The organism is Flavobacteriales bacterium (assembly GCA_016779995.1).
GTDB lineage: Bacteria > Bacteroidota > Bacteroidia > Flavobacteriales > UBA7312 > UBA8444.
In genome coordinates, this window is sequence record JADHMO010000002.1 from 173,015 (window position 1) to 230,685 (window position 57,671).

General features: G+C 36.5%; 53 protein-coding genes and 1 tRNA gene (2 of these 54 running past the window's edge). 28 read left to right on the forward strand and 26 right to left on the reverse strand.

Going from position 1 to position 57,671, the window contains the following annotated elements:
* The 3 genes from ISP71_02670 to ISP71_02680 form a co-directional block, all read left to right on the forward strand.
* A protein-coding gene (locus ISP71_02670) for a TatD family hydrolase (GenBank protein MBL6662985.1) crosses the window boundary here: on the forward strand, positions 1-309 show its end. 459 nt of this gene lie to the left of the window's left edge; 309 of the gene's 768 nt are visible here — the last part of the coding sequence; its start codon lies beyond the left edge, outside the window; its stop codon occupies positions 307-309.
* The gene (locus tag ISP71_02675) at positions 306-1,310 is read left to right on the forward strand and encodes an asparaginase (GenBank protein ID MBL6662986.1); all 1,005 of its coding nucleotides are present in this window, start codon (positions 306-308) and stop codon (positions 1,308-1,310) included. Before ISP71_02670 ends, ISP71_02675 begins: the two co-directional genes overlap by 4 nt.
* Positions 1,311-1,339: 29 nt before the next feature.
* A tRNA-Ser gene (locus tag ISP71_02680) sits at positions 1,340-1,424 on the forward strand.
* Positions 1,425-1,824: 400 nt separating this feature from the next.
* Here ISP71_02680 and ISP71_02685 read toward each other — a convergent pair.
* Positions 1,825-2,628, reverse strand: a complete 804-nt coding sequence (locus ISP71_02685) for a hypothetical protein (protein MBL6662987.1) — start codon at positions 2,626-2,628, stop codon at positions 1,825-1,827.
* Between the two features lie 208 nt (positions 2,629-2,836).
* Between ISP71_02685 and ISP71_02690 the strand changes: the two genes are divergently transcribed.
* Genes ISP71_02690 through ISP71_02705 form a run of 4 tightly spaced genes read left to right on the forward strand, consistent with a single transcriptional unit; the run spans position 2,837 to position 5,009 of the window.
* Complete coding sequence (locus tag ISP71_02690) at positions 2,837-3,649, forward strand: MotA/TolQ/ExbB proton channel family protein (GenBank protein ID MBL6662988.1); 813 nt, start codon at positions 2,837-2,839, stop codon at positions 3,647-3,649.
* Positions 3,650-3,651: 2 nt separating this feature from the next.
* Positions 3,652-3,990, forward strand: coding sequence for a hypothetical protein (locus ISP71_02695; GenBank protein MBL6662989.1), 339 nt, complete (start codon positions 3,652-3,654; stop codon positions 3,988-3,990).
* A 3-nt stretch (positions 3,991-3,993) separates the two neighbouring features.
* Positions 3,994-4,539, forward strand: a complete 546-nt coding sequence (locus ISP71_02700; protein ID MBL6662990.1) for a biopolymer transporter ExbD — start codon at positions 3,994-3,996, stop codon at positions 4,537-4,539.
* 2 nt (positions 4,540-4,541) lie between these two features.
* The gene (locus ISP71_02705) at positions 4,542-5,009 is read left to right on the forward strand and encodes a biopolymer transporter ExbD (GenBank protein ID MBL6662991.1); all 468 of its coding nucleotides are present in this window, start codon (positions 4,542-4,544) and stop codon (positions 5,007-5,009) included.
* Between the two features lie 51 nt (positions 5,010-5,060).
* Here ISP71_02705 and ISP71_02710 read toward each other — a convergent pair whose 3' ends face one another.
* The gene (locus tag ISP71_02710) at positions 5,061-5,951 is read right to left on the reverse strand and encodes a CPBP family intramembrane metalloprotease (GenBank protein ID MBL6662992.1); all 891 of its coding nucleotides are present in this window, start codon (positions 5,949-5,951) and stop codon (positions 5,061-5,063) included.
* A gap of 31 nt (positions 5,952-5,982) precedes the next feature.
* On the opposite strand from ISP71_02710, the gene dusB reads away from it, so the two are divergent.
* Positions 5,983-6,978: a tRNA dihydrouridine synthase DusB gene (gene dusB / locus ISP71_02715; GenBank protein ID MBL6662993.1), complete on the forward strand. Its 996-nt coding sequence runs from the start codon at positions 5,983-5,985 to the stop codon at positions 6,976-6,978.
* Positions 6,979-7,698, forward strand: coding sequence for a 23S rRNA pseudouridine(2604) synthase RluF (rluF, locus tag ISP71_02720; GenBank protein MBL6662994.1), 720 nt, complete (start codon positions 6,979-6,981; stop codon positions 7,696-7,698).
* On the opposite strand, the gene ISP71_02725 is transcribed toward rluF, so the two are convergent.
* The gene (locus ISP71_02725) at positions 7,695-8,897 is read right to left on the reverse strand and encodes an ABC transporter permease (GenBank protein ID MBL6662995.1); all 1,203 of its coding nucleotides are present in this window, start codon (positions 8,895-8,897) and stop codon (positions 7,695-7,697) included. The two genes, rluF and ISP71_02725, sit on opposite strands and share 4 nt — an antisense overlap.
* A 2-nt stretch (positions 8,898-8,899) precedes the next feature.
* Complete coding sequence (rbfA, locus tag ISP71_02730) at positions 8,900-9,235, reverse strand: 30S ribosome-binding factor RbfA (GenBank protein MBL6662996.1); 336 nt, start codon at positions 9,233-9,235, stop codon at positions 8,900-8,902.
* 56 nt (positions 9,236-9,291) lie between these two features.
* Here rbfA and ISP71_02735 point away from each other — a divergent pair, with 56 nt between their 5' ends.
* From ISP71_02735 to ISP71_02765, 7 genes are all read left to right on the forward strand, one after another.
* A complete protein-coding gene (locus tag ISP71_02735) occupies positions 9,292-11,109 on the forward strand; it encodes an ABC transporter ATP-binding protein (protein ID MBL6662997.1) in 1,818 nt (605 codons plus the stop codon).
* Positions 11,110-11,162: 53 nt separating this feature from the next.
* On the forward strand, positions 11,163-13,391 hold the full coding sequence (locus ISP71_02740; protein ID MBL6662998.1) for a T9SS type A sorting domain-containing protein: 2,229 nt from the start codon (positions 11,163-11,165) through the stop codon (positions 13,389-13,391).
* A 35-nt stretch (positions 13,392-13,426) separates the two neighbouring features.
* A complete protein-coding gene (gene ispG / locus ISP71_02745; protein MBL6662999.1) occupies positions 13,427-15,364 on the forward strand; it encodes a (E)-4-hydroxy-3-methylbut-2-enyl-diphosphate synthase in 1,938 nt (645 codons plus the stop codon).
* A gap of 184 nt (positions 15,365-15,548) precedes the next feature.
* Positions 15,549-16,388, forward strand: coding sequence for an HNH endonuclease (locus tag ISP71_02750; protein MBL6663000.1), 840 nt, complete (start codon positions 15,549-15,551; stop codon positions 16,386-16,388).
* A 93-nt stretch (positions 16,389-16,481) separates the two neighbouring features.
* Positions 16,482-17,987 carry a hypothetical protein gene (locus tag ISP71_02755; protein ID MBL6663001.1) on the forward strand — a complete coding sequence of 502 codons (1,506 nt, stop codon included), beginning with the start codon at positions 16,482-16,484 and terminating at the stop codon, positions 17,985-17,987.
* Positions 17,950-18,369: a hypothetical protein gene (locus ISP71_02760; GenBank protein ID MBL6663002.1), complete on the forward strand. Its 420-nt coding sequence runs from the start codon at positions 17,950-17,952 to the stop codon at positions 18,367-18,369. Before ISP71_02755 ends, ISP71_02760 begins: the two co-directional genes overlap by 38 nt.
* Positions 18,370-18,526: 157 nt before the next feature.
* Positions 18,527-19,405 carry a T9SS type A sorting domain-containing protein gene (locus tag ISP71_02765; protein ID MBL6663003.1) on the forward strand — a complete coding sequence of 293 codons (879 nt, stop codon included), beginning with the start codon at positions 18,527-18,529 and terminating at the stop codon, positions 19,403-19,405.
* A gap of 14 nt (positions 19,406-19,419) precedes the next feature.
* Here ISP71_02765 and ISP71_02770 read toward each other — a convergent pair whose 3' ends face one another.
* From ISP71_02770 to ISP71_02800, 7 genes are all read right to left on the reverse strand, one after another.
* A complete protein-coding gene (locus tag ISP71_02770) occupies positions 19,420-20,316 on the reverse strand; it encodes a nucleotidyltransferase (GenBank protein ID MBL6663004.1) in 897 nt (298 codons plus the stop codon).
* A 62-nt stretch (positions 20,317-20,378) separates the two neighbouring features.
* The gene (locus tag ISP71_02775; GenBank protein ID MBL6663005.1) at positions 20,379-22,262 is read right to left on the reverse strand and encodes a tetratricopeptide repeat protein; all 1,884 of its coding nucleotides are present in this window, start codon (positions 22,260-22,262) and stop codon (positions 20,379-20,381) included.
* Positions 22,259-23,185: a PorP/SprF family type IX secretion system membrane protein gene (locus tag ISP71_02780; GenBank protein ID MBL6663006.1), complete on the reverse strand. Its 927-nt coding sequence runs from the start codon at positions 23,183-23,185 to the stop codon at positions 22,259-22,261. The genes ISP71_02775 and ISP71_02780 overlap by 4 nt, the downstream gene beginning before the upstream one ends.
* Positions 23,182-26,373 (reverse strand): gliding motility-associated C-terminal domain-containing protein, encoded by a 3,192-nt coding sequence (locus ISP71_02785; protein MBL6663007.1) that lies wholly within the window; start codon positions 26,371-26,373, stop codon positions 23,182-23,184. Before ISP71_02785 ends, ISP71_02780 begins: the two co-directional genes overlap by 4 nt.
* A gap of 26 nt (positions 26,374-26,399) precedes the next feature.
* Positions 26,400-27,629 (reverse strand): peptidoglycan DD-metalloendopeptidase family protein, encoded by a 1,230-nt coding sequence (locus tag ISP71_02790; protein ID MBL6663008.1) that lies wholly within the window; start codon positions 27,627-27,629, stop codon positions 26,400-26,402.
* 9 nt (positions 27,630-27,638) lie between these two features.
* Positions 27,639-28,634, reverse strand: coding sequence for a tryptophan 2,3-dioxygenase (locus ISP71_02795; GenBank protein MBL6663009.1), 996 nt, complete (start codon positions 28,632-28,634; stop codon positions 27,639-27,641).
* Between the two features lie 58 nt (positions 28,635-28,692).
* The gene (locus ISP71_02800; GenBank protein MBL6663010.1) at positions 28,693-31,464 is read right to left on the reverse strand and encodes a leucine--tRNA ligase; all 2,772 of its coding nucleotides are present in this window, start codon (positions 31,462-31,464) and stop codon (positions 28,693-28,695) included.
* A 74-nt stretch (positions 31,465-31,538) separates the two neighbouring features.
* Between ISP71_02800 and ISP71_02805 the strand changes: the two genes are divergently transcribed.
* From ISP71_02805 to ISP71_02830, 6 genes are read left to right on the forward strand one after another with little or no spacing between them, the layout of a single operon-like run.
* A complete protein-coding gene (locus tag ISP71_02805) occupies positions 31,539-32,417 on the forward strand; it encodes a cell division protein FtsX (GenBank protein ID MBL6663011.1) in 879 nt (292 codons plus the stop codon).
* Between the two features lie 4 nt (positions 32,418-32,421).
* Positions 32,422-32,643 carry a DUF3098 domain-containing protein gene (locus ISP71_02810; protein ID MBL6663012.1) on the forward strand — a complete coding sequence of 74 codons (222 nt, stop codon included), beginning with the start codon at positions 32,422-32,424 and terminating at the stop codon, positions 32,641-32,643.
* Positions 32,636-33,439 (forward strand): undecaprenyl-diphosphate phosphatase, encoded by an 804-nt coding sequence (locus tag ISP71_02815; GenBank protein ID MBL6663013.1) that lies wholly within the window; start codon positions 32,636-32,638, stop codon positions 33,437-33,439. The genes ISP71_02810 and ISP71_02815 overlap by 8 nt, the downstream gene beginning before the upstream one ends.
* Positions 33,440-34,147: a tRNA pseudouridine(55) synthase TruB gene (truB, locus tag ISP71_02820; GenBank protein MBL6663014.1), complete on the forward strand. Its 708-nt coding sequence runs from the start codon at positions 33,440-33,442 to the stop codon at positions 34,145-34,147.
* A 44-nt stretch (positions 34,148-34,191) separates the two neighbouring features.
* A complete protein-coding gene (gene queA / locus ISP71_02825; GenBank protein MBL6663015.1) occupies positions 34,192-35,250 on the forward strand; it encodes a tRNA preQ1(34) S-adenosylmethionine ribosyltransferase-isomerase QueA in 1,059 nt (352 codons plus the stop codon).
* Positions 35,251-35,252: 2 nt separating this feature from the next.
* Positions 35,253-35,927, forward strand: coding sequence for a 2-C-methyl-D-erythritol 4-phosphate cytidylyltransferase (locus tag ISP71_02830; GenBank protein ID MBL6663016.1), 675 nt, complete (start codon positions 35,253-35,255; stop codon positions 35,925-35,927).
* On the opposite strand, the gene ISP71_02835 is transcribed toward ISP71_02830, so the two are convergent.
* On the reverse strand, positions 35,919-37,052 hold the full coding sequence (locus tag ISP71_02835; protein MBL6663017.1) for an amidohydrolase family protein: 1,134 nt from the start codon (positions 37,050-37,052) through the stop codon (positions 35,919-35,921). The two genes, ISP71_02830 and ISP71_02835, sit on opposite strands and share 9 nt — an antisense overlap.
* 33 nt (positions 37,053-37,085) lie before the next feature.
* Here ISP71_02835 and rlmN point away from each other — a divergent pair, with 33 nt between their 5' ends.
* The 3 genes from rlmN to dnaG are packed head-to-tail and all read left to right on the forward strand — an operon-like array spanning position 37,086 to position 41,054.
* A complete protein-coding gene (gene rlmN, locus ISP71_02840; protein MBL6663018.1) occupies positions 37,086-38,135 on the forward strand; it encodes a 23S rRNA (adenine(2503)-C(2))-methyltransferase RlmN in 1,050 nt (349 codons plus the stop codon).
* A 31-nt stretch (positions 38,136-38,166) separates the two neighbouring features.
* Entirely contained in the window at positions 38,167-39,141 is a 975-nt protein-coding gene (locus ISP71_02845) for a polyprenyl synthetase family protein (GenBank protein MBL6663019.1), read from the forward strand.
* On the forward strand, positions 39,138-41,054 hold the full coding sequence (gene dnaG / locus ISP71_02850; GenBank protein MBL6663020.1) for a DNA primase: 1,917 nt from the start codon (positions 39,138-39,140) through the stop codon (positions 41,052-41,054). Before ISP71_02845 ends, dnaG begins: the two co-directional genes overlap by 4 nt.
* Here the strand turns inward: dnaG and recJ are convergent.
* The 4 genes from recJ to ISP71_02870 are packed head-to-tail and all read right to left on the reverse strand — an operon-like array spanning position 41,046 to position 45,363.
* Complete coding sequence (recJ, locus tag ISP71_02855) at positions 41,046-42,749, reverse strand: single-stranded-DNA-specific exonuclease RecJ (GenBank protein MBL6663021.1); 1,704 nt, start codon at positions 42,747-42,749, stop codon at positions 41,046-41,048. The two genes, dnaG and recJ, sit on opposite strands and share 9 nt — an antisense overlap.
* Before the next feature lies 1 nt (position 42,750).
* On the reverse strand, positions 42,751-43,809 hold the full coding sequence (locus tag ISP71_02860; protein ID MBL6663022.1) for a bifunctional 3-deoxy-7-phosphoheptulonate synthase/chorismate mutase type II: 1,059 nt from the start codon (positions 43,807-43,809) through the stop codon (positions 42,751-42,753).
* On the reverse strand, positions 43,810-44,478 hold the full coding sequence (rsmI, locus tag ISP71_02865) for a 16S rRNA (cytidine(1402)-2'-O)-methyltransferase (GenBank protein ID MBL6663023.1): 669 nt from the start codon (positions 44,476-44,478) through the stop codon (positions 43,810-43,812).
* Positions 44,479-44,487: 9 nt separating this feature from the next.
* Entirely contained in the window at positions 44,488-45,363 is an 876-nt protein-coding gene (locus ISP71_02870; GenBank protein ID MBL6663024.1) for a DUF2279 domain-containing protein, read from the reverse strand.
* Positions 45,364-45,411: 48 nt separating this feature from the next.
* Between ISP71_02870 and ISP71_02875 the strand changes: the two genes are divergently transcribed.
* Positions 45,412-45,969: a thymidine kinase gene (locus ISP71_02875; GenBank protein ID MBL6663025.1), complete on the forward strand. Its 558-nt coding sequence runs from the start codon at positions 45,412-45,414 to the stop codon at positions 45,967-45,969.
* The gene (alr, locus tag ISP71_02880) at positions 45,969-47,051 is read left to right on the forward strand and encodes an alanine racemase (GenBank protein ID MBL6663026.1); all 1,083 of its coding nucleotides are present in this window, start codon (positions 45,969-45,971) and stop codon (positions 47,049-47,051) included. The genes ISP71_02875 and alr overlap by 1 nt, the downstream gene beginning before the upstream one ends.
* Here the strand turns inward: alr and ISP71_02885 are convergent.
* From ISP71_02885 to ISP71_02915, 7 genes are read right to left on the reverse strand one after another with little or no spacing between them, the layout of a single operon-like run.
* Positions 47,036-48,214 (reverse strand): O-antigen ligase family protein, encoded by a 1,179-nt coding sequence (locus tag ISP71_02885; GenBank protein ID MBL6663027.1) that lies wholly within the window; start codon positions 48,212-48,214, stop codon positions 47,036-47,038. The genes alr and ISP71_02885 overlap by 16 nt on opposite strands.
* The gene (locus ISP71_02890; GenBank protein ID MBL6663028.1) at positions 48,214-49,875 is read right to left on the reverse strand and encodes a PDZ domain-containing protein; all 1,662 of its coding nucleotides are present in this window, start codon (positions 49,873-49,875) and stop codon (positions 48,214-48,216) included. The genes ISP71_02885 and ISP71_02890 overlap by 1 nt, the downstream gene beginning before the upstream one ends.
* Positions 49,876-49,890: 15 nt before the next feature.
* The gene (gene yidD / locus ISP71_02895) at positions 49,891-50,112 is read right to left on the reverse strand and encodes a membrane protein insertion efficiency factor YidD (GenBank protein ID MBL6663029.1); all 222 of its coding nucleotides are present in this window, start codon (positions 50,110-50,112) and stop codon (positions 49,891-49,893) included.
* On the reverse strand, positions 50,109-50,486 hold the full coding sequence (locus tag ISP71_02900; GenBank protein ID MBL6663030.1) for a ribonuclease P protein component: 378 nt from the start codon (positions 50,484-50,486) through the stop codon (positions 50,109-50,111). Before ISP71_02900 ends, yidD begins: the two co-directional genes overlap by 4 nt.
* A gap of 20 nt (positions 50,487-50,506) precedes the next feature.
* Entirely contained in the window at positions 50,507-51,262 is a 756-nt protein-coding gene (locus tag ISP71_02905; GenBank protein ID MBL6663031.1) for a uroporphyrinogen-III synthase, read from the reverse strand.
* Positions 51,263-51,303: 41 nt separating this feature from the next.
* Entirely contained in the window at positions 51,304-51,933 is a 630-nt protein-coding gene (locus tag ISP71_02910) for a DUF4271 domain-containing protein (protein ID MBL6663032.1), read from the reverse strand.
* Positions 51,934-52,281, reverse strand: coding sequence for a hypothetical protein (locus ISP71_02915; protein ID MBL6663033.1), 348 nt, complete (start codon positions 52,279-52,281; stop codon positions 51,934-51,936).
* Positions 52,282-52,358: 77 nt separating this feature from the next.
* Between ISP71_02915 and ISP71_02920 the strand changes: the two genes are divergently transcribed.
* A complete protein-coding gene (locus tag ISP71_02920) occupies positions 52,359-53,537 on the forward strand; it encodes an acyl-CoA dehydrogenase family protein (protein ID MBL6663034.1) in 1,179 nt (392 codons plus the stop codon).
* Between the two features lie 69 nt (positions 53,538-53,606).
* On the opposite strand, the gene ISP71_02925 is transcribed toward ISP71_02920, so the two are convergent.
* From ISP71_02925 to ISP71_02935, 3 genes are all read right to left on the reverse strand, one after another.
* Complete coding sequence (locus ISP71_02925) at positions 53,607-55,991, reverse strand: ribonucleoside-diphosphate reductase subunit alpha (GenBank protein ID MBL6663035.1); 2,385 nt, start codon at positions 55,989-55,991, stop codon at positions 53,607-53,609.
* A gap of 31 nt (positions 55,992-56,022) precedes the next feature.
* The gene (locus ISP71_02930; GenBank protein ID MBL6663036.1) at positions 56,023-57,006 is read right to left on the reverse strand and encodes a ribonucleotide-diphosphate reductase subunit beta; all 984 of its coding nucleotides are present in this window, start codon (positions 57,004-57,006) and stop codon (positions 56,023-56,025) included.
* A 366-nt stretch (positions 57,007-57,372) separates the two neighbouring features.
* Positions 57,373-57,671 carry the 3' portion of a DUF3109 family protein gene (locus ISP71_02935; GenBank protein MBL6663037.1) on the reverse strand. It continues 274 nt past the right edge of the window, so the window shows 299 of its 573 coding nt (coding positions 275-573); its start codon lies off the right edge, out of view — the gene reads right to left on this strand; it ends in the stop codon at positions 57,373-57,375.

Here is a 57,671-nt window from a genome sequence, read left to right on the forward strand (position 1 = left end):
TTTCATTGTTTTACAGGCACTAAAGAGCAAGGTCAAAAAGCCATAGACATGGGCTTTATGCTTGGTATAGGCGGAGTCGTTACCTTCAAAAATAGTGGCTTAGACAAAACCTTAAAAGAGCTTCCACTAGAACAACTTTTATTAGAAACCGATAGCCCATACCTTGCCCCTACACCACACAGAGGACAACGCAACGAAAGTGCCTACATTACACTAATGGCACAAAAATTGGCAGAAATCTATGAGGTAAATATCGAAGAAGTAGCAAGAACAACTACACAAAATGCTAAAACACTTTTTAAATTATGAGACAATCCGATTCTGTTTTACTAATATATACAGGTGGTACAATAGGCATGTACAAGACCAATGAAGGTAGCCTAAGACCTTTCGATTTGGACACCCTTAGCACACAAATTCCTGAGCTTAAAACCTTTGATATTGATATCAATGCCATAAGTATAGCACAGCCCATAGACTCCTCCAATATGTCCAAAGAAGTATGGATACAATTGGCAGAAATTATTGAAAAAGAGTACAACAACTACAACGGTTTTGTTATTCTTCATGGCTCAGACACCATGGCCTATACGGCATCAGCACTAAGCTTTATGCTAGAAAATTTAAATAAACCCGTTATCCTTACTGGCGCACAATTGCCCATCGGAGTACGCCGAACCGATGCTAAAGAAAATATCATTACCTCCATAGAGATTGCTGCTCAAGGGAACATTCCAGAAGTATGTGTTTACTTTGAATACCGACTGATGCGAGGCAACCGATGTACCAAGGCCAATGCCGAACATTTTGAGGCCTTTAAAAGTCCTAACTTCATCTATTTGGCAGAAGCGGGTTTGGATATAAAATACAGCCCTATAAAATACGACCATACCCATAAAGACTTGAAAGTACACACCAATTTATGCGAAGACGTTCTTATTCTAAAACTGTTTCCAAGCATGAAAAAAGAGTACATCACTAAAGTATTGGACTTGCCCTATAAAGGTATCATTTTGGAAACCTTTGGTGCAGGTAACGCCACTACTGCCGATTGGTTTTTAAGGGCGATACAAACTGCCATAGATAATGGAAAATTGATATTAAACGTGAGTCAATGTTTGTCGGGAAGCGTGAGTCAAGGCTTGTACGAAACGAGCTCTAAATTAGAAGAACTCGGTGTAATTGGTGGTAAAGATATGACCACCGAAGCAGCACTAGCCAAAATGATGTACTTATTAGGTACTGACTATTCGCAAGAAGAAATAAAACAACGCCTTCAAATTTCTTTAAGAGGAGAGCTTAGCAATTAAAAAGCATTTCTTAGTTTTGTGACCCTTTTGGAAAGGTGGCCGAGTGGCTTAAGGCGCACGCTTGGAAAGCGTGTATACGGAAACGTATCGGGGGTTCGAATCCCTTCCTTTCCGCAAAAATAGAAATTACTCTTTTGAGTAGTTTCTATTTTTTTGTTTGGAGATGAGAACCCATGTTCGAAATGAAATTCTTGAGATTTACGAAGTAAAACGAAAAATCCCTTCCTTTCCGCAATAGACAAAAGCACCCAAAGGGTGTTTTTTCTGTTAAAAGAACTTAAATAAAGTGGCACGAGCAAGGATGCTCGCGCCAACAATTATTTAAATAACTTGTTAAAAAATTTCTGCAGTATAGGTGCAAAGAAAACAGAAGAAGCACCAATTAACGAATATATGATGAAGCTATAGTCATTACTGAGAATTATATCATCTCGGTAAGTTAGGTAATAGATAACCGAAAATAAAACCGAAATGAAAATAAAAACCGAAATATTTATGAATGTCTTTTTCATAATTACATTAATTGATAAAGTAAGGCAGAACCTGAAGCCCAAGCTGCACCAAAACCAATTGCTCCAACAATAGTCCCCCAACCTAAAGGTCCAAAACTAGCTAACGCCCAAGTTCTTAATAGAGTCCCAGCTGCTCCTGCTCCATCTGCCCAAGCTATTGCTTTCCAATTAACTTTAAATTCATCTACATCATCAAATCTTTCTATGTAATCGTCATATCTGCCCATACCTCCATTTACTTTTGGCATCCAAAATTTTAATGATGCTCTTGATGTCTCAATAAGCACCAATAATATCTCCTTATCTTTGCCATTAATTGCATCTATTTTTGTAACAATATTATCCAATGATTTTGATTTTGCCAAATAATTATCATTATTATAAACAACTCTTTTTATTTGATTTAAAATCGTTTTAGAAGCTTGATTTGATAAATGTCGATTAATTTCTAACTCTATTTCTAATGAGTTGTTTTTTTCAAAATACAAAAACAAATCAGTTAAAGACTTTGGTGGAATTGTTCTATTGATTGAATAAAAATTTCTTTTTAAAACATCAATAGACGTTGGGTGATTTATAAAAGCTTTTTCTAAAAAAGTATTGTGTAAACGACCAATTAATTTAGCTTCATATAAACCTATGACCCCTTTTTTAATTCTATCTTGTCTTAATGTTGGCTCTGTTACTCTTTCGGAAACACTATTAGTTTCATAAAATTCATTTTTAGAGCAAGAGGATAAAATAAATATACTCATGGACAGAGCAAAAGTAAATTCTGTAATTCGTTTTAAGTTTAATTTTTTCATGATTTTCTAATTAATAATTATTATTTCAACAAAGCTAACAGTTTAGCGTCTCATTTTATGAGACTCATAAAAATTTATTCAAATTTGAATTGCTGACCTCAGGCGCAACTTGGATTGAATATTAAAAACAAAGTAGCATTTTTTTTAAACTATTAATTTGTGTAAATTTGCGAGAACTTTAAAAAAACAATTTAAAACTAACATTGAAATGAAAAATCTATTAGCTCTTTTTATGCTGACTATTTCCCTGACCTTTGGGCTAAGTCAAGCAACTTTTGCTACAGTACAAGATGAAATTGACACTACAACAGTCGTTGAAGAAACGGAAGCTGTTGAAGAAGTAGTCGAAACAACTTCAGAAGCACCAAGTGCTGAAGTAGCAGAAAGTCCCTCTTTTCACCAAGTTATCAAACAAAAATTTATTGAAGGTGGTCCATCATTTATGGGTATCGTTCTATTGTGTCTTATCTTAGGATTGGCACTATGTATAGAAAGAATCATCTACCTAAACAAAGCTACTACTAATGCTGATGATCTATTATCAGACATCGAAGGAGCTTTATCTTCAGGGAATGTAGATGCTGCCAAAGAAGTATGTAGAAATACTGCTGGTCCTGTAGCAAGTATATTTTATCAAGGCTTAGACCGTTCTGGCGAGGGTATTGATGTGGTAGAAAAGTCAGTAGTGGCTTACGGAAGTGTACAAATGGGTTTATTAGAAAGAGGTCTTTCATGGATTTCATTATTTATCGCTCTAGCACCAATGCTTGGTTTCATGGGTACTGTAATTGGTATGATTGGTGCTTTTGACGCTATTGAGGCAGCAGGAGACATTTCTCCATCATTAGTTGCTGGAGGTATAAAAGTAGCACTTTTAACTACTGTATTCGGTCTTATCGTAGCCATGATATTACAAATCTTTTACAACTATATTGTTGCAAAAATTGATAGCATCGTGAATACTATGGAAGATGCTTCTATATCCTTTGTAGACATTTTAGTAAAAAACAAAATTAAATAAGCATGTCGGATTTTCTAATCAATGCCGGACTGATTCTAACCTACATCATGATAGGTGCTGCTACTTTGGCAGCCGTTATCTATCCTTTGATGTTCTTGGCTAAGAATCCTTCAAAAGGCAAAACAGCGTTGATGGGTGTTGGTGGATTGCTGCTTATAGCGGTTGTATCTTACATCATCGCATCAGGAGATATAATGACTTTCCCTGGTTCTGAAAAGTTTGGAATGACAGAAGCCTCCACTAAAAGAGTAGGTATGGGTTTAATTACTTTCTACATACTTTCTATTGGTGCTATTCTAGCCGTTCTTTATGCTGAGTTAGGTAAACTATTTAAAAAGTAAATTATGGCAAGAAGAGCAAAAGGTGCATCAGAAATCAATGCAGGCTCTATGGCAGATATCGCCTTCTTACTGCTTATCTTCTTCCTAGTAACTACTACTATGGACGTGGATACCGGTTTGGCGCGTAAACTACCTCCCATGCCTGAAGAAGATGTTATTCAAGATGATTCTCAAATCAAAGCCAAAAACATCTATGTAGTATTAATAAACTCCAACAACCAATTGCTGGTAGAAAACGAGTTTATTGATATCACACAACTTCGTGCAGGTGCTAAAGCTTTTATCAATAATAATGGTCGTAATCCCGAATTATCGGACAACCCACAAAAAGCCATTATTTCATTACAGAACGATAGAGGAACATCTTACGAAACCTACATTCAAGTACAAAACGAATTGGCGGCTGCTTATAGAGAGCTCAGAGACGCTAAGGCTATGCAACGTTTTGGTATGATGTATGCTGATTTGAACAATACACAGCAGAAAGAGATAAGAAAGGAATACCCTCAAAAAATCTCCGAAGCAGAACCCAAAAATATTGGAAACTAAACATGTCTAAATTCAAAAAAAATTCGAATAAGGATACGCCAGGAATATCGACAGCATCGCTGCCTGATATCGTATTTATGCTATTGTTTTTCTTTATGGTAACGACCGTTATGCGTGAAACCACCATTATGGTACAACAAAAATTACCACAAGCGACAGAAATACAAAAGCTAGAAAAGAAATCTTTAGTAAGCTATATTTACATTGGAAGTCCAGTGGAGAGAATGCAAGCCACTTATGGTACTAAAGCTCGTATTCAGCTCAACGATGCCTTTGCTACTGTCGACGATATTCCACAGTACATTACTGCCGAGCGTACTGCTCGTGATGAAAAAGAAGTGCCGTTTATGACCACTTCCATTAAGGCGGATCAAAATACCAAAATGGGTATTGTAACTGACGTCAAGCAAGAGCTTCGTAAAGCCAATGCACTCAAGATTAACTATTCTACCAGAAAGAAAGTTCAGTAAGAATTGTTCAATTTTTTAAAGTTAAAGGCCCGTTTTTACGGGTCTTTTTTTTTAGGTCGATTGAGGCTTAGAAATCGTCTTGAGTAAATACAACAACATTAGTAACCCCAGTAAAGCGATGACAAGCATGGATAACTGACCATCTTCAGTACCAAGATGCTCAACCTCTTTGGATATGCTTTGTTGATTAATGAAGTAACTCAAGATAACTGCCCCTGCATTATTGACAAAGTGAGCCAAAATAGGCAACCATATTGAACCACTCCAATAAAACAAATAACCCAACAAGCCACCGATTAGAAAGCGAGGGATAAAGCCTAAAAATTGCAAGTGCATGGCACTAAAAAGAAAAGCTGTTATCCAAATGCTCAAGTGTATTTTTCCATTTCTAGAAAACAACTCTTTCTGTATGACTCCCCTAAATAATAACTCCTCGCCAAGTGCTGGAATAACACCTATAATTAAGATATTGAGCAATAATCCCGACCAATGATTAACCTTTAAAAAGGCTTCCGTTATCTGCATAGCCTGACTTTCTGCCAAACGCATCCAGTCTTCTAGACTAGACAAAAAAGATGGTAAATGCAAACCTTCATTCCACAAAGCTAGGGCATTAATCAAAGGGAAAGCAAAGCACATAATAGCAACAGTCAACAGAAATTGCTGACGACTCACTGCGTTAAAATTTAGTGACTTAGACGTCAGATAGGCGAATAAAAAAGGAGGCACAATAAATAAGCCAATAGAACTAAACGCTTGTAAAAACTTCAAGGATTGTATGGTAGCTTTATTCTCAAAATCGCTTAGAGAAGGGGCATCAATGAGGCTAACGCCTATCATACCTAAAGCGTTGAAGACAATAAAGCTCACAAATAGCAACATCAATAAGATAAAGACTTGCTTGACGGGTGTATAATCATGATAAATGCCTTTAAGATTCATATCGAATAATAAATTAGTTAATTTTGCAAAAATGAGTGTAAAGATAGGTAATATCGATTTAGGTGAGTTTCCATTGCTATTAGCTCCTATGGAAGATGTCAGTGACCCGCCATTTCGTGCGTTGTGCAAACGCCACGGAGCCGATGTTATGTACACCGAGTTCATCTCTTCAGAAGGACTAATACGAGATGCAGTAAAGAGTACTCAAAAATTAGACTTCTTCGATTACGAACGCCCACTAGCCATTCAAATTTTTGGACACGATATAGAGTCCATGAAGCAAACCACCAGAATATGTGAGAAGGTAAATCCTGACTTCATAGACATCAATTACGGTTGCCCCGTTAAAAAGGTGACCTGCAAAGGAGCTGGTTCAGGCATACTCCAAGATATCCCTAAGATGGTATCCATGACCAAAGAGATTGTCAATTCCACTCATTTGCCAGTAACCGTAAAAACACGTTTGGGCTGGGACGACAATAGCAAACACATCGTTGAAATTGCTGAACGACTGCAAGATGTTGGCATCAAAGCTATCGCAATACACGGTCGTACACGCAAACAAATGTATAAGGGAGAAGCCGATTGGAGTCTTATTGCCGATGTCAAGAACAACCCACGCATGCACATTCCTGTATTTGGAAATGGCGATGTAGATAGCCCACAGACTGCACAATTAAAACGTGACAAATACGGTGTTGATGGCATTATGATAGGTCGTGCTGCCATTGGTTACCCTTGGATATTCAATGAAATAAAACACTTTCTAAAAACAGGACAAGAACTGCCTAAACCTACTATGAAAGAACGCATAGAGGTATGTAAAGAGCATTTGGAATTTTCAATAAAATGGAAAGGTCCAATTTTAGGTGTTGTAGAAACAAGACGACACTACACCAATTATTTTAAGCATATTCCAAATTTTAAAGAATACAGAATGCAATTAGTGACGGCACAACAGCCTGAAGAACTTTTTGAGATTCTTAGCGAAATAGAGCGTACATTTGGAGAATATGAATTTGCTTAAATGAAAGAAACACGCATCAATAAATATTTAAGTGAAGTAGGCTATTGTTCTAGACGAGCTGCCGATAAACTGATAGAACAAGGGCGAGTGACCATCAATGGCGAAGTACCTCTTATGGGCACTAAAATAGTACTAGGAGATGAAGTATGTGTGGATGGCAAGGCGGTAATTAAGTCAGAAGAAACGGCTGTCTATATTGCCCTAAACAAACCCACTGGCATTGTATGCACTACTGATACTAGAGTAGAAAAAGATAACATCATAGACTACCTCAACTATCCCAAACGTATTTTTCCCATCGGCAGACTAGACAAAGCAAGTGAAGGGCTTATACTTTTAACTAATGATGGAGATATCGTAAACAAGATACTGAGAGCCAGAAACAACCACGAAAAGGAATACATTGTGCATGTCAACAAAAAAATTGACGCTGACTTTGTGAGCAAGATGAGTCAAGGTATTCCAATTTTGGACACCATTACTCGCCCTTGTAAAGTCAAAAAAATAGGAGATTACCGTTTTAAAATTATTCTGACTCAAGGGCTGAACCGACAAATTCGCCGTATGTGTGAATACTTAGGTTATCATGTAGTCAGACTCAAGCGTATTCGTATAATGAATATTCACCTCGATTTGAAAGTTGGTGAGCATCGTGATTTGAGCAAATCTGAACTGAAAGAGTTAAATCGTCTGATTGAACCTTCTTCTAAGACGGTTTAGAAATAGCGTTTGACCAACTGCCTAGCTGGTATAAGACTAGCTACACAGCCAATTCCAAAGACTGTTATAAGCACTAATAATATATCTAAAGATTCTATAACAACAGGATAACTATCGACTACAAAAGAGCCATTTCCCATTTTTATTAGTCCGAACTGAATTTGTAGCCAAGCGATGAAAATACCCAATATTAAACCTGTAATTGCCCCAACAGCAGTCGTTAAAAGCCCTTCAAAGAAAAAGATACGCTTAACCAGTTGAGGCGATGCACCAAGGTGAAAAAGCAGTTTTATATCGTTCTTCTTTTCTATCATTAGCATTGTTAAAGCTCCGATAATATTAAAGGTCGCTATGATGAGAATAAAGCTCAAAATGATAAATACCGCTAATTTTTCAGAGTTTAATATCTTGTATAAAAAAGCATGTTGCTGGTATTTACTCTTAACGCTAAACGACTCGCCTAATATATCTTGTAAATCGGTCTGTATCGTGGATATATCGGCATCAGTACAGCGTATTTCTAAAGAGGAAGAAGACAAGCTATCTCTATTTAGCACTTCTCTAACAAAAGCAATATTGGTTAATACGTATTCAGCATCAAAATCGGATTGTATAGCAAAAACGCCTACTGGCAGAATACTTTTTTGAATGAAGGAGTTTTCTGGTCTTAACAAGTTCTTCTTTTCTCGGTCTGGTATATACACTTGCAGTTGGTCGAATATATTTCCAATGTTCATAGAAAGGTAATAGGCCACCCCTTGACCCACCACTGCCGTATGTTGAGCTGAATAAATGTCTAAATAATCGCCTGCAATGAGCATACTATCCACAGCATTAATGGCTTTGAAATTAGCATCAACTCCTTTAAGAGTAGCGATGTATTCTTTGTCTTGATAACGTAACAAGACCTTTTCTTCCAACACTTCAGAATATAAGATAGCCTTATCGTCGAGGTAATTTTTAGCCTCTTGAAAGTCCGACACTTTGCCATCAAGAACACTCACTTTGATGGGTGGGTCAAAAGAATTGTATAGTGACAAAATAAGTTTTTCAAAACCGTTGAATACCGAAAGTACTAAAATCAAAGCAGCAGTACCTATGCCCACGCCAATCATAGAGGCTAAGCTCACATAATGAACGACATTTTTGGACTTTTTGGAGAACAAATAACGCTTAGCGATATAAAAGGCGACTTTCAATCTTACTTTAATAAATCTTCTATCTGTTGGGAGTAATCGACAGAATCGTCAAGAAAAAACTTCAGTTCGGGTACTTTACGCATTTGGTTACGTATGCGCTCCCCTAATTTTTTGCGGATAGCATAAGATTGCTGATTCATTTTAGCCAATAATGCCTCTTTATCTTCTGTACCAAAAACACTAATATATACTCTAGCGATTGATAAATCTGGAGAAATTCTAACCACCGTAACGGACACTAAAGAAGTGCCAATTAAGTCTCGTCCTTTAAGTTGTAATATTTCTGACAAATCCTTCAACAACTGCCTAGAAACTTTCTTCTGTCTTGTACTTTCCATAGAACAAAGATAAATTTTTAGAACCTTAAAAAGAGCAATTTAAATACATTTGCACTATGAGAGATTTTTTAAGGGTACTACGTTTTGCTAAACCTTACTGGATACATGCTTTATTTAATATTGCCTTTAATATCCTTACGGTGATCTTTTCCTTGGTTTCAATAACGATGATTATTCCTTTCTTAGGCTTATTATTTGGTACTCAAGAAAAGGTTTATCAAGCACCGCCTTTAACCTTTAGCACAACATCTATTACAGAAAATTTCTACTTTCAAATTACACAAATCATAGAAACACGAGGGCAAATTGACGCCTTACTTTTTATATGTGGTCTGGTGCTTATCATGTTTTTATTTAGAAATCTGTTCCGATACTTAGCCTTATTTTTCCTTACGCCCATACGCAATGGTGTAGTGAGAGATATGAGAAATGCTTTGCACAAAAAGGTACTCCATTTGCCCCTTGGCTATTATACTGAAAAGAGAAAAGGCGACATCATTGCACGTATGACTACAGACCTCGTGGAGATAGAATGGTCCATTATGAGTTCTTTAGAAATGATTTTCAAAGACCCGCTTAACATCATCATATTCTTAGCCAGTTTAGTTTTTATTAGTCCTGAGCTAACCGTCTTTGTTATTGTCTTATTTCCTATTGCTGGATTTCTCATTGCTCGTATTGGTAAAAGTCTTAAAAAATCATCTGAGGAAGGGCAAAGTAAGATGGGAGAAATATTGTCAAATATTGAAGAAAACATTGGTGGATTACGTATCATAAAAGCCTTCAGGGCTGAACATATCATACAATCCCAATTTGAAAAAAATAGCGATGACTATCGTAAAACTATGACTAAGCTTTTACGCAAAAAAGATTTATCATCTCCTATGAGTGAATTTTTGAGTACAATAGTACTTGTTTGCGTAATGTGGTTTGGTGGTCAGTTGGTTTTGGGCAGCGAAAATAGTCTATCGCCCGAGGCATTTATTGGTTACATCGCTATATTTTCTCAAATCATACCCCCTGCCAAATCCTTTACTACGGCTTTTTACTATCTGCAAAAAGGAAGTGCTTCATCTCTAAGGGTAATGGATATTTTAGAAACGGAAAACAGCATTAAAGACCCTAAGGTTGCTAAAGGTAAAGGCTTTAGTCAGCAGTTGAGTTTTAAAAATGTTAGCTTTCAGTACGACACTCAAGCCGTTTTGAAAAACATCAGTTTCGACATAAAGGTAGGGCAAACCATTGCTTTAGTAGGAGAATCTGGAAGTGGTAAATCTACTATTGCCGATTTATTGGCTCGTTTTTACGATATTGAAAAGGGAGAAATTACTATTGACGGTATCAATATTAAAGACTTCAAACTTGCTGATTTGAGAGGACTGATGGGTATTGTTTCTCAAGACTCTATACTATTCAATGACAGTGTATTTAATAACATCACTTTAGGCCAAGAAGACGCCAATATGGACGATGTTATTGCCGCTGCCAAAGCCGCCAACGCTCACGATTTTGTGATGGAGATGGCTAAAGGCTATGACAGTAATGTTGGCGAGGGAGGTAGTAAATTGTCTGGTGGACAAAAGCAACGTCTAAGTATTGCCAGAGCTATTTATAAAAACCCTCCAATACTCATACTAGATGAGGCCACCTCATCACTAGACACCCAGTCTGAAAAATTGGTACAAGAAGCCTTGGGGCAACTCATGAAAAACAGAACCTCTTTAGTCATTGCCCACCGACTTTCTACCATTCAAAATGCCGATAATATATTGGTAATGAAAGAAGGGCAAATTGTTGAGCAAGGAAGCAACCAAGAGCTTATGCAACAAGAAGGGCTTTACAAGCGTTTACAAGACTATCAAACCTTGTCTTAATTTGTTCACTTTTCTTATTATCTTTGGGGTTCAAAACCTTACCTAAAAGAGAAATGATACGATTATTTTTTATCCTTTGCCTAAGTGTTAGCATCGCTTTTGCAGACAGTGGCGACACGACTACAGTTCAAGTTCATGATAATGTCGATATGACTTGGTATGGCCATTATAAAAAATGGGGTGAATTCCCAACAGAGGGTTCGTTCCGAAAAGTGTTGATGCACTTCGATATGGGTTGTGCCTCATCAGGATGTAGCGGTTGGGATTATGACGTACATATCCTTCTTAGAAACAGAACTAATAAACTAGACTCTAACCTTGTTTTAGCCCCTAGCTATAGCTTAGATGGTTCTAGTCCAGACTCCATACAATTCAGCTACAGCCCCACTTATGTAAGTGCTTGGGATAGCAATAATGGAGATACGGCTATCGCCAATGACACGCTAGTATTGGTATGGTATCAAGATGCCAATGACCCTTTTTTAGCGACTGACACTCAATACGTCTATGCTGCCAATTACTACAACATGACTTATGATAGTGCTGGAGCAGTTATTGATTCCGTATGGGTAGCTGCCGATACCACTTTGTATTTGAGCAATACCGACACCTACAACGTCTATGAAATTATAGAAGATTTTGAGCTCGGTAGAGCCATTACTCCTTATGGCACCTATATGAACCCCGCCAATGGCAGTTATGGTACCAATGGATACGATGAAAATTGGAAACACCGTTTCACCTACGATGTGACAGACTTCCAACACCTACTCAAAGATTCTGTTGAAATTGATGCTTTTTATTCGGGTTGGAGTAGTGGTTTTAGTGTCACTCTCAACTTTGAATTCATTGAGGGAACACCCCCAAGAATGCCGATAAGTCTAAGCAACGTATATAAAAATGGAGCTGCGGGCTATGGCTATACTAACTCAGCCAATTTTGAAAGCCAACAAATGCCTGAAGTCAAAGTCGCTACTTCTCAATATGCCTCTAACTTTAAATTGCAATTCGTGCCATCAGGTCACGGACAAGCAGGTGAATTTACTCCTAACGTCAGTTATACTGCTAAAGTAAACGGTTCGGTAGTAGGTGGAGAAACCATCTGGAAAGACGATTGTGGTTTCAATGCCATTTGGCCACAAGGGGGTACTTGGATTTTTGACCGTGCCAATTGGTGCCCAGGGGAAGCAGTACCCATCTACAACCACGAGATAACACCTTATGTCACTGCTGGTGATTCCGCTCTAGTGGATATTAACTTCAGCAGCTACAACCCTAATGGAGATGCTTCGTACTCCTGTGCCATTCATTTCTTCCAATACAAAGAACCCAACTTCGAATTAGATGCTGAAATCATAGATATTATTAGCCCTTCCTTAAAGGACCAATACTCTAGACTAAATCCTATTTGTTCGAATCCTGTCATAAAAATTAGGAATTCTGGTACTCAAGAATTAACCGCATTGACTATTGAATATGGTGTTAAGGGTGGGACTATGCAAACACAACAATGGACGGGCAACCTCAAATTCATGCAAGAAGAAGAAGTTACCCTAGGTGAAATGATTAACGATGGCAGCCAAAATACCTTTGAGGTAACAGTATCTAATCCAAATGGAACTACTGATATGCATAGCGATAACGACTTCATGTCATCTGATTTTGAGGACGTTCCTGTTTACAAAAATCAATTTTTGGTGCGTTTGAAGACGAATAACTATGGCAGTCAAAATTCATGGAAAATAGAAAATAGCCAAGGTGAAACGGTGTACTCTAATGGCAACTTTGCTAGTAATACACTAAACACCGATACTGTAATTTTAGGCAATGGCTGTTTCACTTTCACTCTTGAAGATACGGGCGGTGATGGCTTAGACTTTTGGTATTGGGACAATGTGGGTCAGCCAGATGGAACAGGCTACATCAACTTCATGTATTACGATACCATTTCTATTTTCAAAACCTTCCACAAAGATTTTGGCTCTCGAATTGTGCATTCTTTTAGAGTACAAAACGCCACTTCTATAGATGAGCAATCTTTGGATAAATTTGAAGTGTACCCTACACAAACCAATGGGCTAGTGCATATAAAATCGACAGCAAGTAATGACGAGAAAAACTTGCAACTGTTCGATGTTAAAGGTCAATTACTACTACAAAAACAATGGTTTGAGGCAGAAACAGATATTGATTTAAGCACCTTTTCCGAAGGTATTTACTTCATCAAATTCAAGACTGACAACTCTTTGCAAACGGAAAAAATTATATTTAGCAATTATTAAATTTTTCATTTGTCTTTTTTGATATTTTTGTTTCGATGAGTAAACCTTCCTATTGCAATAGTTTAGTAGAATATTCCCGTTTTCGTACCAGAGAAGTTATGGTAGGTAAAGTAGGTGTTGGTGGAGATAACCCCATACGTGTACAATCCATGACTACTACAGATACGATGGATACACAAGCCACTGTAGAACAAAGTATCCGTATGATAGAGGCGGGTTGTGAAATTGTACGTATCACCGCGCCGAGCAAGAAAGATGCCGAAAACCTACAAAACATAAAAGACGAATTGAGGGCAAGAGGTTACGATACCCCTTTGGTTGCCGATATACACTTCACACCCAATGCTGCCGAAATAGCTGCACGTATAGTAGAAAAAGTAAGGGTAAACCCAGGCAACTATGCCGATAAGAAAAAGTTTGAAGAAATAGAATATACCGACGATACCTACCAACAAGAATTGGAACGTATCAAAGAACGCTTTGTGCCCTTAGTACGTATCTGCAAAGAAGAAGGTACTGCTATGCGAATAGGCACCAATCACGGTTCGCTGTCGGATAGAATACTCAGCCGTTATGGCGACACCCCTCTAGGTATGGTAGAATCCGCCCTAGAGTTTTTACGTATTTGTAGAGAAGAAGATTTTCACAACATCATCTTGTCTATGAAAGCCAGTAATACCCAAGTGATGGTTCAAGCCTATCGTTTGCTCATTCAGAAGATGAAAGAAGACGGCATGAATTACCCTTTACACTTGGGCGTAACAGAAGCTGGAGAAGGCGAAGACGGACGTATAAAATCTGCCGTAGGTATAGGCACACTCTTAGAAGATGGCATAGGCGATACTGTGAGGGTATCCCTCACTGAAGAACCCGAATACGAAATTCCCGTAGCTCGTGATTTGGTGGACCGTTACCAAGATAGAATAAAGCATCAAGCTATTGCTGAGGTAGAGCAAAACCCCATTGATAGCTACAACTACCAAAGAAGAAAAAGCAACTCCGTACTTAACATTGGCGACAAGCAAGTTCCTGTTGTGATGGCAGACTTTTCTTTGAAGAAAAACATTACCCCAGCCAGTTTCTTTGCTTTGGGTTATCGTTATTCGGTACCCACAGACAAGTGGAACATTGGCGATATGGCATGCGACTACGTCTTTTTAGGAGATGAAGAAATTGACTTTGACATACCAGGAACTTTAGGCCTCATTTACCATCACGATACTTGGCTCAAGCATAAAGATAAGGAAAGAGTCTATCCCTTTCTGACCAGTAAGAACTACCTTGAGGGCGGTGTTTTTTCTGAGCAGATGAATGTGGTTTACGCCTGTTTGGAAGACCTCAATAGCGAACTAATTAGCCGACTCAAAGCAGACCCGACTGCCGTATTACTCATTGATACTTGGAATGCCCACGGTATGGCAGAGCAAAGGCGTTTGTTTATGGAATTGATGAATGCCGATTGTCAAGTGCCCGTCATTATTGGTCGTGCTTACGGAGGACTTTCTGAAGAAAAATTACAACTGCACAGTGCCACCGATATGGGGGCTTTATTGTTAGACGGTCTAGGCGATGGTATATTTATTGCTGCTGAAAATTGTGGTAGCGACCAGAATATCAACCAAACCGCTTTTGGCATACTACAAGCCACACGAACACGTATCTCAAAAACCGAATACATCTCTTGCCCTTCCTGTGGGCGTACCCTATTCGACCTACAAGAAACAACCGCCAAGATTAGAGCTAAGACCAACCACCTCAAAGGGGTGAAAATTGGTATTATGGGTTGTATTGTTAACGGACCGGGAGAGATGGCAGATGCCGACTACGGCTATGTAGGCACAGGCGTAGGGAAAATAACACTCTACAAAGAAAGAGAAGTGGTGCAACGCAACATTCCAGAAGAACAAGCCGTAGATGCCCTCATAGACCTCATTAAATCTTATGGCGATTGGGTAGAGGCAAAAAGTGATTAAAATTTTATAAATTTGTTTCACAACTTAAAGCCCAATGAACTATTTACCCTTTTATCCATTTCCACATATTTTATTTCGCTTTTGTATTGATAGACGTTCTATGTATCAAGGCAATAATTTAATGGCTATTGGCTTAGTCGAAAGGAGGAGTATATCTATTTGTTAGGTTTAATTTATGCAAAACATGAGATGTATTTTTTGTAAACAAGATTCATCAAAATCAAAAAGTGTTGAACACATTATTCCTGAGTCAATGGGGAATAAAAGTCATGTTCTTGCAAAAGGGATTGTTTGTGATAAATGCAATAATTATTTCTCCATAAAAATTGAAAACAAAGTATTAGGCCTCGATTTCTTTAAAAGTTTAAGACATAGAAATGGTATCGAATCTAAAAAAAGAAAAATCCCTGACGGAAAAGTTATCATACCAGCGACAAATAAACAAGCAACAATTAAACGGAAATTGCAAAATGATAAAATTTCAAATGTCGTCACTTTAGATACGGAATCCTTTGATTTAATAAAAAATGGTGATACTAAAAAAATAATACTGGCTTTTGATAAAACACCTCCAGAAAACAATCAAAATGTATCTCGATTGCTAGCAAAAATAGCTTTTGAGATGCTTGCCGCTAAAGCTGTAGACAATAAGGAATATATAGATTATCTAATAAATGAAAGTCAATTTGATTCGATAAGAAACTATGTGAGAAGTAATGCCAAAAATGAGAATTGGAATTATAGTGTTCGAAAAATATATGCGGAAAATGAAAAATTTTATTTTCCTGATGGAAGAAGTGCGGATATGATTTTTGAATGCGATTTTCTAAATACTAACCAAAATGAGTGGTATTTTATAATTGCTTATAAGGGCTTCGAATTTGTGATTAATCTTGGAGGTGAGTCAATTGATGGGTACAAACATTGGCTAAATGAAAATAACAACATAAGTCCACTTTATACCGAAGGGAAACACTTTGGTTCAAAATTGATTCCAAACTTTATAAAAAAAACGAAAAGCTAACAATATGTATAGTCCATAGCTACTCTGCGGGCACGTACCATACACAGACCGTTAGTGGCTATTTATGAGAAACACCTTCAAAGTAAATAAACTGTGAAAATACTGATTGATACAAATATTCTTATTCAGTTAGAGGATAACAAAATTATTGGAAAGGACTTCTCCAAGTTTTATGCTCTTGCGATTTCTAATGGATGTAAAATTCTATATCATCCTAATGCGATACCGAAAGATATTGAAAAAGATAAAGATACAGAACGTAGGAATGTGATTTTATCCAAACTTCAAAAGTATGAAAGACTTGAAAATTGTGCAGAGCCAACAGATGACTTTCTGGAGAATATTAAGGATAACAAAATAAATGATAAAATTGATAACCGTCAGTTATTTCAATTATTCAAAGGATATATCGATTGTTTTGTTACTCAAGACAATGGGATTCATTCAAAAGCTTCGAAATTTGGATTGGAAAGTAAAGTATTAAGTGTGAAAGACGCTTTAAAGAACCTTGAAAAGCAATTCATAATAGAAATACCACAACATCCAATTCTAAAAGAACAGAGTATTAGGAAGATTGAATGCTACTTTGAAACTGAGTTTTTTGAAAGCCTACACAATGATTACGGAAAGGATAAATTTAAAGAATGGCTTAGGAAGTGTGTGATAGAAGATAGGAAATGTTATTCTCTTATAGTTGATAATAGTTTGCAAGCTATTCTGATTTATAATATTGAGAAAATAGAAGACCATAAAATCGAAGGAATTTTTGACAAGGTTCTTAAGATATGTACATTAAAAGTTTCAAATGATGCTTTTGGAATTAAATTAGGAGAACTCTTTCTAAATAAAATGTTTGCTTTTTGTATAAATTACAAGATTGGATATTTGTATTTGACTGTCTATGAAAAACAAAAGCATTTAATAAGCTTACTTGAAAAATTCGGTTTTGAAAAACAAATATTCACGAACAACCTAGGATTATCTGAAATCCGTATGATAAAGTGCTTGGACAAAAGCAAAATTTCAACTAGTGACAATGCTTTTAAAATTCATCCATTTTATTCCGATGGAGAATCTGTTAATAAATTTGTAATTCCAATTAGACCTGAATTTTATGGAACTCTTTTTAAAGATGGTAAATTAAGACAGCCAACACTTTTTGATTCAGCACCCGACAGTATTAATGAAATTCAAGGAAACACCATAGTAAAAGCATATATTTCAAATACTCGAATAAAGAATCTCAATCAAGGTGATTTACTTTTGTTTTATTCATCTAAAACGGATAAAAAAATTGAACCGATTGGGATTTTAGAATCTGCAACTCAGGTAGACAACTTTGATGATTTATGGGAAATAGTTAAGAAAAAGACAGTATTTTCACAAAGTCAATTGAATGAAATGTTGACTAAAAAAGGAAGATTGCATGTAATTACTTTTAGGCTAATTACATACATGGATAAAAAAATTAAATTGCCTAAAATTAAGGAAATTGACAGTTTTAAAAATAAATTGCAAACTGTAACAAGATTAAAAGAACAGGATTATTTGAGTTTAAAAAATGAAGGATACTTTGACGAGCGTTATATTATCAATTAAGCCGATTTACGCACAAGCTATTATGGCTGGAACTAAAAAAGTTGAGTTTAGGAAAAAGATTTTTAAGAAACTTGTAGATAAGGTTTTTGTGTATTCATCTTCACCCGAAAAAAAGATAATAGGCTACTTTACAATCGGAAAGATTGTAGAGGATTCGCCTGAGCAATTATGGGAAAAGTTCAAAGAAGTTGGTGGAATTGATAAAAAGGACTTTTTCGAATATTATAAAAACTCTGTCACGGGCTTTTCGATTGGAGTAGAAACATTTGAAAAATTTAATGACGGAGTTGACCCTTCTGATTTTTTTGAGAAGTTTTGTGCTCCTCAATCATACATATATTTGGAAGAAAAAACAGCTACTAACATTGTATATAGTAAATAGGACGTTTAGTGTTTTACGAAAGTTCATAGCTTTTTACAAACACCGCCAAATCCCACTACCTAAGTCTAAGGAATTGGGTAGAAGCAAAAACTGATTTGATATTTTAAACTTTTGTGCTTAGTTTTGAGGTATTATCAATTTCCTTAAAATTAAGCTTGTGAAAAATCTCTTACTTATTCTGTTTTTAAATTTCACCTATAATTGTCTCGCCCAAACCGTACTCAACGGTAGTTTTGAAGACAATAGCCTAGACAATAATTTTCATTACGGTTTGGGGACTGAATCCTTTGCTAATAATGTAAACCATGCTTTTGCATTTTGTGAAGATGATACTCTAACGCTAGCTATGAATAAAAAAAGTGCAAAAGATGGGGACTGGAGCATAATACTTTATGAAAATTTAGGTGGTGATGGCTTAAATTATTCTAAAAATTTTATTTCAATGAAATTATCTGAAAACTTAGAAGTGGGTAAAAATTATAGTATTAGTTTTTATACCAAAAAATATGAACTTAATGAAATACCATATACTAGCACATTAAGCTCAAATATGGCTAACGGATTAGAGTTTGGTTATTCTGAAGATAGTAGCCAAGTAGGAGTATTTGTTTTTAATTCATCAACACCTCTTAGTTTCGATAACTGGGAATATCAATATAAAGAATTTAAATGCTACCACGACAATATCAACTATCTCACTTTCAGATTGAAGGAGGCTATTATTTGTGGTCCAAGATTCATTTGCCAACTTGACCACATAGTTCTTTCAACACTGATAGGCGTAAATGACAGCGAACATACCTCCTCCTTATATCCCAACCCCACAGAAGGCAGGGTACAACTGCAACACCCTACCGCCACCCAAATTGTTCTGCACGACCTTATGGGCAAAGAACAGCACAGACAAGCAGTCCTTCCTCAACACAACAACAGCCTAGATTTGGAACATTTGCCAAGGGGCATATACCTACTCAGCTACTGGCATCAAGGACAACAACTGTATCATGAGAAATTATTGAAGAAGAGTAAAAGGTAGTTTCAGAGAAGTGTTTAGCCCCACAAAGGTGTAGGATAAACGCCCTTCTCGATTTGTTCGGCAATAGCCGCCACCGCCATAGGCTTATCTTCTTTGTAAGTTACTCCAAACCAAGTGTCGGTAGTAGGAATAACCTTAACCACCATAGTTCCGTCATTAATTTTATCGGTAACAATATTCGGAATGTAGTACTCTGCCTTAGGGTCTTGAGCATTGGCCTTCATAAAGTCGTGAAGCCCTTGTTCTATCTCAGCAAAAATGGAAGGGTGAAAACCCCAATAATTCATAGATACACTGGCTTTAGGGTTAAGCTCTGCGCCACCATCTTCGCCAACATTATATTCTACTTTGCCGTCCACTTTGGCAATCTTGGTACGCTCAATGACTTCTATAAGGTGACCACTTTCATTGACTTCGCAAACTCCCCTATTCACTGTGCCGTGCTCCGATAGGGTGTTGTCCAAAACATAGCCCAACATAGACATGACAGAAGGCGAACAGTCGTTTTGCAAAAAGTCCACCATTATCTCAAAGGAATTGTTACCGTAATAATCATCGGCATTAATCACCGCAAAAGGCTCATTGATAAATTCTTGAGCCACCAAAACAGCGTGAGAAGTGCCCCACGGTTTTTGTCTTTCTACCAAATCTACCCCCTCTAACTCTACTTGCACAGGCTGATAGGCGTAGGCTATGTCTATCTTATCCTCAAACTTAGAAAAACGAGAGCGAAAAGCTTCATCAAACTCTTGGCGAATGACAAAAACTATCTTGCCAAAACCCGACTGAATAGCGTCATAAATGGAGTATTCTATAATAGGTTCTTCATTGGGTCCTATACCATCGATTTGTTTGAGTCCACCGTAACGGCTACCCATTCCTGCTGCTAGAATTAAAAGTGTTGGTTTCATTGATATACAAAGGTTAATTCGCCACAAAAGTAGGTAAATACATTGGTAAATTGACTAGATATTTAATTAAATTCTACCAAAACTGACACGATTTCTATCCGTCTTTCACGAGCCGCTTTTATGCTATACACCGAGTTTCTTCTGTCTTTAGGATTGTCACTCACGCCTATGCTAACTTGGGTTTCCCCTAAAGGCAGTTCGCTAATCTGTAAGTGCCCGTTTTGAAGGTAAGTCAAGAGTGCCCCATCATTGTATTGCATAAGGAAGTTTTCTACGCTAGAAATACGGCGTTTTGCCAATAGGTTGTTGTAGTCAGATGCCGTTAAGGGTGAGGTATAGCCTTTGAGCTTTATCTCGACTTTAGCCTCCAAAGACAATGCCCTTTCTAACTGCTCGGCAAATTGTAGCAATTGCTTATGACCTTCATATACGGTTTGTTCGAAGAAATCACGCATCTGACGTTCTGTAGTATTTCTGGCTCTCCCTGACATTACCGAAGAAAAACGCTTGACGTATTCCTCCTTTTGTGCCATAAAAGAATTGTAGGCATCGGTATAAGTTAGAGTGGTGACGCTATCCCTCGTCTTGGGGTTAGGCTCGTCGTTATGAAAATACAAACTCAAAGGTAAGTTCAATTGCATGGCGGTGGCTAAGCTATCTACCTCAACACAAACACACTCTACCGTTTTTACAAAACTGTAAATATCGTTGCAACAGCTTTCTTGGCTAATGGTCTGCGAGCCTAGCCTATTGGAAGATAAAAAACCCAGATGAAAACTGTCTATCAAAGCAACATAATACAAATCGTTGGCACTGCTATTGAGGGGTTGTCCTACATTTTGTACTAAACCCCATTGTTCATTCCATACCGATTTGAAAATATCAAAGCCTCCTATACCGGGGTGAAAGTCTGAACTGAAATACAAGACCTTTTCTACCGAATGATAAAAGGGAGTCACTTCTTTGCCAGTCGTATTGATGCCGTTTCCTAGATTTTGAGCTTGTCCTGTCATAGGCACAAACCAAATGTCTAAATCGCCAAAGCCACCCACCCTATTGGAAGCTATAAACAAGCCTTCTACTCCATTCCACAAAGCCCATTGCGGATGGGTGTTGTTACTGTAAGGCACATTAAAGCGTTGGTCCATAAGTTGAGGCACTGACCACAAGCCATTGCGGTACTGACTGCTATAAATCTGACAAACCATCTCGCCTTTCTGATTTTTACACTTGGTAAAATAGGCTTCCTGACCCAAAGGACTGAAGGTAATGTTCGCCATGTGATAGTTTTTGTCGTTGAATAACTTGTACAAATCGGCAACAGCCCCATCTCTAGAACGCATCAATTGAGAACGGTGACCGATATATAACTCCTCAGCCAAACCGTCATCAGCTACCATAGAAGAAAAATATAAGCTGGTATCGCCCAAAGGAAAAGGGGCAAAATCGGAATAGCTGGAGTTAATGTGCTCACCCATAATTTGGACTTGAACATCTTCACGCTCTTTCATAGTCAATGCCATCTGTGCGCCTTTCCATTCCATCATAGCCTTTCTATACCAATAGTCTGAAGGGCGTAAACTTTCATCTAAAAATTGTTTTAAATAGCTGGAGGCTTCCTCGTACTGAGCAAGGTTTTTGTGTAAAACGCCTAACCACAATAAGGTGTTGGGATAAAGGGATACTTGCTGACTTTCAAGGACTTTTTCATAAGCCATAATCCCTTTACTATACTGATTGGTTTGTCGGTAACTTTCTGCCAAAGGATACCATTCGCTAAAAGATGTACTGTCCTTTTGGAAAGACAATTCATAGAAATAAACGGCTGAAAAGTAATCTTGGGTATTGTAATAAAAATCAGCTTCGGCATCAATTTCTCCTTTTTTCTGAGCAAAAGAAAAGCTGGTCAAGAAGACTAAAAGGTATGTTAGGATATATTTTTTCATAAGAAGGCGGGGCAGGTTTTATACTTGGGCTTGGATAATACTTTGGACTGTATAATGTGAGCAAATGACAATTCCCAAGCACCCAAATAATTACTAGCTGGGACTAAGTCGGAGGTGTTCCAATCGTAGCTAAATGCCACTTGCGATTGCTCAAACTGTATGCCAATTAAAGACGTTAAGGCATCTCCAAAACGGTAATAACTACCTAGCTCAAGGACTATGTATTTGTAGTAGTATTCGCTGATATCAAAACTAATCTGTGAGCCTAGCATAAACTCCCTTTGGTTTTGTTGGCTGGTATAATGAATGGATGGGCTAAGCTGCCATTTTTCATTCAAATCGTAATCTAAACTGCTGGAAAATTGATGGCGAACAGCTAACTTATCTTCCGATGATATAAAAGAACGGTTTGGACTATTGATGTGAAACAAAGCATAAGCGACCTTCAATTCACTAGAAACAAAACTGAAAGTTCTATTGATGCCCATTCCTATATCCATATAATTCTTAGTTTCTGTACTGATGGATTCGCCATCATCGATAAATATCAAATCGGAGTAGTCAATACGGCGTTGAGCAAAGCTCAACTGAACGCCCAATTGCCAATCTTGTAAAGAACGAGAAAGGGAAAGATTAAATTGTGTGAGTGACAAGCGAGAACTCCCCGATTGGTCACGAAGAAACTGAAGCCCTAAACCCCAATTTTCTATGGGCATATCCAAGCCTACCGAAGTTGTACTGAACGGAACACTTACACTCGCCCATTGCTCACGCTGATGAGCTGTAATACGATAGTCTCCATCGAAGTCAGCTACCAAAGCGGGATTGCTAAACAAAGGGTTATTGAACCATTGGCTAAAATGTACATCTTGCGCCATTAAAGTAGTGCCTACACAAAGAAATATGAGGACTAATTTCTTCATCGTATCAAGCTAATATTACCTTTTTTGAAAAAGGACTTTTGCCCTCCTATACAGACTATATTGAGGTGGTAATCGAAGACAGAAGAAGGTTGTAACTCTCCTTTAAAGTAACCGTCCCAAGGCTCTTTTTTGTCTTGAGTGTAAAAGACTTTCTGCCCCCATCGGTTGAATATATTGAGCTCAAAATCTTGAACGATATTCAATTCATCTTTGATTCGGAATTTTTCATTCAACAAATCGCCATTTGGAGTAAAAGCATTGGGAATAAGGATATTGTCCTCGCTACAACATGCTTCGCCCAAGGCAACATCTATTCTTCCTGTTTCACTGCACCCAAATTGCCTAACTTCTATATAGTATGTGCCAACAGTAGAAACTACTAAAGTATCTTGCTCCATAGGTGAAGAATATTCCAAATCTGTTGTCCATATAATTTGTGCTGAATCGCTGGTTTCTACCCTCAAGACAATGGGCAAACCGCATATTTCTGAGTTTGCAGAATAATCCAAAGGCACTTTCCTAACTGCCACATACTGGCTGAGTGTATCGAAGCAATTATCGGACTGACCAATGAAATAATAAAACATAGAATCTGTAGGCGAGGCATAAGTGCTAGATTCTGAAGGATTAGCTATTGCAACATTAGGCGACCACTGATAAGTATAACCGTCCATTTCAGTTCCTTGTAAAAGTACGCTATCGCCTTCACAGATAAATAAGCTATCCAATTCTTGGTATTTATTGTCGTCTATGGTAATGGTCTTGATAATGCTATCCACCAAATTGCAAGAGGTAGGGTCGTTAGTAACGAGTAAGACTTCATAGTTTCCTACTGCCGAAAAGGTATGCGTGGGTGTCATTTCGGTAGAAGTTGTGCCATCTCCAAAATCCCAATAGTAAGAGTTGTTTTCTCCTAAACTCAGATTTTCAAAAACTACTGTCCAATCGCAAGTCAATTCTGGAGCATTGAAGTTAGCAACAGTCAAAGGGAAATCTGGATCAAACTTAAAGACTGCATTATTACAACTCGCCCCATTGGTGTTGGATACGGCATTGTCAGTGGTAGGAAAATCAGAAAAACCCCCACAACCCGCACAAACGGACTGATAAACGATGCCTTTTTTATCAAAACGACTGGTTCCACCATCTACGTGTTCGGCAGCTTGATCCCCTCCAAAAAAGGAGGCGAAAGACAAGGTGTTAGCATCGTCCTCAAAAATAATGAGGTAGAAATCACTACCGTCTGTTTCGTCTTGAAAAGCATCAAAAGTAGTCACCAAATCGGAAGTGCTACCGCCAGGCCCTAAATGTATGGAATCGTTGGTAGTGCCTCCCCAACCCGAGCAATAAATCCTATTACAAGCATCGACCAAAAAAGCCGTAGGAGAAATGTCTATCCCTCCACTTCCTGAACCAAAAACAGTAGAAAAATCTAAGGTGTTAAGTTCTGAATTTAGCTTACTTACAAATTGCCCACTGTTGGGCTGAGAAAATACCGCATTAAATATCAAGGTGTTGTCAGGAGCTAAACTTTGTCCAAACAAATACACTTGATCCAACTTATCCAATTCTATAAAATAGGACTGGTCGTATTGGTCAGAACCGTAATAGGTAGAGCCCAAAAGTGTCTGGCCATCTTTAGAAAAATGAGATACAAAAGCATCTACTGAACCACCTATATAATCTGGTGCATAAGCCCCATTGGTAGTCGCTAAATTATCAGATGATGTGCCTCCACAAGCGTACAAATCGTTATTGGAATCAAAGGCTAAAGAATACAAGGCATCGTCACTACTACCACCAAAATATGAACTCCATTGAATGGCACTCAAATCCAAATTTAGTTTTACAATAATTCCATCTTGACCACCATTGATAGCGGGTTGAATTAAACTATTGACAATAGGAAAGTCTGAAGAAAAAGTTGATGAAGCGATGTAGCAATTTCCATCAGTATCAATATCTATTTCGCCTCGCATCTGGTCGGCATAGTTGTAACGTAAGGTAGCCGAGCTATTAAAACCATCGTTGTTGGTTCCGCCTAAAAAGGTCGAGGACAATAAGTCTGTCCCTTCTGCATTCAGACGACTGATAAAAATATCACAACCGTTGGTGTAGTTGATGCCTACCCCATTAACAGCCAAAGCCTGTCCGCCATTGAAGGTATTGTCAAAAGCCCCTTCGCTAGTAGGAAAATCTGCTGAACCTGTTGTGCCCATAACAAATAGTTCTTCGTCATAAACAATAAGACTATGAGGCACCTCATCGCCAGAACCTCCTAAATAGGTAGAATATACCAAAAAAGTTCCCGTAGTATCGTACTTACTCAATACCACATCATTACCCACAACACCACCGTTATAGGCTGTTTGATATGCCCCAACAGTAATGGGATAACCTATGTTATATGCTGTTCCTCCAGCATATAAAAAGCCGTAATCGTCATAGGTGGCAGTATATCCAAAGTTACTTGCTACTGAACCCGAGTATGAAGAAAATATCATTTCAGGGTCAATTATCAATTCCTTATTTCGGTCATAACCCTTAGGGAATTCAAACGATAAGCGTTGTTTTTTCCATACAAAACGACAAGCTACCTCAACTTTTTCGCCATTATGCCACTGATAGGCATAGGGACGTTCTTCTCTAATTTCATTCAAAACAGTACGCAATACCAATCGGCCGTCTTCAATACGTATATCTTTGACTCCTTCCAGACGTAGTTTAATATCTGTAGGGTCAGCATTAGGCTGAACTATCCAATCGTATTTTAGACCTCCAGCATATTCATAAATGCTATAATCTATGCCGTCATACAAATTGTTATAATTGACTTTTTTATAAGTTCTGACTTCGGATACTAAGGGCTTAACATTGAAAAAATTAACCACCCCTTCTCTTTCTTCTTCAAAGCTGATTTTGGGAGTATTGGCTCTAACAAAGTGCCATTTGAAAGCATGAGCTTGAATGCTATCTACCATGGTGTCGTAATCGTGTGAATGGCTAAAGTAAGTAGCGTCAATGAAATTAAAAGTAAGGGCTTTCTCTTCTAGGAACATGGCTCCATTAGCTAAATTAACTTTGGCTTTGACAGCTTTATTCCATTGTCCTTTATTTGGGGTAAAAAATACTTGTGCCGATAAGTTGCACCAGCACAATACCATCACTAATGTTAGCAAAGCTCTCATAGGGTAAAGATACTGATTTCAGTCAACTAAAAATTGCTGGGTATAGATTGAATAACATTCATCATGCTGTCTTTTAGCATGGTGTAGGCTTCTAAGTTTTCTTTTTTCACTGGCTTAGATGGGGGTAACTTCTGTTTGTAAGGGTCTACCTGACGGCCATTTTTCCAAAAACGATAACATACATGAGGGCCTGTTGCTAAGCCTGTACTTCCCACATATCCAATGACTTCTCCTTGCTTGACATAAACTCCAGGGCGTATTCCTGATTTTATTTTGGACATGTGTAAATATTGAGTGCTGTAAGTACTGTTGTGTCTTACCTTAACGTAATTGCCATTGTTGCGTTTGTACCTCGCCTCTGTAACGGTACCATTGGCAGTCGATAAAATAGGTGTGCCTGTCGGTGCAGCATAATCAGTACCCAAATGGGCTTTTATACGACCTGTTACAGGGTGCTTTCTTCGCTTACTAAAACTCGAACTGATACGAGAGTAATTTAATGGTGCTCTTAAAAAAGCCTTTCTTAAAGCGGCGCCTTCATCATCATAATAATCGCCATAGTTTTCTTCTTCTTCAAAATAAAAGGCATAAAAATCTTCATTGGCATGATTGAATAATGCAGCATATACACGCCCTATGCCTATGAACTCTCCTTCCACATATTTTTCTTCATAAACTACCTTGAAATAATCGCCTTTTTGTATTCTAAAAAAGTCTATGGTCCAAGCGTAAATGGAGGATAATTCCATGACTAAAGCAGGACTCATTTTGTTTTCAACTAGTGAATTCCACAAGGAAGATTCTATCTGACCACTAGCCTCTCGAGTTTTTACCTCAACTTCTTTTTGACCTAAAAATACATCTATGGTATCTCTTATGTCAAAAACGACATAGTCTATGCTAGACATTTCATAAATGAAATATTGGGCTTTCTCAATACTGTCGTTAGAACACAGAACTGTAAACTTCTTACCCGCTTTGGCTTTTCTGAAATCAAAAATTCCTTTAGAGGCTCTTACTATTTGGTCTATTCTGCCGTGGTCTATATGATTGAGATAAAGAACTGAGCCTAAAGTTTGCCCACTCTCTAACTCTCCTCTATGCACTTTATAGTCTTCAGTACATATATCATAAAGTACTACACAGGGGTCAGGAAGGTTTTTTTTATCTTGAGAATTGCAACTTGGAAAAACAATTGAAATGGAGGTAACCAACAATAAAAAGCCTACTACAATACCCCATTTATTTTTTTTCATTCTGTACTATCAACTTTCGTTAAGGGCATTTACCACCCATTGTCTGCCCCAATTTTCCATTTCATCTTTTGTCCATAATTCTGGAAAGAAGATACGCTTCTGAAAGCGAGGAGGCAAATATTTTTGCCAATTTGTACCGCCTGTTGCATCAGCATCACCGTCTTTTGATGACAAATAGCGAACTGCTGATTTGTAATGCACCAATGGCCAATTCACATTGACATTCAAATCTAATAAACGTAATTGATGTATCAAGTCTTTGTCTTGCTGATCTTCAACACTTAATTGTTGATATTTTGCCAGTAAGTTTTTATCTGAAAAATTATGGGCTCTGTCGATAAACTGTGCCATATATTTCTTTTCGAAATTTTCGAGCATCAAAGTTTTTTTGCCCGTTTTCATATCTATAGCACCGTCTTTCCAATAAAAGTGCTGAGCCATATCATCAATACTAGAGCCTCTCAAACCTTCTCTTTCATCCTTGTGTGTGAGGTTGATAAGGTGTGTACAAGAAATTTCTATCAACCTGTATTGTGCAGACTGAAAGCCACTAGATGGCAATAAGGACATTCTGAACTTTAAAAACTGTTCCTTTTCCATACCATTGACCATAATACCAAAGGAAGACGTTAGCACTTCAAAATAACTGTTTATTCGTTTTAGGCGTTCTGTGAAAAAATCAACCGATAGGGATTCATTCCAACCCATATCTTGACCATCTTCCGACATTAACTTGCCGTTGTGTGCTATTTGGTCCAGCTCAAGCATAGCCAACTTGAAGTATAGCTCTGTAATTTGATGATATATGATAAATATCTGTTCGTCTGGAAAGTCCGTTTTGGGGTGTTGAAGGCTCAATAAAGTATCCACATAAGTATAATCCCAATAATGTAAAGGATTAGCATACAGTAAACCATCTAAATAAGCTGGTAAATCTTGACCAATAGAAGCATACTTACTGTCTAACTTCTCTATTTTGTCTTTAATCTCTTTAGTCCATTCCATAGTAGTAATTTTTTTGGGACAAATTGAACATTAATATTTATTAATGATATGTCATATATCATATCACGATATTAACAATTTTCTTCGGAACTATGATAATACGCTTAGGGTTTTTGCCTTCCATATATTGTTTGGTTTTCTCAAGAGCCATAACTTCTTTTTCTATGTCTTCCTTACTCAAATCAGCAGAAAGCTCAAGAGTAAAACGCATTTTACCATTAAAAGAAATAGGATAAGTGAAGGCGTCTTCTATTAAATGCTGTTCATCAAATTTAGGCCAATTGGCAAGAGTGACCGATTCTGTATGCCCTAATTTTTCCCACAGTTCTTCAGCAAAATGAGGAGCATAAGGTGCTATCAAGACAATTAAATCTTTGAGGATATGTCGTTTGTTACATTTCAAATCGTTCAACTCATTGACCGCTATCATCAAATTACTGACTACTGTGTTAAAAGCCTGTCTGTCTATGTCTTCCGTCACCTTTTTAATGGCTTTATGTAAAGACTTCAATTCTGCTTTTGTTGGCTCGTCATCAGAAAGGTGGATTTGATTATTTTCATCGTGTGCTAAACGCCAAAATTTTCTTAAAAAATTATGCACCCCATTGATGCCTTTTGTATCCCAAGGCTTGAACTGCTCTAAAGGCCCCAAAAACATTTCGTACATTCTTAAAGTGTCAGCACCAAATTTCTCAACCAAATCATCAGGCGTCTGAACATTGTATTTGGACTTAGACATTTTTTCTACCTCAAAACCACAGATGTATTTACCTTCATCATTGAGAATAAATTCAGCGTCTTTGTATTCTTCTCGCCACTTTTTGAAGGCTTCAATATCTAAAACGTCCTTATCCACAAGGTCAATATCAACATACAAACGGCTGGTTTTGTAGTCTTTTCTCTTATCAAAACTGACGAAAGTATTGCTGTCTTTAATTCGATATACAAAATTGGAACGCCCTAAAATCATTCCTTGGTTAATCATTTTTTTGAAGGGCTCATCAAAAGCAATAAAGCCTCTATCGTACAAAAACTTAGTCCAAAACCTAGAGTATAATAAGTGACCAACAGCGTGTTCTGCTCCTCCAATATATAAATCCACTTGCCCCCAATAATCGGCTTTTTCCTTAGACACAAATTCTGTATCGTTATGAGGGTCCATATACCTTAAAAAATACCACGAAGAACCTGCCCACCCTGGCATAGTATTGTGCTCCATTCTATCTCCTAGAAAAACATTCCAATCTTCTTTTTTAGCTCTAGCTAAAGGCGGCTCTCCTTCTTCTGTTGGCAGATATTTATCTACCTCTGGCAATTCAACACAACTGTCATCATTAGTCAGTTTAGGCATATCATTTTCATAGTACACTGGAAATGGCTCTCCCCAATACCTTTGACGACTGAATATAGCGTCTCTTAATCTATAGTTTGTTTTGCCCTTACCTAACTCTTTTTTCTCTATGGCTAATATGGCTTGGTGTATGGCTTCATGGGCAGTAAGACCTGAAAGGAAATCCGAATTATCAATGATAGCCGTTTTATCTTCATTAGCCCCTTCACTAATATCCGTATCTTTAAAGATGTTCTTAATTTCAATGCCAAACTTATTAGCAAAATTCCAATCCCTTTGGTCGCCACAAGGAACTGCCATAACAGCCCCTGTACCATAAGATGCTAAGACATAATCTCCAATCCAAATGGGTATTTTTTCATTGGTAAAAGGGTGAATAGCATAAGCTCCCGTAAAGGCTCCCGTTACACTCTTTACATCGGATTGTCTGTCCCTTTCGGACTTCAAGGCTGCTTGTTGGCAATAGCTTTCTATCTCCTCTTTTTGTGAGGCAGTAGTGATGGACTTTACAAGTTCATGCTCGGGGGCTAATACCATAAAAGTAACGCCATATATAGTGTCTGGTCTAGTAGTAAATACTTCTATTTGCTCTTTACTATTTTCTATAGAAAAGCGAAGTGATGCCCCTTCAGATTTGCCTATCCAGTTGCGCTGAATTTCTTTAATAGAATCGTTCCAATCTACTTGTTCTAAGCCTTCAAGTAAGCGTTCGGCATAGGCTGTTATTCGCATAGACCATTGCTTCATGAGTTTTTGTTCAACAGGAAAATTACCTCGTTCTGAACGACCGTCTTTGACCTCATCGTTAGCCAAAACCGTTCCTAAACCCTCACACCAATTCACCCATGTTTCGGATAAAAATGTCAGTCTGTACTTTAATAAAATAGCTTGTTGCTCGGCTTCACTCCATGCTTTCCATTCTTCAGCAGTAAAGAGTGGCGTGTCTTCATCGCAGGGAGATTGAACTAAAGCGTTGCCATGACGTTCTAATTCTTCTACCAATTCTGAGATGGGCAAAGCCTTATTATCTATGTTGCAATAATAGGAGTTAAATAGCTGCTTAAAAATCCACTGTGTCCACTTATAATAGTTAGGTTCTGAAGTGCGAATCTCTCTGTTCCAATCGAAAGAGAAGCCTATTTTATCCAATTGTTCTCTATAACGGTTGATGTTATTTTCTGTTGTAATAGCAGGGTGTTGTCCCGTCTGTATGGCATACTGTTCTGCTGGCAAACCAAAAGAATCGTATCCCATTGGATGCAAAACATTAAATCCTTTATGGCGTTTGTAACGGGCATAAATATCAGATGCTATGTAGCCTAATGGATGGCCAACATGCAAACCTGCTCCCGAAGGATATGGAAACATATCTAATACATAAAACTTAGGCTTGGAAGTATCTTCCTCAACTTTATAGGTTTGCCATTCCCTCCATCGGTCTTGCCATTTTTGCTCAATGCGATTAAAATCGTATTCCATTCTAAATTATTTTGAAAGCAAAGTTAATCAATCGTCACAACTAAGCACTAAAAATTATTACCTTAGCAAACGTAATGAAACAAGCACAAGAAAGACATATAAAGCGTAAGCTTAGAACCTCTTCTTTATCTACTATGCTAAGTATATCTTTGGTTTTGCTGATGTTAGGCAGTATGGGCTTCATTTTCCTTAACACTCATCGTTTAACGAATTACATCAAAGAAAACGTAGGCTTCACATTAATTCTTCAAGAAAACATTAAAAAGGTAGACCGCCTTCAACTTCAAAAAAGTTTAGATGCTTCGCCACAAATTAAAAGCACCGAATTTGTTAGCAAAGAAGATGCTGCCAGAATTTTAGAAAGTGATCTAGGAGAAGATTTCATTAGCTTTCTGGGCTTTAACCCATTATCTGCATCTATTGATGTCTATATGAATGCCGAATATGCCGATGAAAATCGTATTGATGCTATCGAAAAAGATTTGCAAAAAAACCCCATCATCAAAGAAATAATCATTCAAAAGGATTTGATAGCCGCCATAAACACCAATGTCAGAAAACTAAGTATAATTTTAGTTTCCTTTTGCACTTTGCTTTTAATTGTTGCTATCGCACTAATCAATAATACCATTCGACTGACGGTTTACTCACAACGGTTTACCATACAATCTATGAAACTAGTAGGTGCTACCAACACTTTTATAAGAAAACCGTTTTTAAGAAATGGTATCCTACAAGGTGTTTTTTCTGCTTTAATAGGCATCGTATTTTTAATTATTGCCTTGTTTAGCCTACACAAAGAAATGCCAGAACTATTATTACTCGAAGATATGCCAACCATTGGAATAATCTTTGTTGCTATTCTTATCTTTGGCGTAATGATAAGTACTGTTGTAACCAACTTTTCCGTTGGTAAATACCTTAAAATGAACGAAAACGATTTATATCATTAAAACTATGGAATTTAATTTTGGAAAAAGGAACTACCAGCTTATGATTTTAGGCGTTATACTTATTATAACAGGCTATATATTGATGACTGGAGGAAAGTCTGAAGACCCTAATGTTTTTAGCGATGCCATCTTCAGTTTTAGAAGGATGACACTTTCTGTAATCTTCCTTATCACAGGACTAGTAATTGAAGTCTTCGCTATTTTACATAAGGCTAAAGATGAGTAGTATTTTTGCGGCTATCCTTCTAGGGATTATTCAAGGACTTACCGAATTTTTACCTGTTAGTAGCAGTGGTCATTTAGAAATAACAACCTTTATTCTTGAGCATTTCGGTAGTGAGGGATTACCCGAAGAAAATATTTTAATGACGGTAGTGCTACACGCAGCTACAGCTTTAAGCACTCTCTTTATTTTTAGAGATGAAGTCGCTCAAATTTTCAGAGGATTACTACAATTTAAATGGAATGAAGAGTTTCAATTTTCATTAAAGATTATTATTTCTATGGTTCCTGCAGCAGTAGTTGGAGTGCTTTTTGATGAGCAAATAGATGCTCTCTTTGGTGGTAGAATCTTATTGGTTGGCAGTATGCTAATCGTTACTGGTTTACTCCTTTTTGTTGCTGATAAAGCTAAAAATACAACCCAATCTGTCAGCTTTGGACAATCGTTAATTATCGGTATAGCTCAGGCTATTGCTATTCTGCCAGGTATTTCAAGGTCTGGAGCTACTATTTCTACATCTGTTATTCTTGGTATTGATAGAGAAAAAGCAGCCCGATTTTCTTTTTTAATGGTTGTTCCTCTCATCTTTGGTAAGATGGCAAAAGACATTTTAAGTGGTGAAATGGCATCCGAAAGTGCTGCTCTAATTCCCTTAATAGCGGGATTCATTGCTGCCTTTATTACAGGTCTAATCGCTTGTAAATGGATGATATCACTCGTCAAAAAAAGTCAGCTTAAGTATTTTTCTTACTACTGTTTTACCATAGGAATTTTGGCTATTATTTTCACTGTACTGTAAATGATTAATTACATAGAGGGGCACACTTTACTTATCCATAAACCGTTGCGATGGACTTCTTTTGATGTAGTAAAAAAAATACGCAATACCCTCCGTACAGCTTTACAACTTAAAAAGATAAAAGTAGGTCATGCCGGTACACTAGACCCTTTAGCCGATGGACTTCTCATAGTTTGTACCGGAAAATTCACCAAACGTATAAATGAATTTCAAGCCCAAGAGAAAGAATATACAGCCGAATTTACATTAGGCGCAACAACCCCCTCTTTTGATTTGGAAACAGAAATCAATGAAACCTTCGATTACAATCATATAACCGAAGATATGCTCAAAACAACTGCCCAATCATTGACAGGTAACATCTTGCAAACACCTCCTATCTATTCAGCAATAAAGCAAGATGGCAAACGCCTTTACGAACATGCTAGAAAAGGAGAAGATATAAAAGTAAAAGAAAGAATGGTTCATGTTTCAAAATTTGAACTAGTAAAAGTAGAACTGCCAAAAGTCCATGTTAGAATTGTATGTAGCAAAGGAACTTATATACGTTCATTAGCACAAACGTTTGGAAAAAACCTCAATAGTGGTGCACACTTGAGCCAACTAACAAGAACACGAATTGGAAAGTTTGAACTAAGTCAAGCAATTGACATTCAAGAGTTTATAGACTCTTTTTCTCTTACAAATAATCCAGCGACTGAACATTAATTTAGTATATTTGCGCACTTTTTTACTAAGAATACAAGAACATCATGATAAAAAGAAAACTCTCACAATTTAATTTTGATTTACCAGAAGAGCTTTTAGCAGAAAGACCTGCTTACAACCGAGACGAATCTCGACTAATGGTAGTCAATAGAAAAACAGGTGAAATCGAACATAGACAATTTAAAGATTTGGTGGACTATTTCGATGAAGGTGATGTTATGATTTTCAACGATACCAAAGTTTTTCCTGCTAGAATGTATGGCAACAAAGAAAAGACTGGTGCTAGAATAGAAGTCTTTTTATTAAGAGAATTAAATAAAGAAAATTTATTGTGGGACGTATTGGTAGATCCTGCTCGTAAAATAAGAATTGGTAATAAGTTATATTTTGGCGAAGACGATAGTTTAGTGGCAGAAGTTATTGACAACACCACTTCTAGAGGAAGAACCTTACGTTTTCTTTACGACGGAAGTTATGAAGAGTTTAGAGAAAAACTCAAAGATCTTGGCGAAACTCCATTACCAAAATACATCAAAAGAGAGCCAGACGCTGAAGACGAAGAACGCTATCAAACCATCTATGCTAAAACAGAAGGTGCCGTAGCAGCACCAACAGCAGGATTGCACTTCAGTCGTGAACTTATGAAGCGATTAGAAATCAAAGGGCTTGAGTTTGCTAACCTTACCCTTCACATTGGGCTAGGTACTTTTAGACCAGTAGAGGTAGAGGATTTAAGTAAGCACAAAATGGACTCTGAAGAAGTTATCATTAGCGAAGAAACGACAAATATTATTAATACAGGCATCAATGAAAAAAGAAGAGTTTGTGCCGTTGGGACAACCTCTATGAGAGCTATTGAAACATCAGTAACTACTCAAGGACTAATGACTCCTTTTAAAGGGTGGACTAATAAATTTATTTACCCTCCTTACGATTTCAATATTGCCAATTGCATGATTACCAACTTCCACACTCCAAAATCTACCTTATTAATGATGGTTAGTGCTTTTGGAGGTCACGATTTAGTAATGAAGGCTTACGAAGAAGCTATTAAGGAGAAGTACAATTTCTTCTCTTATGGTGATGCCATGCTGATATTATAACAGTGAAACAATATATTATCATAGTTGCTGGGGGTAGCGGAAGCCGAATGGGTTCTTCTATCCCTAAGCAGTTTTTAGACCTCAACTCTAAACCCATTTTGATGCATACCATTGAAAAAATGCACCAAAGTTTAGCTCATTCTGAAATCATTTTAGCACTACCAAAATCTGAGTTCGACACTTGGAAAAAACTTTGTCAAGAACACCAATTTAAAGTGAATCATCAAGTTGTTGAAGGCGGTAACACACGCTTTGAATCAGTAAGTAATGCTTTGAAAAAAGTCAATGAACAATCTGTTGTTGCCATACACGACGGCGTTCGTCCCTTAGTTAAAACTAGCGTGGTGAAGGAATGTATGCAGACAGCACAAGAGAAAGGAACTGCAATTCCAGTCATAGCCATTGAAGAAAGCTTAAGACAAAAAACCGATAGCGGAAGTGTTATTGTAAATAGGGACGAATTCCTTATTGTTCAAACTCCTCAATGTTTTAGTAGTGAGCTTTTGCTAAAAGCCTACCAACAAGACTATTCGCCTACATTTACTGATGACGCTTCAGTTGTAGAAGCTATGGGGATAGAGATACAACTTATTCAAGGCAATAAAGAAAACATCAAAATCACAACGCCAGAAGACTTAAAGAAAGCTCAAGTTTATATCAATTTAATGTCAGAATAACTTTTTAACTTGACTATCTGCTGTTAACTTACCATCTACGATATGATTGATGTAATTGATGCCAGGCATTTTACCTTTTTGAAAAGTTCCTAAAGCATCAAGTCCAAGAAATTCAGCCCCGTTTTTACAAGCCCATTCCATCAATAACTCTAAAGAAACATGAGCTTGTATCGTTTTCATTTCTTCCAAAATAGATAGCGTATCGTTAGATGCTAAACTATCTGTTCCAATCGTCATTTTAGCTTGAGCATCTACAAACTGTTGATAGTTAGGCAATTGATTTTCTATGTATAAATTAGCTTTGGGGCAAGTACACCAATAAAGTTTGTCAAAATTAGATATGGCCTCTAACATATCATCTTCTTTGGTAAAGGTGTTATGCACTAATAAAATAGGAGCATCTGGCAGTAAAGGAAGGGTACTTTGAAGAGCAGTCTTACCAGTGTATTTGAAAAAGTCTTTAGCAATAAGTTGTGACAACAATTGACCACTACCAGTCAAAAACATAGTATCCTCTTCAGGCGTTTCTTGACTGTGAATACTAATAATTTCTCCCTTATTGTGATGTCTAATCTTTTCGAAAAGTGGCAAAGAAACCGAATAGTTAGCGTGGGGTGTCAAAGAGTTGGGTGTGCTACATTCTTGGCTTAGTTTCAGTCCTCGTTCAAATACTTCTGCAGCTTTATGGGGGTTAGATGCAAATAATTCGATGAAGGTATAATAGTATATGGCACTATTAGCTTTTGTAGAAAAGGAATCTGCTGTATTACTGATGTCTGCTACAGCCACAATGCCATTATTATACATCTGTCTATCTGCTAACTTTAAGGCATCGTCTTTTCGTCGCTGACTAGCCTTTCTAATTTGACCTATAGAGTTAATAAAATGTGGTAATCCTGTTTTTGGGGCTAACTCACCCTGCAAGTGTGACAACTCTAAATGACAATGGGTATTGATAAATCCGGGGCAAAGAGCACCTCTAAAATATTCTAACTTAGCACCATCTATCTGCAACTTATTCTCTAGTAAATCTACAATTCTTCCCTCATCATCGACGACCAAAACACCATCATAAATGGGACTAGAAAAAGCCGTAAAAATGATATCTGATGTTAAGTAGCGCATAGAGCGTACAAAGATAGTATCTTTGTACGCTCTATGTCTTTAGATAAAAAAAATATTCGCACACTTACTCTTGACGAACTTAAGGGCTTTTTCAAAGAGAATAATATGCCAATGTTTCGAGCCAAACAAGTATATGAATGGCTATGGAAAAAGTCGGTATCTTCCTTTGAAGAGATGCGTAATGTTTCTAAAGAAACTATTCAATTGTTAGATGAGCACTTTGTTATTCTACACGCCAAAATTACAGAATCACAAAAAAGTGCTGACCGCACCATAAAATCTGCTTTTGGTCTTTACGACAATAATAATGTTGAAGGGGTTTTAATCCCTACCAAAAGTAGAATGACAGCTTGTATATCTTCTCAAGTAGGTTGTAGTTTAACATGTAAATTTTGTGCTACTGGCAAACTAGATAGATTAAGGAATTTAAATGCTGATGAGATTTACGACCAAGTATTTATGCTAAACGAACAAGCCCTAAGCAATTACAATCAAAAGTTGAGTAATATTGTTTATATGGGTATGGGCGAACCCCTCCTAAACTATAGAAATGTTCTTGAGTCAATCGATAAAATCACCTCGACAGATGGACTTGGTATGTCGCCCAAACGTATTACAGTTTCTACTGCTGGAATAGCAAAGCTGATAAAAAAGCTAGGCGACGATGAAGTCAAATTTAATCTGGCACTTTCCTTACACGCTGCTAATGATAAGAAGCGTGACTATATAATGCCTATTAATGAACAAAATTCCTTAGATGCATTAAAAGACGCCATTATCTATTTTTATGAAAAAACACAAACAAGAATAACCTACGAATACATCATTTTCAAGGACTTTAATGATGAAATTAGCGATGCCCAAGAACTTGCTAGCTTTGCAAAAATTACGCCCTGTAAAATCAATATTATTGAATATAACCCTATTGACGATGGCGAATTTCAACAAGCCAATAGAGAAAAAGTAGATGCTTTTGTTAGCTATCTAGAAAGCAAAAACCTTATTGTAAACGTCAGGAGAAGTCGAGGAAAAGACATAGACGCCGCTTGTGGTCAACTTGCCAATAAACTCGTAAAATCCTAGTATCTTTGTACCCCCCTTCTAAATACTTTAGATGAACAGCATAAAAGAGATTAAAAAGCCCATTCAACAAGAGATGCTCATGTTTGAAAAGAAGTTTAAAGACTCCTTAAATAGCAAGGTACCTCTTTTAGATAAAATATTACACTATATCGTAAAACGTAAGGGTAAGCAAATGCGTCCAATGTTTGTTTTTCTTAGCGGCAAACTTTTTGGTGAAATCAACGAGAGCAGTTTCAGAGCAGCCTCACTCATTGAACTTTTACATACAGCCACATTAGTACACGACGACGTTATTGACGATGCCAATATGCGAAGAGGATTTTTCTCTATAAATGCCCTTTGGAAAAATAAAATTGCAGTACTTGTTGGAGATTATCTCTTATCTAAAGGCTTACTTATGTCTTTAGAAAATGAAGAATACGACTTATTACAGATTGTTTCTAAAGCAGTCAAAGAAATGAGTGAAGGAGAGCTTTTACAAATAGAAAAAGCCCGTAAACTTGACATCGAAGAAGACGTATATTTTGAAATTATCAGACAAAAAACAGCAACACTCATTGCGGCTTGTTGTGCTAGTGGTGCTGTGGCTGCCAAGCAAGACCAAGAAACTGTCGAGCGTATGCGAAAATTTGGAGAGCTCATAGGTATCGCTTTTCAGATGAAAGACGACCTATTCGATTACTACAACGAAGATGTTATAGGCAAACCCACAGGTATTGATATCAAAGAGCAAAAGATGACTTTACCTCTTATCTATGCCCTAAGAAATTGCGATAGAAAACAAAAGAAGTTCATTATTCAAACTGTAAAAAATCACAATACCAATACTGCGCGAGTTTCTGAGGTACTAGATATAGTTAAAAAAAGTGGCGGGATAAACTATACAATTGAGAAAATGAAATCCTACCAAGAAGAAGCCTTGAGTTTGTTGAAAACTTTTGATGACAATGAAAGCCGAAAGTCTTTAGAACTTTTAGTAAATTTCGTCATCGAAAGAAAGAAATGATTCCAAAGGAAACCATAGATACCATTTTTGAAACAGCCCGAATAGAAGAGGTTGTTGGAGACTTTGTTACTCTGAAAAAAAGAGGCGCAAATATGCTCGGTAATTGTCCCTTTCACGACGAAAAAACTCCTTCTTTTACCGTTTCTCCTACTAAAAATATTTATAAGTGTTTCGGCTGTGGTAAAGGTGGACATGCTGTGAACTTCGTTATGGAAATTGATCAGCTATCTTATCCCGAGGCTCTCAAATATATCGCCAAAAAGTACAATATTGAAGTTCCAGAAGAGGAGCAAACCCCTGAGCAGATAGAGAAATCTAACCTAAGAGAAAGTTTATTTATCGTTAATTCATTCGCCAATGATTACTTTCAGAATAGCTTACATAAAACCGTGGAAGGTAAAGCCGTAGGCTTAAGCTACTTCAAAGAACGAGGTCTTTCGGAAGAAATGATAAATAAATTTCAGTTGGGCTACAATCCTGACAGTTGGGACGCTTTTACAAAGTCTGCGCTAGAATCATCCTATAAGCAAGAATATTTAGAAAAAACAGGCTTAAGTATTTTCAAAGAAGACAAGGCTTTTGATAGGTTTAAAGGGCGAATTATTTTCCCCATTCATAGCATTTCAGGTAGAATACTCGGCTTTGGTGGACGAGCCCTTAAAAAAGATGAAAAGGCAAAATACCTCAACTCTCCAGAAAGTGAGATTTATCACAAAGGGAAAGTCTTGTATGGTATGCACTTCTCCAAGTCTGCCATAGTAAAAAATGACAATTGCTTAATCGTTGAAGGCTATACAGATGTTATATCCATGCATCAATCGGGCATAGAAAATGTGGTAGCATCATCTGGCACCGCTCTTGGCTCAGAACAAGTAAAACTGATTGGTCGATATACCAAAAACATTACCCTTCTATTCGACTCTGATAATGCAGGAATTAAGGCTGCCACAAAAGCCATTGACCTAATACATGCCGAAAGCATGACCGTCAAAGTAGCACTTTTACCAGAAGGCGAAGACCCCGATAGTTATGCCAAAAAATATGGAGGAGAAGGACTAACCAATTACATCAATGAACAAGCTCAAGATTTCATAGAGTTCAAAATTAACTTACTAGATGAAAAAAGTAAAAATGACCCCATCAAAAAAGTAAATCTCATTAGTGAAATTATGCAATCTATTGCTAAAATTCCTGATGGTATTACTAGGGAGGTTTACATTGACAAATGCAGTAAGCTATTAGAAATTGGAAAGCAAGAATTAGATAATAAAGTACACGAGCTAATTCATAAAGATAAAGCTGCTAATAAAATACAAAGTGAAGTAGTCAATAAAGTAGAAGATACCGCTACCCCTACAAAAAACCCTACTAAGTCAGAATTTCAAGAAAAGGACGTTATTCGCTTTATGTTACAATATGGCGATTACCAGATAAATCCTTACGACGAACAGACAAAAACTACTGAAGAAGATAAAATTTATGTCATACAATATATTTTGATTGAGTTTAAAGACGAAAACCTTTTTTCAAACCCCAATTACGCATTAATCTATAAAACATACGAAGAAGCTATAAATCAAGGTACACTGTTAACAGAAGAATATTTTACTCAACATAAAAATCCTGTTATTTCTCAAGTTGCTGTTGATATTATTAGCAATCAACATTCCATAAGTGAGAAATGGAAAAAACACGGCATTTATACAGAAACTGAAGAAATGCAGTTAAAAAAAGCGGTTGACACAGCCATTTATTCTCTTAAAATTGCCAAAATATCAGAACTCATAGAGACTAAAAACATAGAGTTATCTAAGGAAGACAATGATGATACAAACCTACTTGTTGAAATCAACAATATGTTGAAAATTAAACGAGAAATTTCTGAAAAACTAGGTAGAATTGTCTTAAGGTAAGGTGTTGTTCCTGATATCTTTAATTCTCAATTGAAGGTTAGAATTACCATTCCATTCATTTAAATCCAAAACAAAACAAACATCAAAAGGTTGCTTGTCCTTTATAGTAGAAAAATAGTCAGACATGCCAAAGCCTATCCCGTCCAATGTCTTTGAATTATGGTTATCAGTAATGGCCAATTTGAGGTGGTTTTTATCTTGTCCTATTACACGTCCAGAACCATTATCAATGACTCCTTTTGTCATAAAAACAGGTCTGCTATTTGAAGGCCCAAAAGGAGCCATTTGTTCAATAATTCGATGCGTTTTCATAGTAATATCTTCCATAGACATTTCGAGGTCAATATAAATCTTTGGGGTTTGCATCTCTGCAGTAATGGTAGAGCTTACCACATCTTCAAAACGTTGAATAAAAGCAGTAAGGTTTTCTTTTTTTAATGTCAATCCTGCGGCATATTTATGACCCCCAAATTGCTCTAATAAATCTGAACAAGCATCAATAGCTTCATAAACATCAAAACCACTTACCGAACGAGCTGAGCCCGTTAATTTGCCATTACTTTCAGTTAAAACAATTGTGGGTCTGTAATGTGTTTCTATAAGTCTTGAAGCTACTATACCAACTACTCCTTTATGCCATTTATCACTACAAACTACTGTTGAATAAGCATTTGGCACTATCATAGCTAAAGCCTCTTGTGTAATGCTTTTGTCTAATTCTTTTCTAGTAATGTTATGGTTATCAATATAATCTGCTTTTTCTTTTGCTATTGAAAAGTCCTGTTGTACAAGTAACTCTACCGCCTTATTGCCATGCTCTATTCTACCAGCCGCATTGATTCTTGGAGCTAAGCCAAATACAACATCGGAAATGTTAAAGGTCTCTTTTCTATTGGCAACATCCATTAGGGCTTTCAATCCAATTCTTGGACTAGCATTGAGTTGTTGCAACCCATAAAAAGAAAGCACTCGGTTTTCATCAATCATAGGTACAATATCAGCAGCTATACTAACCACCACTAAATCTAAAAGTGGCACTAATTCTTCAAAAGGTAAATTGTATTGTTGATGATAAGCTTGTGCTAATTTAAACCCCACACCACACCCACAAAGCTCTTTAAAAGGATAATCACAATCGCTTCTTTTAGGGTCTAAAACAGCTACAGCTAAAGGCAAAGTATCTCCTGGTCTGTGATGGTCACAAATGATAAAATCAATGTCTTTAGTTTTGGCGTAAGCCACTTTTTCAACAGCTTTAACTCCACAATCTAAGCATACAATTAATGAGAAATTATTGCTTTTAGCATAATCTATACCCTTATATGAAACACCATAACCTTCATCGTATCTATCAGGAATGTAATATTCTACATACTTACATTTTTCCTTTAAAAAAAGATACATCAATGAAACGGCAGTAGTTCCATCTACGTCATAGTCGCCATAGACAAGAATCTTTTCATCACTACTTATAGCCCTATGCAGACGCTCCACAGCTTTATCCATATCCTTCATCAAAAAAGGATTGTAAAGGTCTGATAATTGTGGTCTAAAAAATTGTTTGGCTTCCTCAAAAGTTTTTATCCCTCTTTGAGCAAGTAAAGTAGCAACAAGTTCAGAAACTCCTAGACTTTCTTGTAAAGCACATACAATGTCCTTGTCAGGTAAAGCTTTTAAAGTCCACAAATTTTGCATGTCACTTATTTAAAATATGAGTTTGAGTAAGAACAGAATGTTTATGAATAAGTTCAAATAATTCGCCAATCATTTGAGGGTCTAAATTGATGTCACGCCCCCAGTCTTTTCTAGATTTTAGTATTTCGAACCAACGTTCTATCTGTAATATAGTGACTGCATTTTCTTTTTTGTAACGACCTATCTCTTTTACTATTTCGGTTCTTTGACCTACAATATCGACCAACTTTTTATCAATAGCATCAATTTCTGAGCGTAGGTTGTTGAGTAATGTTCTGAACTCAGTATTGGGATTGGTTGAAGATCTCAAAATTAGATTATCCAATAAAACACCTAATTCTTTGGGCGTAATTTGTTGTTGTGCATCGCTTAATGCAAGGCTTGGATTGTAGTGAGTTTCTATCATGAGTCCGTCCATGTTCAAGTCCATAGCTGTCTGCGAAACTTCACTTAACATTTGTGGTGCTCCAGAAATATGGCTAGGATCACAAATAATTGAGAGTTCAGGCACTAGACGCTTGAGTTTAATGGGGATTTCCCATTTTGGCTCATTCCGAAATGCTGATTTTTCTAAGGTGAAAAAGCCACGATGAATAGCCGATAATTGACTTACACCAACTTGACTCAGTCTCTCAATAGCACCTATCCATAAGCTCAACTCTGGATGTAAAGGATTTTTAATCATGACCTTAACATCAACACCTCTTAAAGCCTCTGCTATTTCTTGAACATAAAAGGGATTGACCGTTGTTCTTGCTCCAAGCCACAATACGTCTATATCAGCTTTTAAACACGCTTCAACATGCCGAGCATTTGCAACTTCTGTGGCTACTTTCAATGGGGTTTCTTGTTTCACCACTTTTAACCATTCTAAAGCCTTGTTCCCAACACCTTCAAATGAATTAGGACGTGTTCGGGGCTTCCAAATCCCTGCTCTAAAAATGGTTGCTTTATCTTCTAACCCTTTTGCAGTAGCTAATAGCTGCTCTTGACTTTCTGCACTACAAGGTCCAGCAATAATAAGTGGCTTTTTAAACTCTTGTTTTTTTATCTCTATCATTTATTTCCCCTCTAATACAATAACAAATTCTCCTTTGGGTTCTTTAGTTTCAAAGTGAGCTAACACTTCCGCAACACTTCCCCTAATTGTTTCTTCAAATTTCTTGCTAATTTCTCTTGAAACAGAAACATTTCTATCCCCTCCCATAAATTCGACAAATTGTGCTAATGTTTTTTTAACTCTATATGGAGATTCATAAAACACCATCGTTTTGGTTTCTTCTGCCAAAATTTTTAAGCGAGTCTGTCTTCCTTTTTTCTGTGGCAAAAAGCCCTCAAAAACAAACTTTTCACAAGGCAGACCAGAATTAACAAGTGCAGGAACAAAAGCTGTAGCACCAGGCAAACAATCTACCTCAACATTGTTTTTCACACATTCCCTAACCAATAAAAAACCAGGGTCAGAAATAGCTGGAGTTCCAGCGTCTGTAATTAATGCAATAGTTTTCCCATCTAACAAAAGCTCAATCCATTTCTCTACCGTTTTATGCTCATTATGCATATGATATGAACGCATAGGAGTAGATATTTGGTAGTGTGCCATTAATTTAGCACTAGTACGTGTGTCTTCAGCTAAGATTAGGTCTACTTCTTCTAGTATACGAACTGCTCTGAAAGTAAAATCTTCTAGATTTCCAATAGGTGTGGGAACTACAAACAATTTTGCCATTACACAAATTTAAAAGAAAATAGGGTAAAACTTGGTTTCAGGAGTGATTAAGATAGCTGGTGCAGGGATTTTTATATAATTCAACCAATGTTTAACCCGCTTTGCCGTCGGTGTATCCCAACGTTTGAGCACACGCTTTAAATCATAGTCTAATGCAATATAAATTTCGTTGTTGCCTCCAACTTTTGTGCCTCCAGGCGTGAGGTATTGAGTATCATCTAATCCAAAACCAATAGAAAGCCCAACATCTATATTCCTATCTTTTAATGGATAAACGGTTAACCAATAGGTTTGATTTACATAATCATCCTGATAGGCATGTGGATGAGGCGGTGCCCAAGGTTTTTGTTGCTCGCCAAGTTCCCAATACCGATTACTTCTTTTGTAATAACTCATTTTGAAATCGATATATTTCATAGGCTTCCAGTACCTTTCTGCAACAGGTACTAATGCCCCAATAGAGCCTGTTCCAAAATCCCAAACGCTAAAACCCCAGTAAGGAGCATAAGCATCTTTCATCTCTATTGCCAACTGTATAAAAGAACCCATAGCTGCTCCGTACCAATACGATTTCTTTTCATTCATACCTGCCCATTTCAAATTAGAATGAAAAAGGTCTGCAACTAGTACACCTCCAAAAAAGTGACCGCCTTTATCTATATTTCTAGCATATCTAAGGTCTGAACCATCGTCAAAATGAAATGATGTAGATTGATCGCTCCACCAAGAATTTTGAACATAAATGTAAGAGCCTCCTAATACAGATGCACCACTAGCTAAAACAATACCTAATCTATAAGGATTAATTTTAGTACTATCAGCTTGTGAATAGGCACTAAAACTGTTACTTAAAAAGAAAAGAATGATAAGAAAATAACTTCTCATAGTATTAGATGTAAATCAATGCTTACATTTGTTTACAAAGTTAATCGAATGTTTTTAGAAAAGAATAAAATTAGAAAAGGAAGTATTGAAGTCATTTGTGGTTCTATGTTCTCAGGCAAAACAGAGGAGTTAATTAGAAGACTTGGACGGGCTAAAATAGCTAAGCAAAGTGTAATTATCTGCAAGCCGGCTATTGAAGATAGGTACGATAAAGATAAAGTGGTGTCCCATAATATGAGGGCAATAGATTGTAAAGCTGTAGAGGATGCAACTGATATTATCGAATTATGCCAGGATAAAGAAGTAGTAGGTATTGATGAAGCACAATTTTTCAACAATAATTTAGTTGGAGTGTGTAACCAATTAGCAAATCAGGGGGTTCGTGTTATTATTGCTGCTTTAGACATGGACTATGAAGGCAATCCCTTTGAACCTATCCCACAATTGATGTCTATTGCAGAAGATGTAACTAAAGTTCGAGCTATTTGTATACAGTGTGGCGATTTAGCTAATTATTCATACAGAATAGTAGATAAAGACGAGCAAATACTATTGGGTGAGAAAAACGAATACGAAGCCCGTTGCAGAAATTGTTTTAGTAGATAATGCCCAATACCCACGAAACCATACTACATGTCAACCTCGATACTCTTGAGGCTAACTTTAACTTTCTTAAAAGTAAGCTTCCTGATGGGGTAAAAACTATTGCAGTGGTTAAAGCTTTTGCTTATGGTTTGGGTGATATAGAAATTTCAAAACACCTAGAAAAATTGGGCGTTCACGCTTTTTGGGTGGCCGACTTTGAGGAAGGCGTTCAATTACGAAAAGAAGGAATCACTAAGCCAATAATTGTAGCCAACCCTGGATACAAAAGCATAAATACAATAATTAAATATCAATTAGAGCCTGTAATATTTAATCACAGACTTCTTGAGTTATATGCCAAGTGTCAACAAAAGGTTTCTATTCATTTGAAGTTTAATACAGGTATGAATAGATACGGTTTTGAAGCAACTGACATACAAGAAATTATTCCAATACTTAAAAACAATCCTCAACTCAATATAGAGAGTGTATGTTCGCATTTGTCATCTTCTAATGACCCTAATAAAGATGATTTTAGTGAACGACAAATTCAGCGATTTATAGACATACGTAATAATTTAGAAAACTCTCTCGGAATACATATTCCATCTCATGTAATGAATAGTAATGGAGCTATGCGTTTTGAAACTGAATCTAACGAATGGGTTAGGTTAGGGATTGCTCTATATGGAGGATTAGAACATCCTAATTTGAAACAAATTTTCAGCTTAAAAAGTGTAATCAGTCAAACAAGATTTATCAAAAAAGGTCAGAGCGTAGGATATCAAAACTCATTTATAGCGGACAAAGATATGCACATTGCAGTTATACCTGTTGGATATGCCGACGGACTCAATAGAAAATTAGGAAACCAAAATGGGCAAGTCTTCATCAAGGATACGGCATGTCCAATAATCGGTGATATAAGTATGGATAGCTTTGTAGCTGACATTTCTGAAGTCTATGCTGAAGAAGGACAAGAGGTTACTATTTTTAGTCCTAAATACAGTGTTTCTAAATTAGCACACGATTTGGACACCATTCCCTACGAAATAATGGCAACTCTCAACCGTAGGATAAAACGTATTTACTCGAAAGAGTAAGTCGAAAAAATGAAAGATAGATAACAATACAAAACTGCTGTATTGTGATTTTGAAAATAGGTGTCTGTCAACATTATTACCAAAAAAATAGCAGGAAAAATCATCCGAAAATACCCTTGATTAAGCGACTGATATGCCTTAAGCTGAAAAAAGAATATGGATAAAAAAACCACTAGTCCTATCAATCCAAGTTCAAACCAAATGAAAAGGTAATTATTGTGAGGTGTTTTGTGAACCCCAGCAAGGGTTTTAGTAGCGTGTTCACTAATTGAAGAAAACTCTTTTACAAAACTACCAGTGCCATAACCTAATACTGGCTTTTCTTTTATTTTTTCATACGAATACTTATAAAGATAATAGCGGGTATTTATACTATTGACCTTATTTTTTTCTAACTGAGTAAGTTCTATTCGAATGCTATCTATTCTTTTCTTAAAATGAGGAGATAAAAAATAAGCCGATGTATTTATTGCTAAGATTGCTATAACCGAAAATATTAAGACCCGTTTCTTATACCAAAAAGCAAGTAAAGAAAAGGATAAGAAAATAAGTATAAAAGCAAGCTGTCCAGATCTACCATTTTCAGTATATAGACTCAATAAATATAAGGTGGAAATAAAAATTAATACTATTCTTAACTTTTTATTGGAATAGTTATTGAACAATATAAAAAAGGTGACAAGTAATGAAAAAGCTAAAAATACATTATGATCTGTGTAAGTCATGAAGGCCGGATAATGCCAATTTTTAGCAAAAATAGAGGAGTATTTAAAGAGATGATTTATCCATCCTAGATTTATCAAATTGGCAATGAGAGCAGATAATGTTGTCGCTGAAAGAAAGGCAAATAAAGAATATTTTACCTCTTTTTGACTAAAGTTAAGCGTGTATAAAATAGGTAAAAGTATGAGTATTGCACTTTTTTGAAATAGCCATTTAGCCCCCTGATGATTAGTCCCCCAAAGCATACCCACTACATAAAGAAAAAGTAAAGCCATCAAGGAAAGTAGCCAAGGGTTGGATTTAATCTTATTCCACTTTGATATAAACTGACCTTCAAACAACCATAAAATAGCAAGAGAAAAAACAGCTACGTCAGTTACAAAAATTGATATAGGAGCAAAAAATGCTAAGGTAATTAATGCTATTCCTTTGGGTTTCATTACTGAATGCTATCACCACGAAGGATAGCGTCATAAAGCTCCATATTGTCCAAAACTTCAATGGCTTTTGCTATTTCTTCGTCATGCTTTATAGTAGTTTCAATTTTTCCTTTTTGATAAAAATATCGTGTTACAATTTCCATTTCTAAAAGCTCACTTATCTCGGATTTGAAGCGTTCGATATCGTTATTTTTACTTTCTTCCATTTTTGAACTTAACTCTTCCAATTGTTCTTGTAATTCGGTAAGATATTTTTCCCCTTCAGCGTCTTTTTCAAGATTTTTAATGGCCTTTTCGGTTTTAGTTTCGTACTCATATTCCTTGTCCTTGAGGTATTGCTTGAATTGATTATAAACATCATCGCTAATAACAAAAGATTTTGCATCATCAATAGATTCATTATTTCTTTTATACTGATTAGCAAAATTGAAAATATGACGTTTAGATACTAAACTTCTCAAAATATTACTGAATTTCTCTGGTTCAATTGTAATATCCGGCGTAATTCCTCCACCATCAAAAACAGAACGCTCATTGACTAAGGTCTTGAATTCTGTTCGCAGACTATCAGGCACTTTTCCTACGCTTCCATCTTCGTCTCTATTGGAGTAGTCGAGTGCTTGGATACATCTTCCGCTAGGGATATAATATTTTGCAGTAGTTACCTTTAGCTGGGCATTGTAGCTCAATTTTCTAGTTTGCTGAACCAACCCCTTACCAAAACTGCGTTGGCCTATTACAACACCTCTATCAAAATCTTGTACCGCTCCTGAAACTATTTCAGATGCAGAAGCTGAACTTCTGTTTATCAGTACTACTAAAGGAATTTCTGTATCAACAGCCTCGTTTCTGGCTTTATAGCTTTTATCCCAATCTTTAATTTTTCCTTTGGTAAAAACAATTTCTTTACCTCTATCAATAAAAATATTAGCCATACTAATAGCCTCATTTAGAAGCCCACCTGGGTTGCCTCTCAAATCTAAAACCAAACCTTTTAATTCATTGTTGGCATTCATATCTTTATAAGCATCAATCACTTCTTTAGAGATGTTGCGAGTAAAAGAACGGGTTTTGATATAGCCAATGCTGTCAGAAATTAACCCATAATACGGCACCGAATTGAGTTTGATTTCTTCTCTTATTATTTCTACCTCAAAAGGTTTGGCAAGACCTTCTCTTTCTATCAATACTTTAACGGCTGTATTAGGTTCACCTTTTAGCACTTTACTGACATCTTCAGTTGACTTACTTTTAGCAGATTCGCCAGCAATTTCAACAAACTTATCTCCAGCAATAAGTCCAGCTTTATCGGCAGGAAAACCTTCATAAGGTTCACTAACATATACCCAGTCACCATTTTTTGTAATAACAGCTCCTATACCTCCATACTGTCCTGTCGTCATAAATTCAAAATCTTCCTTTTCAGATTCAGGAATATAGGTGGTATAAGGGTCAAGGGATTCCAACATAGCATCTATTGCTGTTTTCATCAGTTCACCTGCGTCAGTTTCGTCAACATAATAAATGTTTAACTCTTTGTATAGAGAACTAAAAATGTCTAGGTTTTTAGATATTTCAAATAAGTTATCTACAAAGCCAAGAGATAAAATACTGGCTATTGACAAGCCAATGACAAGTGTGTATTTTTTAATTTTTTTCATTGTTCTTATTGAGTATTAAGGGACTGGATCATGACCATGACCACCCCAAGGATGACAGCTTGATAGTCGCTTAATGGTTAACCACAAACCTTTATAAGGTCCGTGTTTTTTTATTGCTTGAAGTCCATATTCTGAACAACTAGGAGTGTATCTACATCGTGGCGAAAACAAAGGTGAAATTGCTCCTTTGTAAAATAAAATTATAGCTCGTAGCAACACTGAAATTAGTTGTCTCATACTTCATCTGCTAAACGTTGTAAAGTTACACTTATTTTATCTTCAATTTCATTAAATGATAAAATGCTTGGCAAAGTATAAACTAACATTAAATTGATGGATTTATTTTCTTGCAATAATTTTTCTACAAGAAGGTACTTTTGTTTTCTGTAGGCTTCTCTTACCAAACGTTTTATATGATTGCGTTGACTAGCCTTGGATAGTCTTTTCTTAGGAACACTTATTGCTACTTTGATTGTTGATTGTAAAGTGTCATCTTCTTGCCAGATGGCTTTAAATGGAAATTCATACAACCTTTCTCCCTCTGAAAAAAGAGTTTCAATTCTAAGAGAACTGCAGAGCCTATCTTCTTTTGAAAAATGCTGTGAGACCATAGTACAAAAAAGGAAATAAACTAACGCTTATTTACCTGCTTTATATATTGTTCAAGTGCCATTGTCATGGATGGATTTTCTGGACTTGGTGCTTTTATATTGAGTTTTAGCCCCGCATCAGAAACTGCTTTAGACGTAGTAGGCCCGAAGGCTGCTATACGTGTTTTATTTTGCTTGAAATTAGGGTAATTCTGATAGAGTGATTTAATCCCTGAAGGCGAATAAAACACTAAAATATCGTAAAATACATTTTCCAAATCTGAAAGGTCGCTGCATACAGTTTTATACATAATCGCCTTAGTAAAATCAAAGCCACTTTTGTCCAAAAATTCGGGAATACTATCTTTCAAAATATCAGAGCAAGGCAATAAAAATTTACTGTCTTTATTCTTCTTCAACACAGGCAATAAATCTTCAATTTTTTGTCTTCCAATAAATACTTTACGCTTTCTATAAGTAATGTATTTTTGTAAGTAATAAGCAATTGCTTCTGAAACACAAAAATACTTCATCTCTTCAGGGACAGTAATACGGGTAGCTTCACACATTCTAAAGAAATGATCCATTGAGTTTTTACTCGTAAAAATTACCGCATTATGACTAAGAATACTTATCTTTTGTTGACGGAATTCTTTAGCTGTTAATCCCTCAACATGAATAAATGGTCTAAAATCAATCTTCACATTACATTTCTTTGCTAAGCTGAAATAGGGTGACTTGTCAGATTCGGGTTTGGGCTGAGAAACCAAAATGGTCTTAACTTTATTCTCTTTCAAAAGACTGTTTGTTTAGTGTTCCACATTATACCAAAAGCAATTTAATAAAGGTGTTTTATTATAATTATAATTGGCAAAATTTCGAATGTGCAAAGATATATAATAATATGGGCTTTAGGAAGTGAACTTTTAAAAAAACTTAAATATAGCATTCTTAGCCATTTGTAAAACAAAGTCATTATCAAAAAAATAGTGATGAATCTAAATACAAAATCCGTTTGTAAAGAGCCATAAAACAAAATTAAAGTTAGAGGAAAAAGCAGTACTCCTACGACTTTTTCATATAAAAAGGACTGAAAAATAACCTCTTCAAACAAATAATTTTTTTCAAAAATATATCCTAAAAAAAGTAAACTTAGGTATTTGGCAATTAAAAATAAACCAACCCAAAAAATAAGTTTTGCAAAATAATTTATGGATGGATTCTGAAAAGAAAGAAACAAAGCAAATGATAAAATAAAAACAGGTAAAAGGTAAAGCTTATGTTTTGAGTTTGTTTCTTCCCTAAGGTATTGATTAGAAAATTTTTGACTATACGATGATTTTAGAATAAGTATGAATTGATTCGAAAAATTAAACTTTAAAATTGCTATGTAGGCTAGTATTAAAAGAAAAGATAAAAACACCCATTGGGTGGACGATATAGGATTTAAGTGTGCTATTAAATCCATTTACTCTAAATATCCATCGTTTATCCAATCGATTAACTTTTGCTTATCGGCATCGGATAGATTGCCAGAGGGCGGCATTCTATAAAATTCATCGTCTGAGTTAAGCCTATCTATCATTGTATTTGTACCATCTAGATAGTTTTTAATGGATTGATAGTTTGTCAAATCTATAATGTATGCATTTTGATTAGGAGAATGACAACCTAAACAAGAAGACTCCAAAATAGTCTTCACACTTGAGTATGTTTCTACTTGAGGAGTAGGGTCAATTGGTTCAGGTATTTCTTCCTTTTTACAAGAAGTAAAAAAGATTGTAAATAAAAGGGCAGAAAAAAGAATTAACCTCATTAAAATTGATTTTCACGCAATTTAGCTATTTATCATAAATTATTCAATAATTTTGTTCTCACTTAATTCAAATTATTATGTCAACAGATTTATTTCAAGCACCCGATTACTTTCAATTAGATGAGCTGCTAAATGACGAACACAAATTAGTTCGTGAAGCTGCTAGAGATTGGGTAAAGAGAGAGGTTTCACCTATCATTGAAGATAGCTGTCAGAAAGCAGAGTTTCCAAAACACCTTATTAGTGGTTTAGCTGAGATTGGTGCTTTTGGGCCTTATATTCCTGCTGAATATGGTGGTGCTGGCTTAGATCAAATTTCTTATGGTCTAATAATGCAAGAATTGGAAAGAGGTGATAGTGGTATTCGCTCGACTGCCTCTGTTCAGTCGTCTTTAGTTATGTATCCCATTTTCAAGTATGGCAACGAAGAACAACGTCAGCGTTTTCTTCCTAAACTAGCTAGTGGCGAAATGGTGGGTTGTTTCGGACTTACTGAACCTGATTTTGGGTCAAATCCGGCAGGAATGGTAACCAACTTTAAAGATATGGGAGACCACTATCTTCTTAATGGTGCTAAGTTATGGATTTCTAATTCTCCCTTTGCTGACATTGCAATTGTCTGGGCAAAAAACGAAGAAGGACGTATTAAAGGCTTGATTGTAGAAAGAGGCATGGAAGGTTTTACCACGCCAGAAACACATAATAAATGGAGTTTAAGAGCTTCTGCAACAGGTGAATTGGTCTTTGATAATGTGAAAGTACCTAAAGAAAATTTATTACCTAATAAAGATGGTCTTGGTGCACCCTTGGGTTGTTTGGATTCAGCACGTTATGGAATTGCATGGGGAACTATTGGTGCCGCTATGGATTGTTATGATACTGCTTTAAGGTATTCTAAACAACGTATGCAATTTGGCAAACCTATTGCAGGCTTTCAATTGCAACAGAAAAAATTAGCTGAAATGATTACTGAAATCACTAAAGCACAATTTATTACTTGGCGATTGGGTGTTCTTAGAAATGAAGGTAGAGCAACTTCTGCACAAATTTCTATGTGCAAAAGGAATAATGTAGATATGGCATTGACTATAGCTAGAGATGCTAGACAAATGCTAGGGGGTATGGGAATTACTGGCGAATATCCTATCATGCGTCATATGATGAACTTAGAATCGGTAGTGACTTATGAAGGAACACACGATATTCATCTCTTAATCACTGGATTAGATATTACTGGAGAAAACGCTTTTAAATAATAAACGCTACACATATACATAAAAAAAGCTCGCTATTCGCGAGCTTTTTTTTGGTTAGCTTGGATTCTGTTATGAACCACAGGCAATACAATCATCAGGATTGTCTATAGAACATGCTATAGCTTCTTCTGCTGTGTATTCTTCTTTGCCAGCTACAACTGGCTCCAACTGAGACTTGGCTTGTTTTTGTACCGTAAACTGAATAGCTTGTGTAGCTGCTTTAGTTCTTAGGTAATACATACCAGTCTTTAGACCTTTCTCCCAAGCGTAAAAATGCATAGAAGTGATTTTACCCATATTAGGTTGGTCAATAAAGAGGTTCAAGGACTGAGATTGATCAATAAAGTGACCTCTATCTGCCGACATATCAATGATGTCTTTCATCTTAATTTCCCAAACCGTCTTGTAAATCGCTTTGATATTTTCAGGAATGGAATCAATAGCTTGGATAGAACCATTTGCTTTTATGATTTCATTTTTCATTTCATCGTTCCATAATCCTAGCCTTACTAAGTCAAGTAGTAGATGCTTATTAACAACTACAAACTCTCCGGATAGTACACGACGTGTGTATATGTTAGAGGTATAAGGCTCAAAGCATTCGTTGTTACCTAATATTTGAGAAGTTGAAGCCGTAGGCATTGGCGCAAGTAGTAAACTATTACGCACGCCGTGCTCTTTAATTTGTGTTCTGAGTTCACCCCATGCCCAACGACCACTGAGGTCTTCATCTTTCTTACCCCAAAGGTTGTGCTGGAATAAGCCTTGAGAAATTGGCGAACCTTCATAGGTTTGATATGCCCCTTCCTCTTTAGCTGTTTCCATAGATGATGTTAGAGCAGCAAAGTAAATCGTCTCAAAAATTTCTTCGTTCAAGGCTTTAGCTTCGGCTGAGTCAAACGGTAAACGTAGCTTGATAAATGTATCGGCTAATCCTTGCACACCTAAACCAACGGGTCTATGACGCATATTAGAGTTTTTAGCCTCAGCAACAGGATAATAATTTCTATCAATTACCTTGTTCAGATTTTTAGTAATAACACGTGTTATTTTGTATAATTTTTCGTGATCAAAAGTATTGGTATCCTCGTCGATGTACATCGGCAAAGCGATAGATGCTAAGTTACATACAGCTACTTCATCTGGTGCGGTGTACTCAATAATTTCAGTGCATAAATTAGAAGAGCGAATCGTACCTAAGTTTTTCTGATTAGATTTTTCGTTACAAGCGTCTTTGTACAACATGTATGGTGTTCCCGTTTCTACTTGAGATTCTACTACTTTTTCCCATAACTCACGAGCACGGATGGTCTTTCTTCCTTTGCCTGCTTTCTCGTATTTTTTGTAGAGTTTTTCAAAGTCTTTACCATAAGTATCGGCTAGACCAGGACATTCGTTTGGACACATTAAAGTCCATTCGGCATCTTCTTTGACACGTTGCATGAACAAGTCTGGCGTCCATAGAGCAAAGAATAAATCTCTAGCTCTCATTTCTTCTTTACCATGGTTTTTTCTTAGATCTAAAAACTCAAATACATCGGCGTGCCATGGCTCAAGATAAATAGCAAAAGAACCTTTTCTTTTCCCTCCACCTTGATCAACATAACGTGCTGTATCATTGAACACTCTTAGCATTGGCACAATACCGTTCGAAGTTCCGTTTGTGCCTCTAATGTACGAACCAGTAGCTCTCACATTGTGAATGCTTAGCCCTATACCACCTGCTGATTGGGATATCTTAGCGCACTGCTTAAGGGTGTCATAAATACCTTCGATACTATCATCTTTCATTGTCAATAAGAAACAAGAAGACATTTGTGGTTTTGGAGTACCTGCGTTGAATAATGTAGGTGTAGCATGAGTGAAGTATTTTTGAGACATCAGCTCATAAGTTTCAATAGCCGATTGAATATCTTCTTTGTGAATACCTATAGCTACACGCATTAGCATATGCTGTGGGCGTTCTGCTATCTTGCCATTAAGACGGAGAAGGTATGAACGTTCTAACGTTTTGAAACCAAAATAGTCGTATCCGAAATCTCTGTCATAAATGATAGTAGAATCCAATAACTCAGCATTCTTGTTTATGATGTTGATAACGTCGTCTGCAATGAGAGGGGCTTTTTTACCGGTCTTAGGATTTACAAAATCGTATAAATCTTTCATTGTTTCTGAAAAGGATTTTTTGGTATCCTTGTGAAGGTTAGAAACTGAAATCCTAGATGCTAATAGTGCATAATCTGGGTGACGGGTAGTCATAGATGCCGATACTTCTGCCGCTAAATTATCCAGCTCTGATGTAGTAACACCTTCATAAATACCTTCAATAACTTTCATTGCTACTGCGGTAGGGTCCACCAAATCGCTAAAGCCATAACATAACTTCTGAATACGGGCTGTAATTTTATCAAACTTTACAGCCTCTTTTCGACCATCTCTTTTTAATACAAACATAAATTCACTGTTTTACTCGTTAAGTAATATTTTAAAAATCATCATCAAATGAGAAGGTGTCTTTGGAGTCATTGCTATCGCTTAAAACACCTGCTTTTTGATAATCTCCCACTCTTTTTTCAAAGAAATTTGTCTTTCCTTCTAAAGAAATCATTTCCATGAAGTCAAATGGATTTTCTGAGTTGTATACTTTTTCACAACCTAACTCGACAAGTAGGCGATCCGTTACAAACTCTAAATATTTGGTCATTAAATCTGAGTTCATACCGATAAGTTTAACCGGTAAAGATTCAACGATAAATTCTCTTTCTATATTCAAGGCATCAACGATAATTTCTTTGATGCGTTCTTTTGGCACCTTGTTGATAAGGTGATTGTTGTGTAGGTGACATGCAAAGTCACAGTGCAAACCTTCGTCTCTACTAATTAATTCATTAGAAAACGTCAGTCCAGGCATTAGTCCTCTTTTCTTTAACCAGAAAATAGAACAGAAAGAACCTGAGAAGAAGATCCCTTCCACTGCTGCAAAGGCAACTAGTCGCTCTGCAAATGAATCACTTTCAATCCATTTTATAGCCCACTCTGCTTTCTTTTTAATGGCGTCAAAGTGTTCTATGGCAGTAAACAATTTGTTTCTTTCTTGCTTGTCCTTAATGTAGGTGTCAATGAGTAATGAGTAGGTTTCTGAATGGATATTTTCCATCATAATTTGGAAGCCGTAGAAAAACTTAGCTTCAGTGTACTGTACTTCATTAACAAAGTTCTCAGCTAAATTTTCATTAACAATACCATCACTAGCTGCAAAAAAAGCTAAAATGTGCTTTATGAAATAACGTTCGTCGTCGTTAAGCTTTGAATCCCAGTCTACTAAATCTTGATGCAAATCAATTTCTTCAGCCGTCCAAAAACTAGCTTCTTGCTTTTTATACCATTGCCAAATATCGTCATGTTGTATAGGAAATAAAACGTAGCGATTAGCGTTTTCTTGCAAGATAGGTTCTGTAGCGTTTGCCATTAGTGTTCAAAATTTAGCGAAAGGAGTTCCTAGAGAAGATTCTATCTTCTCCACCTCTCTGGTTAACTTTATAAATTGTTGGGATTTACTCCAAAACTGCTATTTCAATTGTAAAATTGAGTTACTCGAACGACAATTTTATTGAATTAGCCGACAACAAATGTTTCAAAAAAAATAATGGAAAGCAATTCAATTTTATTCACAATAATTTCAAGTTTTTAACACTACTTCAAATTTTTGGATTCAAAATTTTTGGCCATACTCAAGGGATTTATTTTTTTTTATTTTCTCAACTTTTTTTTAAAAAAATAATGAACGTCAATTCACAATTTTAATTTTTAAAAGTTGATTATTGTTAAAAATAATTTATTCCTTTTTTAACAAACGAGCCGCTTCGGATAATTGGTCAAACCACTCTACACCATAACTTCTAACAAGTGGTTCTTTCAAAAAACGGTAAACTGGGACTTGTAATTTTTGTCCACATTCACAGGCCGGTTGGCAAATATCAATAGACTCATAATTAACAGCCTCAAAATCTCTGTACTTCTTTACTCTAATCGGAAAAAGGTGACAAGAGATGGGTTTTTTAAATTCTATTTTACCATCATTATACGCTTGTTCTATGCTACATTTAGCCGTCCCATCTTGGTCAAAAGAAACAA

Bases quoted from the DNA above. Each gene is read 5' to 3' on its own strand.
- ISP71_02870 (MBL6663024.1), bottom strand. From the start codon at position 45,363: ATGAGAAGTTATTTTCTTATCATTCTTTTCTTTTTAAGTAACAGTTTT.
- rlmN (MBL6663018.1), top strand. From the start codon at position 37,086: ATGTCTTTAGATAAAAAAAATATTCGCACACTTACTCTTGACGAACTT.
- ISP71_02845 (MBL6663019.1), top strand. From the start codon at position 38,167: ATGAACAGCATAAAAGAGATTAAAAAGCCCATTCAACAAGAGATGCTC.
- ISP71_02690 (MBL6662988.1), top strand. From the start codon at position 2,837: ATGAAAAATCTATTAGCTCTTTTTATGCTGACTATTTCCCTGACCTTT.
- ISP71_02795 (MBL6663009.1), bottom strand. From the start codon at position 28,634: ATGGAATGGACTAAAGAGATTAAAGACAAAATAGAGAAGTTAGACAGT.
- ISP71_02775 (MBL6663005.1), bottom strand. From the start codon at position 22,262: ATGAAAAAATATATCCTAACATACCTTTTAGTCTTCTTGACCAGCTTT.
- ISP71_02740 (MBL6662998.1), top strand. From the start codon at position 11,163: ATGATACGATTATTTTTTATCCTTTGCCTAAGTGTTAGCATCGCTTTT.
- ISP71_02915 (MBL6663033.1), bottom strand. From the start codon at position 52,281: ATGAGGTTAATTCTTTTTTCTGCCCTTTTATTTACAATCTTTTTTACT.
- ISP71_02890 (MBL6663028.1), bottom strand. From the start codon at position 49,875: ATGAAAAAAATTAAAAAATACACACTTGTCATTGGCTTGTCAATAGCC.
- ISP71_02780 (MBL6663006.1), bottom strand. From the start codon at position 23,185: ATGAAGAAATTAGTCCTCATATTTCTTTGTGTAGGCACTACTTTAATG.
- ISP71_02710 (MBL6662992.1), bottom strand. From the start codon at position 5,951: ATGAATCTTAAAGGCATTTATCATGATTATACACCCGTCAAGCAAGTC.
- ISP71_02925 (MBL6663035.1), bottom strand. From the start codon at position 55,991: ATGTTTGTATTAAAAAGAGATGGTCGAAAAGAGGCTGTAAAGTTTGAT.
- queA (MBL6663015.1), top strand. From the start codon at position 34,192: ATGATAAAAAGAAAACTCTCACAATTTAATTTTGATTTACCAGAAGAG.
- ISP71_02920 (MBL6663034.1), top strand. From the start codon at position 52,359: ATGTCAACAGATTTATTTCAAGCACCCGATTACTTTCAATTAGATGAG.
- ISP71_02860 (MBL6663022.1), bottom strand. From the start codon at position 43,809: ATGATAGAGATAAAAAAACAAGAGTTTAAAAAGCCACTTATTATTGCT.
- alr (MBL6663026.1), top strand. From the start codon at position 45,969: ATGCCCAATACCCACGAAACCATACTACATGTCAACCTCGATACTCTT.
- ISP71_02900 (MBL6663030.1), bottom strand. From the start codon at position 50,486: ATGGTCTCACAGCATTTTTCAAAAGAAGATAGGCTCTGCAGTTCTCTT.
- rluF (MBL6662994.1), top strand. From the start codon at position 6,979: ATGAAAGAAACACGCATCAATAAATATTTAAGTGAAGTAGGCTATTGT.
- dnaG (MBL6663020.1), top strand. From the start codon at position 39,138: ATGATTCCAAAGGAAACCATAGATACCATTTTTGAAACAGCCCGAATA.
- ISP71_02790 (MBL6663008.1), bottom strand. From the start codon at position 27,629: ATGAAAAAAAATAAATGGGGTATTGTAGTAGGCTTTTTATTGTTGGTT.
- recJ (MBL6663021.1), bottom strand. From the start codon at position 42,749: ATGCAAAATTTGTGGACTTTAAAAGCTTTACCTGACAAGGACATTGTA.
- rbfA (MBL6662996.1), bottom strand. From the start codon at position 9,235: ATGGAAAGTACAAGACAGAAGAAAGTTTCTAGGCAGTTGTTGAAGGAT.
- ISP71_02800 (MBL6663010.1), bottom strand. From the start codon at position 31,464: ATGGAATACGATTTTAATCGCATTGAGCAAAAATGGCAAGACCGATGG.
- ISP71_02760 (MBL6663002.1), top strand. From the start codon at position 17,950: ATGAAGGATACTTTGACGAGCGTTATATTATCAATTAAGCCGATTTAC.
- ISP71_02675 (MBL6662986.1), top strand. From the start codon at position 306: ATGAGACAATCCGATTCTGTTTTACTAATATATACAGGTGGTACAATA.
- ISP71_02695 (MBL6662989.1), top strand. From the start codon at position 3,652: ATGTCGGATTTTCTAATCAATGCCGGACTGATTCTAACCTACATCATG.
- ISP71_02735 (MBL6662997.1), top strand. From the start codon at position 9,292: ATGAGAGATTTTTTAAGGGTACTACGTTTTGCTAAACCTTACTGGATA.
- ISP71_02930 (MBL6663036.1), bottom strand. From the start codon at position 57,006: ATGGCAAACGCTACAGAACCTATCTTGCAAGAAAACGCTAATCGCTAC.
- ispG (MBL6662999.1), top strand. From the start codon at position 13,427: ATGAGTAAACCTTCCTATTGCAATAGTTTAGTAGAATATTCCCGTTTT.
- ISP71_02835 (MBL6663017.1), bottom strand. From the start codon at position 37,052: ATGCGCTACTTAACATCAGATATCATTTTTACGGCTTTTTCTAGTCCC.
- ISP71_02910 (MBL6663032.1), bottom strand. From the start codon at position 51,933: ATGGATTTAATAGCACACTTAAATCCTATATCGTCCACCCAATGGGTG.
- ISP71_02685 (MBL6662987.1), bottom strand. From the start codon at position 2,628: ATGAAAAAATTAAACTTAAAACGAATTACAGAATTTACTTTTGCTCTG.
- truB (MBL6663014.1), top strand. From the start codon at position 33,440: ATGATTAATTACATAGAGGGGCACACTTTACTTATCCATAAACCGTTG.
- ISP71_02700 (MBL6662990.1), top strand. From the start codon at position 3,994: ATGGCAAGAAGAGCAAAAGGTGCATCAGAAATCAATGCAGGCTCTATG.
- ISP71_02770 (MBL6663004.1), bottom strand. From the start codon at position 20,316: ATGAAACCAACACTTTTAATTCTAGCAGCAGGAATGGGTAGCCGTTAC.
- dusB (MBL6662993.1), top strand. From the start codon at position 5,983: ATGAGTGTAAAGATAGGTAATATCGATTTAGGTGAGTTTCCATTGCTA.
- ISP71_02875 (MBL6663025.1), top strand. From the start codon at position 45,412: ATGTTTTTAGAAAAGAATAAAATTAGAAAAGGAAGTATTGAAGTCATT.
- ISP71_02810 (MBL6663012.1), top strand. From the start codon at position 32,422: ATGGAATTTAATTTTGGAAAAAGGAACTACCAGCTTATGATTTTAGGC.
- rsmI (MBL6663023.1), bottom strand. From the start codon at position 44,478: ATGGCAAAATTGTTTGTAGTTCCCACACCTATTGGAAATCTAGAAGAT.
- ISP71_02705 (MBL6662991.1), top strand. From the start codon at position 4,542: ATGTCTAAATTCAAAAAAAATTCGAATAAGGATACGCCAGGAATATCG.
- ISP71_02785 (MBL6663007.1), bottom strand. From the start codon at position 26,373: ATGAGAGCTTTGCTAACATTAGTGATGGTATTGTGCTGGTGCAACTTA.
- ISP71_02815 (MBL6663013.1), top strand. From the start codon at position 32,636: ATGAGTAGTATTTTTGCGGCTATCCTTCTAGGGATTATTCAAGGACTT.
- ISP71_02805 (MBL6663011.1), top strand. From the start codon at position 31,539: ATGAAACAAGCACAAGAAAGACATATAAAGCGTAAGCTTAGAACCTCT.
- ISP71_02885 (MBL6663027.1), bottom strand. From the start codon at position 48,214: ATGAAACCCAAAGGAATAGCATTAATTACCTTAGCATTTTTTGCTCCT.
- ISP71_02750 (MBL6663000.1), top strand. From the start codon at position 15,549: ATGAGATGTATTTTTTGTAAACAAGATTCATCAAAATCAAAAAGTGTT.
- yidD (MBL6663029.1), bottom strand. From the start codon at position 50,112: ATGAGACAACTAATTTCAGTGTTGCTACGAGCTATAATTTTATTTTAC.